The sequence below is a fragment of the Streptomyces sp. NPDC088124 genome, from assembly GCF_040685895.1.
Lineage (GTDB): Bacteria > Actinomycetota > Actinomycetes > Streptomycetales > Streptomycetaceae > Streptomyces.
Map to the genome: position 1 here is coordinate 1 of NZ_JBFBJB010000067.1, position 54372 is coordinate 54372.

Here is a 54372-nt window from a genome sequence, read left to right on the forward strand (position 1 = left end):
CAGCCCCAAGCATCGGCCGAGGGGCTCGCGAACCTGTGGGTCGTCTCCGGTGACGCCGGCAGCGGCGCCCATGACCGGCGGCCGGGGCCTGCGCCGCGGGCTTCGCGGGGGCGGCGGGCGCGACCGGGGCGGCGGGCGCTGCCTTCGCGGGCGCCGGCGCGGTGGCCGCGGAGCCCGGGGCCGCGGTCCCCGCGGCCTCCTCGGACCTGCCCGCCGTGCCGGGCGTGCCCGGCTTGTAGTCGGCGAAGAAGTCCCACCAGGCACGGTCGACCGAATTCGGATCCTGGAGGTACTGCTGGTAGATCTCGTCGACAAGCCACTCATTGGCTCCGAAGGCGGCGGCAGGGTTGGTGCCCTGGCCCGCTTCGTCGGTCGAGATGCTCGCGTTACTGGGGGACTGAGACGACACGGCGTGAACCGCCCTCTTCCGCTTCACAAGGTGATGGACAGCGGGAATCAAGGCTACGCCTACCTGGCCGTAACGTGCAGGCCAGGCGTGCCATCGTCGTGCACGTCACATCCGACGACGGGTTTCGGCGTATGAAATGGCGGGAAACAAGCCTGGTTCCGCAATGCCAGAGGCATGTGACCGAACACATCACTTATCGGCCACACCCCAGCCACCGCCGGTCCACGGCCCTGAAGCCCGCGCGTCCCCGACTCCGTACCCGGAGATCATGCGCTTTCTCTTCGAACTCTACGTCAAACGCGTGCCCGGGGTACGCCCGGGAGAGTGACTCGGATCAGACAGCCACGTGCTGATTCGGCCACTCCTATCCGCCCGCCGTGCAGATCGACCGCCCAGCGGGCGATCGCCAGGCCGAGCCCCGTGCCGCCGTCGCTGCCAGGGCCGTGCGGGGAAGGAACCGTGCCCCGGTTGAAGCGCTCGAAGACCTTGTGCCGCTCCGGCTCGGGGATGCCGGGCCCCTCGTCCTGGACCTCCAGGTCCAGCGACTCGGGCGTCTCGCCGCGCCGCGCGCGCACCGTGACCCGGCCGTGCGGCGGGCTGTGCTTGACCGCGTTGTCGATGAGGTTGGCGACGACCTGGTGCAGCCGCTCCGCGTCCGCGTGCGCGGTCAGCTCCGGCGGCGAGACGTCGAGATGCAGATGGACATCGGTACGGGTGTTGTTCCCGGAGGCGGATCCGGCGACGGAGCCGCGCTGCGAGGACGCCAGATTGGACTCCTTGAGCACGCCCGAGAGGTACGGCCACACCTCGAAGCGCCGCGCGCGCAGCGGTACGACCCCGTTGTCGAGCCGCGAGAGGTCGAGCAGTGTCTCGGTCAGCCGCCCCAGCCGCTCGGTCTGCCGCAGCGCCGTCAGCATCGTCTCCGGATCGGCGGCGGACACCCCGTCCACCACGTTCTCCAGCACGGCGCGCAGGGCCGCGATGGGCGTGCGCAGTTCGTGCGAGACGTTGGCGATCAGCTCCTTGCGGTGCCGGTCCTCGGCCTCCAGGTCATCGGCCATCCGGTTGATCGTGGAGGCGAGATCGCCCAGCTCGTCCCAGCGGTCGGCGCGGACCCGGCGGGTGTAGTCGCCGTGCGAGATGCCCTTGGCGACGGTGTTCATCTCGTCCAGCGGCGCGGTCAGCCCGTGCGCCACGAACTGGGTGATCAGCAGCGTCGCGATCATCGAGAAGACGGTGATGAAGCGCAACTCGGTCTCCGTGCGCGACGCCACGATCAGCAGACCGGTGGTGATCAGGACGGAGACGACGACCAGGGTGACCAGCTTGGACTTGATCGAGAAGAGCGGCCAGGACCCGTCGGTCGCCCCGAACCTCCGCAGAGCCGCCAGGCGTGGCCGGCCCGGACCCGGGCGCGGACCCGGGCGGGCGGTGGCCGGAGAGCGCCGGCGGCTGTCGCGCCCGGCACCGCGGCGGCCATCACGCCCCGCACTACGGCGGCCATCACGCCCCGCAATTCGAGGGCTGTCGCGTCCGGCGCGAGGGCTGTCGCGTCCGGCGCCGCGAAGGCCGTCGGCGCCGTCATTCCCACTGCCGTCATTCCCGCGGTCGCCGGTCCGGTCCACCGCGTCCCCCGGCCGGGTCATGGCGCCGGGGTCTCCAGGGCGTAGCCGACGCCGTGGACGGTTCGGATCCGCTCGGCGCCGATCTTCCGGCGCAGCGCCTTGATGTGGCTGTCGACCGTACGGGTGCCCGAGGCGTCCGCCCAGTCCCACACCTCGGCGAGCAACTGCTCCCGGGAGAGCACCGCGCGCGGGGTGTTCGCCAGGCAGACCAGCAGGTCGAACTCGGTGGGCGTCAGGTGCACGTCATCGCCACGCACCCGTACCCGGCGCTGTGCGTGGTCGATCTCCAGCTCGCCCAGGCGCAGGATGCCGCTGCGCGGCGTCACCGCGGCGAGCGCCGCCCGCTCCACCCGGCGCAGCAGCACGTGCACCCGTGCCGCCAGCTCCCGCATGGAGAACGGCTTGGTCATGTAGTCGTCCGCGCCGACGCCGAGCCCGACCAGCATGTCGGTCTCGTCGTCCCGCGCCGTCAGCATCAGCACCGGCACCGGGCGCTGCGCCTGTACGCGGCGGCAGACCTCCAGGCCGTCGAAGCCGGGCAGCATGATGTCGAGGACCATCAGGTCCGGCTGCCACGCCTCGGCCGCGTCCACCGCCGCGGGCCCGTCCACCGCCGTCTGCACGAGGAAGCCCTCGGCCCGCAGCCGGGCGGCGATGGCGTCGACGATCGTCGCGTCGTCCTCGACGACGAGGACCCGCCGCTGGGCGCCGGGCGTCGCCGCGACTCCGTTGTGGCTGGTGTGTGTCTGCTCCATCGCCCCGCCCCTGGTACGCGTTCCGCGATCCTTGATCCGCGATCTGTGCATGAAGTATGCACATCCATGTGTGGGGAGCAGCGTAGAGGCAGCGGGAGGGTTCCGGCTACGCAGTGCGAACGGCGAGATGGACCACGTCGGGTACGCCTCGGGCAACTTGGATCTCTTCCTCCCTTACCCCGGTGAATCCGGCATTCCGCAACGCTTCACCGAATCTCGGAGAGGGGTTCGCCGACCATACGGCGAGGACGCCGCCCGGCTTCAACCTCCCGTGGCACGCGGCGAGTCCGGCCGGCGAATAGAGGTTTTCGTTGTCCTCCGTGACGGTCCACTCGGGTCCGTTGTCGATGTCCAGACAAAGCGCATCGTAACGCTCCGTGGTCGCTTGTACGTACTTCACAAGATCGGTGTGATGGATCACAACGCGCGGATCGGCGAGCGCTGCGCCCGAAATGCGCGTAAGGGGGCCGTCCCGGTGCCAGTCGATGACGGCCTGCTCGCGCTCGACGACGGCGATGGCTCCCCAGCGCGGATCGGCGGCGGCGTGCGCGAGGGAGAACCCGACGCCGAGACCGCCGATGAGCACGGAGGGCCGGCGCTCGTTTCCGCTTCCGGTTCCGGAGCCTTCCGGGGCGGGTGCCGCGGGTGCGGCGTGGGTGGCGAAGGCACTGTGGGCAGCAAAGGCACTGTAGGCAGCATCGATGAGTAGCCGCTCCGAACGGCCGTCCGACGTGTCCATCAGGAAGCACCCGTTGGCGATGATCTCCAGCTCCTCGCCCCGCCGCCGCAGGACGATCTCCCCGTAGGGACCCTCGCGCCGGTCGAGCGTGACGGGACCGGAATCCGGGTCGGGTACGGACATGGTGGGGCTCTCCCTCTGCCGGTGGACGGTACCGACATCCTCGCCGCGCGGGCCGGACCGAGACAATCCGGTTTGCCGCGGCCGGAGCGGGCACGTGTGGCGTCAGCCGCGCTCCCGGCGGGCGCCGCGCCACGCGTACGCCCCGGCGCCGCAGCCGTACGCCACGACCGCCGCCGCCCACGCCCCCACCTGCGGCCCCGGCTGGAGCTGCCAGGCCCACAGCGTGGCGGCGCCGCCCGGCGCGCGCGGCGCGGCGAGGTAGACCGCGCTCGTGTACGCCGTCATCGGCAGCCAGCTCAGCCGCGCCCCCAGCAGCGCGGCGGCGCCCGCCGTGACCCCGGTTGCCCCGAGCAGGTTCCGTACGGCCGCGGGGCCACCGAACGCCTCCGGGTGGCCGGGGACACCGAGGGCGAGCAGCGCCGCGGCGAGCGCCGTGAGGCCGAGGAGCCGGCCCAGCCGCCGGGGCCACCAGGGGCGTACGGCCGTACGGTCCAACTCGTCGCTGTACGTGTACATGCCCGCCCCGAGGGCCGCGGCGGCGAGCAGAGGGGCCAGCACCACCACCGGGACCCGGGCGGTATGGTCGAATCCCGGCTGCGCCTGGAGCCACCGCGCGGCCCACGCGGCGGCGAGCGCGACACAGCCGAGCGTGGCGAGGGTGGCCGGCAGGGCGCGCGACCGCGCGTACAGCGCGAGCGGCCGGCCCGGCCGGCCCCGGACGGGGGAGAGGTGAAGGAAGTGCGCGAAGAACGACACGGAACGGGCACGTCGGCTCATGGCACGGGCACCTCTTCGGCCCGGCAGAGATCGGCGGCCAGATACCGCGCGAGATAGGCCCGGCTCTCCGCCCGGTCCATGGCGCGCAGCCGCCGCAGATGGACGTCGCCCCCGTACAACGGAATGGCGGCGGAGTCCGGGCGCGGTGCCAGCCACTGGTTGACGGCGTCGTTGACGGCGGTGGCCCGCCGGGCGGCCGGAGTGTCGAAGTCGGTGCCCGAACAGTCCTGGGAGAAGAGATACCCGACGGCCCACTTGGCGTAGAGCGCCGGATCGGAGATCTCGCCGTGCTCGGAGAGGCTGAACGGATCCGGGAGCTGCGCCTCCCGGGACCCGAGCAGAACGGGCTCGCCCACCTTGCGTACGACCACGCCGGGCGCGGCGGCGAGCTGCTCCCGGCCGGGGCCGGGCGCGCGGGGGCCGTCGATCCAGCGGACCGGGGCGCCGGGGACACCGCGCAGCCGGGCGTTGAGGCCGGCGAGCGCGGCCGACACCGACGGGAGCAGCTTCCGGTCGACGGCGGTGACGCACACCTGGGGCGCGCCGTCGTCGCAGACGAGCCGGGCCGCCGCCGGATCGGGGCGCCACAACCCGTCCCCGGTCCCCGCCAGCAGGACGGCGGCGGCACAGGCGGCCGCGAGCGGCGGCAGTGCGGAGATCCGGCGCCGGGCGGCGTACGCGAGCAGCGCGGCCCCGGCGAGTCCGGCGGTCCACACCATCGAGGCGGGCCCGAACCACCACACCGGCCGGTCCCAGAAGTACATGTGGTCGAGGGCGGGGTCGAGCCAGCGGGCCGGTGAGTCCGCGTACGCGGGCACGCCGAGCCCGACATAGGTGACGGCGGCGAGCAGCGGCGCCGCCAGCCGCCACGGGATCAGCCGCCCGGCCACGAAACCGAGCACCCCCAGCGCCGCCAGGGCCACCGCGTCCGCCGCGACCAGCGACAGGAACGGCCCGCCACCGGCGGCGTACGGCCAGGTCGCCAGGGCACACCCCGCCGCGGCGAGGAGATACCCGGCGGCCGGCCACACCGCGGCGGGCGCCACGGCGAGCAGCGTCCGGCGCAGCGGGGCGCGGGGGAGCGAGGCGAGCAGATCCCCGGTGGCACGCCGCCGCTCCCGCCCGCCCTGCCAGCAGCCCACGGCGACGGCGAGCGGCCCGCAGAGCAGCAGCGCCGCGACGCGCAACAGGTCGGTGGTCTCCGCCCAGCGGCCCATCCACTGGGGCGACTTGCCGTACATCGTCACCCAGCAGACGGCCACCACGGCCCCCGCGCACCAGGGCCCGACGCCGCGCCGCAACTCGGTCCCCAGGACGCCACGGCTCCGGCGGGGCGCGGGCGGGACCGTGCGCGGTACGAGGGCGCCGGGACCGCCGGGCGCCGCCGCCCCGGAGCCGTGGGAATCCGGGACGTCGGGGGAGCCGGGGATGCCGGCGATATCGGAGGCGCTCACTCGGCGCCCTCGGATCCGGCGGTGGCGGCGGTCGCGGCAGCGGCCGTGGGCCCCGTTCGGCCCCGTACGGCGCCGGTGCGGTGGGACCGTAGCGCCGCCGTGTAGCCGCGTTCGATCGGATGGTCGCCGGCCCCGGCCCAAGCCCCGGCCCCGGCACCACCCGCGCCCCCGACCTCGCCCAGCGCCGTCAGATCCGCCGTCGTTCCCCGGAACGCCACGCGGCCCGCCTCCAGCAGCGTCACCTCCGAGCAGGCCGCCGCGACGTCCTCCACGAGATGCGTCGAGACGATCACCGTGGCCGTGGTGCCGACCTCCCGGAGCAGTGCGCGGAATTCGACCCGCTGCTCCGGATCGAGACCGGCCGTCGGCTCGTCGAGCAGCAGCAGTTCCGGCTCGTTGACGAGCGCCTGCGCGATGCCGACCCGCCGCACCATGCCCCCCGACAGCGTCCTCACCTTCGCGTCGATACGGTCCGCGAGCCCCACCCGCTCGACCGCGCGCTCCACCGCCGCCGGGGTGCCGGCCGCGTCCATCTCCTTGAGCCATGCCACGTACGCGACGAACTCGCGCACCGTGAAACCCGGGTAATAGCCGAACTCCTGCGGCAGATAGCCGAGCCGCCGCCGTACCGCCGCGCGGCCCCGGTGCTCCGAGACATCGCGGCCCAGCAGCTCCACCCGCCCGTCGGCCGGCGCGGCGACCGTCGCCAGCACCCGGATCAGGGAGGTCTTGCCCGCGCCGTTCGGGCCGAGCAGCCCGTGCACGCCCCTGCCGAAGCGCAGATCCACGGCGTCCAGCGCCAGCTTCTTGCGGTGTCTGACCGTCAACCCCTGTACCGCCACCGACGCGGCCATACCGCGGCCCCCGTTTCTTCCGTTGTTCTCTGTCTCTGCGTTGTGCGGGTCCATCGGACGCATCACCAGCCACCCGGGGCCGGCCGGTCGAAGGAGTGCCGCCGTGCCACCAGCACGGCCGCGCACACCGCCGCCCCCGCGGCCCAGAGGCCTTGCGTCGCCGTCCCGGACAGCAACCGGGCCAGCTGTGCGGAGAGCTCGACCAGTTCGGGCGCCGCCGCCCCGGCGCGCGCCGTTCTCAGCAGCGGTACGGCGAGGGCCAGCGCCCATGCCGCGCCGACCGCACAGGCCGCCGACCGGTACCCGGTGTACGAGCCGAGCGCCAGCGCGGCCAGCGTCAGCGCCAGCCCCGGCAGCAGCCAGGCGGCCGCGACGGGCGTGCCCGGCGCGGCGGTCGGCAGCAGCGCCCCGACCAGCGTCAGCGGCGGCAGGCTCACCGCGAGGACGACGGAGGTCCTGGTCAGCAGCAGCCGCAGCCCGCCGCCCGGGGTGGCCGCGCCGATCTCGTGCATCGGGTCCGCGTGCCGCCCGTACGACACGGCGACCCCGGCGGGCGGCAGCACCGGGGCGAGCGCCAGCAGCAGTGGGCGGGCGCCCGCGAAGCCGGTGGCGTACGCCAGCCCGACCGCCCCCGCCGCGACCAGCACCAGCGCGACCAGCCAGGATCCGCGCAGCGCGGGACCCGCCGCCCACAGCACCCGCGCGCCGAACCCGACGGCCGGAGCCCGCCCGAATCCACGACCCCGCCCGAACCCGGGACCGGAGTCCGGAGCCCCGCCGGTGTCCGGGGGCGGTGAGGTGACCGCGGCGAGCAGGGAGCCCCGTACGTCGGCGAGTACGGCGCCCGCGGCGGTCCCCCGTACCGCCGCGGACACCCGGACGGCGCACGCGCCGCACGCTTCGATGTGCTTCTCCAGCGCCCAGGCGTCCGGCTCCGGGGCCATGCCCGCCGCGTACCGGGCGGCCAGCGCCTCCGCCACGTGCCACGCCCCGGCGCTCCCGCTCTCCCTCATGCCGTTCTCCATGCCGTCCCGCACGCCGTCCCTCATGCCGTTCCTCCCAGCGGAGCGATGCGTTCCAGCGCGGCGCGCAGCTCCTTGCGCGCCCGCATCGCGCGGGTCTTGACCGTGCCCTCCGGGATGCCGAGCAGCCGCGCGGTCTCGCGGGTGGTGAGCCCGTCGACGACCGTCGCGCGCAGCACGTCGCGCAGCTCGGGGGAGATCCGGTCGAGGGCGGCGCCGACGTCGCCGTACTCCAGCCCGGCCAGGACGCGTTCCTCGGCGGACGGCGCGTGGGCCGGCGGCTCGTACCCCGGTCGCCAGGACGTACCGCGCTCCGCCCTGGACCGCGCCCGCACCGCGTCGACCAGCCGCCGCGCGGCGATCACCCACAGCCAGCCGCCCGCCTCGCCGCCGCGGTGCGTCCCCGCCGAGCGCCATACGGTCAGGAACGTGTCCTGAAGGACCTCCCGTACGGTCTCGGGATCGGCGCACCGCCGCGACAGCCGGGCGAGCAGCCACCCGGAGTGCCGGTCGTACAGCTCGGCCAGCGCCTCGGCCCCCGCCGCGTCGCCGCGCGCGACCGCACGCAGCAGCGCGGCGTCGTCGTGGTCTCCCCTCATGGGGCGGAACAGTCTCACGCCCTCTCTATCGCCGGGTCCGACCGGACCGGTTCACGCACCGGACCGGTTCACGCACCGGACCGGGTGCGTGAAGGCGATCGCTCAGAGCGAACGCGCGGGAACGGAGGCGGGGGAACAATCTCCGGCTCATAAGCATTGAGCCCGTATAGCTCAACTTGCTTGACGGTATCCGACTGCTACCGACTGCTAGCGCCGTATCGCCGTACCGCCGTGTTTCACGCCGAAGGGGAGACCATGGCTTCCACCTCCACACCGCTCACGCTTCCCGTACTGCCGCTCGACGACGAGGTCGTGCTGCCCGGCATGGTCGTGCCGCTCGATCTGTCCGACGCCGAGGTCCGTGCCGCCGTGGAGGCCGCGCAAGCGGCCGTCCGGGACGGCGCCGGGGACGGCGCCGGGGGCAAGGGCGCCGGAAAGCCCCGCGTCCTGCTCGTGCCGCGGATCGACGGGAGCTACGCCGGGACCGGTGTGCTCGGGACCGTCGAGCAGGTCGGCCGGCTCTCCGACGGGGATCCCGGCGCGCTCATCCGCGGCCGGGGCCGCGTACGGATCGGGGCCGGTACGAGCGGGCCCGGCGCCGCCCTCTGGGTCGAAGGGCTCAGCGTCGACGAGAGCGCGCCCGAACCGCTGCCCGGCGCCGTGACCGAGCTGGTCACCGAGTACAAGGCGCTGGCCACCGACTGGCTCAAGAAGCGGGGCGCCTGGCAGGTCGTCGACCGCGTCCAGCAGATCGACGACGTCTCGGCGCTCGCCGACAACTCCGGCTACTCGCCCTTCCTCTCCACCGCGCAGAAGGTCGCCCTGCTGGAGACCACCGACCCGGTCGCCCGGCTGAAGCTCGCCACCGAGCAGCTCCGGGAACACCTCGCCGAGCAGGACGTCGCCGAGTCCATCGCCAAGGACGTCCAGGAGGGCGTCGACAAGCAGCAGCGCGAGTTCCTGCTGCGCCGTCAGCTCGACGCCGTACGCAAGGAGCTGCGTGAGCTCAACGGAGAGGACGGCGACGACGAGTCCGACGACTACCGCACGCGCGTCGAGGCCGCCGACCTCCCCGAGAAGGTCAGGGAGGCCGCGCTCAAGGAGGTCGACAAGCTGGAGCGCTCCTCCGACCAGAGCCCCGAGGGCTCCTGGATCCGCACCTGGCTCGACACCGTGCTCGAACTGCCGTGGAACGAACGGACCGAGGACCAGTACGACATCAGGGGCGCCCGGTCCGTCCTGGACGCCGAACACGCCGGCCTGGAGGACGTGAAGGAACGCATCACCGAGTACCTGGCCGTGCGCAAGCGCCGCGCGGACCGCGGTCTCGGGGTCGTCGGCGGCCGCCGAGACGAAGGGGCGGCGCGCAGCGCCTCGGTTGAGGGTGGTGGTGGGCGACGGGGGGGCGGCGCCGTCCTCGCCCTCGTCGGGCCGCCCGGTGTCGGGAAGACCTCGCTGGGCGAGAGCGTCGCGCACGCCATGGGGCGCAAGTTCGTCCGGGTCGCGCTCGGCGGCGTACGCGACGAGGCGGAGATCCGCGGCCACCGGCGTACGTACGTCGGCGCCCTGCCGGGGCGCCTCGTCCGGGCGATCAAGGAGGCCGGTTCGATGAACCCGGTCGTCCTGCTCGACGAGATCGACAAGGTCGGCTCCGACTTCCGCGGCGACCCCGCGGCGGCGCTGCTCGAAGTCCTCGACCCGGCGCAGAACCACACCTTCCGCGACCACTACCTGGAGGTCGAGCTGGACCTCTCCGACGTGGTCTTCCTCGCCACGGCCAACGTCCTGGAGGCCATCCCCGAGGCGCTGCTCGACCGTATGGAACTCGTACGCCTCGACGGCTACACGGAGGACGAGAAGATCGTCATCGCCCGGGACCACCTGCTGCCCCGGCAGCTGGAGCGCGCGGGCCTGGAGCCCGGCGAGGTCACCCTGGAGGACGGCGTGCTGCGCAAGCTGGCGGGCGAGTACACCCGCGAGGCGGGCGTGCGGAACCTGGAGCGCTCGATCGCCCGGCTGCTCCGCAAGATCGCGGCCGAGCACGAGCTGGGCGACCGGGAACTGCCGTTCACCCTCGGCGCCGACGACCTGCGCGGCCTGATCGGACGGCCGCACCACGTACCGGAGTCCGCGCAGGACCCGGCGGAGCGCCGCACGGCGGTCCCGGGCGTGGCGACCGGTCTCGCGGTCACCGGCGCGGGCGGTGACGTCCTCTTCGTGGAGGCGTCGCTCGCCGACGCCGAGACGGGCGGCTCCGGGCTGACCCTGACCGGACAGCTCGGTGACGTGATGAAGGAGTCGGCCCGGATCGCGCTCTCCTTCCTGCGCTCGCGCGGCGCGGAGCTGGAGCTGCCGGTGGCCGATCTGAAGGACCGGGGCGTGCACATCCACTTCCCGGCGGGCGCGGTGCCGAAGGACGGCCCGAGCGCGGGCATCACGATGACGACGGCGCTGGCGTCGCTGCTGAGCGGCCGGCAGGTCCGTACGGACGTCGCCATGACCGGCGAGGTCTCGCTGACCGGCCGCGTGCTGCCCATCGGCGGTCTCAAGCAGAAGCTGCTGGCCGCCCACCGCGCGGGCATCACGACCGTCGTGATCCCCAAGCGGAACGAGGCCGACCTGGACGACGTCCCCGCCGAGATCCTCGACAAGCTGGAGGTCCACCCGGTGACGGACGTCCGTCAGGTCCTGGAGCTGGCGCTCGCCCCGGCGGAGGTACGGGTCCCCGCCGCGGCCTGACCCGGCCGCGCGGATGCCCGGTGCACGGAGGCCGCCCGGCTCCCTCGACGATGAGGGGGCCGGGCGGCCTCGTCGTGTCACCGGGCGGCGGTGCGACCGTACGGTCCCGGCAGGCCCTCCGCTCCGACCGGGTCCCGCACCGTTGTCACCCGCCCGCGACGCGGGCGCAGTCAGCAGTCAGCGATCAGCCGTTGGCCAGCGCCTGTACGCGGTCCAGGGCGCCGTTGAACCGGTTGTGGTCACCCACGATCGGCCCCGTCGACGTGTACTGCCAGATCGTCTGGAACCCCCAGCCCGCGGGCAGCTCACCGATGGTCGTGTCGTAGCGGGCGAGCCACAGCGGGTTGGTGGAGCCGAAGCCCGCGTAGTTGCCCGTGCACGTCTTCCACCAGCTCGTCGCCGTGTAGATCACGGCGTCCCGGCCGGTGCGCGCCTTGTACGTGGTCACGAAGTCGCGGATCCAGTCGACCATCTGCGCCGGCGTCTTGCCGTAGCAGGACGCGCCGTACGGGTTCCACTCGATGTCCAGCACGCCCGGCAGGGTCTTGCCGTCGCGTGACCAGCCGCCCCCGCCGTCGACGAAGTAGTTCGCCTGGTTGGCGCCGCTGGAGTCGTTGGGGGTGCCGAAGTGGTACGCGCCGCGGATCATGCCGACGTTGTACGAGCCGTTGTACTGCTGGGTGAAGTAGGGGTTCTTGTAGTAGTTCCCCTCGGTGCCCTTCACATAGGCCCACTTCACCCCGCTGTTCCACAGGGCCGGCCAGTCGACGTTCCCCTGGTGGCTGGAGACGTCGACGCCTTCCGTCTGGGCGGCCCGGTCGCCCCGGGGCAGGGGGCCTTGGCCGTCGTGCGCGATGACGCCCATACCCATGTGGGCCGAGCCGCGCGGGGGGATGCTCGCCGGCGGGTCCGTGGGGACGGGGGCCGCGCTCGCCGCACCGGGGAGAGTGAGGACGAGCGCGAGGGTGGCGGTGAGGGCGGCGGCCGCGGCGATTCTGGCGCGGCCGGAGATGCGGGATCTGTGGACGGGCATGGATGTGCCTCCGAAGACCTCGGTGGGGGGAGATCATGACCTGTCGGCATGTCAGTGGAGTGAACATGCCAGTATTGAAGCTACGCACGTAGACCCGGACGGCGGAAGGGTGCCACGCCAGTGCCGTTGGTATAAACCCCTGAAATACTGAACATGCTGCGGCAATGGCCGCCGGTGGCAGAAACTTTCGGGGGTGGAAAGCGCGCGATGGCTGCTGACGTGCACGGGAGCGGTACGGCACCCGAACCGGACCTTGCGACAAGGAGTGGTGTGGACCAGGAATTCCTCGCCCTGGAAAGGGAACTGGCGGTCTTTCTCCGCCGGGCCCGTGCCAACTCCGGGGAAATGGCGCGAGAAGTCCATCCGGAACTGGAACCGGCGGCTTACGGACTTCTCGTACGGCTGGAGGACGGCGGCGCCCAGCGGGCCACCGATCTCGCCGGATACTTCGGCGTCGGCAAGGCCACGATGAGCCGCCAGCTACGTGCCCTGGAGGAACTCGGTCTGGTGAGCCGGGAGCCCGACCCGGCCGACGGGCGCGCCTGGCTCATCCGGATCACCGACGAGGGCAGGTCACGCTTCCTGCGGGTCCGGGGCGCGCGCCGGGAGCGGTACGTACGGAAGCTGGCCGGCTGGGACCGCGCGGAGATCGCCGAACTGGCCCGGCTGCTGCACCAGCTCAACGCCACCGCCGAGAGCTGAGGCCCCCGCGAACGGCGCGGGGCCCGGGACGCGGGGCCCGGGACGCGGGGCCCGGGACGGCGGCCGCCTCACAGCTCCACGTACGTCACCGTCGCGTCGTCGCTCGTCTTCCCCCTGCGGAACGCCGCCCCGTCCGGATCCGCAGACTCCGCCGCCCGCACCCGGTCGACCAGCTCCTGCGGACCGCTCTTGCGCACCAGTGCCAGACAGTCCGCCCAGCCGCCCTCCCGGAACACCTCCACCCACCGGCTCGCGCCGTCCGTCAGCGCGAGCAGGGACCGTACCTCCGCCGCCGGGGTACGGCCCGTCACCGCCCGCTCCGCGACCGACGGATCCGCCGCCGCCGTGAAGAAGCCGCCCTCCGCGTTGCGCAGCGCGTCCGTCGCCGCGACCGAGCGCAGCACCTCGCGCGGGAGCCGGTCGAGCCGGTCGTCCAGCACCGCCCGTACCGCCCCGTCAGGGGACTCCAGCAGCAGCGCCGAGTCCGAGAGGACAAGGTGTTCGACCGTGTCCCGGCCCCAGCGCGCGAGGACGACCGTGGCCTGCGGAGTGCGCGTGAGAGAAAGGTCACAGGTGTCCCGGTGGGCGTCCGCCGTGCGGCCGATCGACACCGCGAGAACCTGTGCCAGCGTCATATCCCGTCGTGAACCGGACAGTTCCAGAAGGGCCCCGCCCAGCCTGGCCGTGAACCACGGCACGCCATGCACACAACCGTCCTCACCTGCGGGTGGCGTCACCCCGTCCAGGACCACCAGGACCCCGCCCTCACCCGCCGCGGGCAGTGCCACCCCTGCCCAGTCCTCATTGGGGCGGGCGGTGTTGCCGGGCGAGGTGGCCTGTTCGACGCGCATGCCCTCCAGTCTGCCTGACCCGTCGCACGGCCCGCATGATTCCTTCACAGGGCCTACATGTCATGTCGATCTTCCTGTCACACCAGCTCAACCACTGTGATTCGGTCAGAATGAGCGTGCGCGGGAGTCGCGTCGGAGCGGATCGGGACGAGCGGGCCGGCGGCCCGGGCGGCTCCGCTGAGCTGCGGGCGGGCATCCTGCCAAAGCCCGCCCGGAAGGTCCACCCGGCCCGCCATGTTCCAGCAGCTCCCCGACGGGGAAGAGTTGTTCGCCAACTCGTCGTGATGTTCACTCGTCCAGGTGGCGGAGCGGCCGATGCGCGCCTCCTTCCCCGAAGCGCTGGAATGGTCGACAGCCGAAAGCCAAACCAGTGGTGGGGGTGGGGTTACCGCGTTTCTGACCGGACCGGCCGTCACCTCTGCTTCATGGGCGGACGAGTCAAGAATGCGAGCACCGGTGCAGAAGAAGCGGCCTCGGGGCAAGAGTGTCACGGCCACCGGCACGGCCACCAGTGCCGCGACCCCTACGGGTACCGGTGCGACCGGTACGACCGGTGCGGCCACCCCGGCCGCCACGCCCCCGGCGACCACCCCAGCAGAGGCCGTGAAGCCTCCGGAAGGACGCCGAGTGAGGGTACGCAACCGGCTGGTCGCCGGGGTCGCCTTCGTGGGCGTCACGGTCATCGCGGCCGGCACCCCCGCCGTACTGGCCGCCTCCGCCGACCTCAACGACGCCCAGAACCTGGTCACCCTCGCCGAGCTGAACCAGCAGGCCGTCACCCTCGGCCACTCCCTCGCCGACGAACGCGACCAGGTCATCGTCTATATCGCCGCGGGCCGCGACGAGCAGCCGGGCGGCACGGACGAGGAGAAGGCCAAGTACACGATCTCCGACACGCGCAGCGCCCGGGTCGACCGCCAGATCGACGAGATCCGCGCCACCGGCTCGGCCTCTCCCGGGCTGCTGCGCGACCTCTCCACCGTCCCCTCCATCCGCCGCGCCGCCCTCACCGGCAAGGGCTCGGCGATGGAGGCGTACCGCGCGTACTCCGAGGTCATCGACAAGCTCCAGGCCCTCGCCGACGAGCTGGCCGAGAACACCCCGCCGGAGGCCGCCGACGGCACCCGCGCCCCCGCCGCGCTCGGCCGCGCCGTCGAGCAGGCCTCCGCCACCCGCGGGCTGCTGCTGGCGGCGCTCGCCGTGCCCGCCGACACCGCCACCACCCCCCAGTACGACCCGCTCACCGGGCTCCCCGTCGAGTCCACGAGCGACGCCACCAACAAGAAGAACGCCCAGCTGCGCGACGAACTCAGCGCCGACGCCCAGAAGTCACGCGTCCGCGAACTCGCCGCGCTGGCCGACTTCGACCAGAGCGCCGACACCGGCGCCCGCGAGTCCCTCACCTCCACCGTCACGGGCCCCGACGTCAAGACGGCCGAGAGCTATCTGACCCGCCTCACCGACCGGCCCGAGCTCTCCGAGGCCGACCGCAAGGCCGACGAGGACAAGGTCGGCTCCTCGCTCTCCGCCAGGATCGACCAGATGCGGGGCGTCGAGTCGGGCCTCGGCACCGGCCAGGTCGAACGCCTCGCGCAGCTCCGTGACGACGATGTCACCGACCTCGAACTGAGCATTGCCCTCCTCGGCGGCTGTCTGCTCATCGCGGTCGGCGTCTCCACCGCCGTCGCCCGTACGCTCACCAGGCCGCTCGCCGTCGTACGGATCGGCGCCGCCCGGCTCTCCGCCGCGCCCGCCACCGAGGAAGCGATCCGCTTCACCGGCCGCAACGACGAGTTCGCGCAGGTCGTACGGTCCGTCAACGCCCTGCACGGCAAGCTCCTCGACCTCTCGGGCCGCGCCGACCGGCTCGACAGCGACCGCAGCGATCTGCTCGGCGCCCGCGAGAAGGTCGCCGAGCAGCGCGCCGAACTCCAGGACCGTACGGCCGAACTCACCGTCCAGCTCCAGCGGCTGCGCCACACCGTCCACCACACCTTCGTCAACCTCTCGCTGCGCACTCTCGGCCTGGTCGAGCGTCAGCTCGGCGTCATCGAGGGCCTGGAGGACCGCGAGCAGGACCCCGAGCGGCTCGCCACCCTCTTCAAGCTCGACCACATGGCCACGGTCATGCGCCGCCACAGCGAGAACCTGCTGGTCCTCGCCGGCCACGAGCACGGCCACGGCCCCACCGGGCCCGTCCCGCTCGTGGACGTGCTGCGCGCGGCCGTCAGCGAGATCGAGCGGTACGAGCGCGTCACCATCCAGGAAGTGCCCGCCGACACCCAGGTGGCCGGCTTCGCCGCGGACGACCTGAGCCATCTCGTCGCGGAACTGCTGGAGAACGCCGCGTCGTTCTCGCCGCCCGAGACCGAGGTGCGGCTCTCCGGCTGGATGCTGGAGAGCGGCGAGGTGATGCTCTCCGTACAGGACCAGGGCATCGGGCTGTCCGTGGACCGGCTCGCCGAGCTGAACGAGCGGCTCGCCGCCCCGGAGAACCCCGGCGAGCCGCCCCGCGCGCCCCGCGGCGGCGGGAGCGGCGGCGGGAGCGGCGGCGCGGACACCACCGGCAGCGAGGGCCTCGGGCTGCGCGTCGCCGCGCTGCTCGCGGCGCGCCACGGCGTCCAGGTCGAGCTGCGCGAGCACCAGGAGGGCGGGGTGGCGGCGATCGTCGTCCTGCCGGAGTCGCTGCTTCCGGCCGTGCCGCCGGCCCCCACGGCCGCGCCGACCCCGACGGCCGCGCCGGCCACCGGACCGACGGAGGCGGCCGGGACGGCCGAGGCGGCCCCGCCCGCCCTGCCGACCCGTACGAGCCGGGTCCGGGACAGCAACGGCGAGCGCGATCCGCTGGTGGTGGCGGCCGAGGCGGCGATCCGCCGCGCCGAGGAGGCCCGGCGGTCCGGATCCGGGCCCGCCGCCGCCCCCGAGCACCCCGCCCCTGAGCGCCCCGCCCCCGCCCCCGCCCCGTACGGCATCGGGCCCGACCGCCACGAGCGCGTCCCCGACGCCGAGCCGCGGACCAAGGGCACCGACCAGGACACCTTCCAGATGCGGCTGCCCAGGAAGCCCCAGCAACCCGGGCAGCCCCAGCACCCCGCGCACCAGGCCGGCGACCCAGCCGGCACCCCGCCCGCCAACCCGGACACCACCCCCGAGGCCACCCCTGAGGCCGCGCCCGAGACCGCCCCCGCGGCCGGCGCCGGACCGCTCACCGACAAGGGGCTGCCCAAGCGCACCCCCCGTGTCATCAAGCCCGCCGCCGCACCCACCCGACGCTCCGGCAGCGTCGACGCGGAAGCTCTGCGGCGCCGGCTCGGCGGTTTTCACCAGGGGACCATCGAAGGCCGCCGCGATGCCGAGGCGGAACTGATGGAGCAGACCCCACTCTCGGAGCGAAGCCCCGAGGTGGACACCGGAGAGACGACGGGGGACACAGTCAAGGAGGCAAGCAGTTGACTGCGACCGGCACAGGCACAGGCACAGGCGTCAGCACCGGCAGCGGTGCCGGCACCGGAAGAGGAACCGGCACCGGCTCCTTCGGGCTGAGCAACGAGGCGCGTAATCTGCACTGGCTCCTGAGCAACCTCGTCGAGGAGGTACCCGGCGTCCACGCGGTCGCCGTCGTCTCGTCCGACGGACTGCTGCTGCTCTCCTCCGATCCCGGCAGAACCGCCGAGGCGGCCGCCGCCACCGCCGCCGCCCACGCCGGCCCGCGCGGCTCCAGCGCCGACCTCGCCACCATCGTCTCGGGCGTCGGCAGCCTCACCATCGGCGCCGCGAAGCTGATGGACGGCGGCGGGGTCAAGCAGACGATGATCGCGATGGAGGAGGGCAGCCTCTTCGTCATGGCGATCAGCGACGGCTCGCTGCTCGGCGTGCACGCCACCGCGGACTGCGACATGAGCGTCGTCGCCTACCACATGGCGCTCTTCGTCGGCCGGGTCGGACACAAGCTGACCCCGGAGCTGCGGAACGAACTACGAGCCTCCGTGGAGAGCGAGAGCGCCGGATGACCCCGGCCGCCGACCCCGCGCACCGCCTCCCGGTGCGCGGGGCGGACCGCAAGGCGCTCCGGGTGCGCCCGTACTCGCTGACCGGCGGACGGACCCGCTCCGGGCACGTCCTGCTGGTGGAGACCTTCGTCGCCGCCCTCGAACCGGGCGAGGTCCACAAGGAACTGACGGACGGCGACGCCCCGACCCGTGTCATGCCGGAGATGCTCGCCATCATCGAGCTGTGCCGGCGGATGCGTACCGTCGCCGAGATCTCGGCGCTGCTCAAAATGCCGCTGGGTGTGGTCCGGGTGCTCATCGGTGACCTGGCCGATCAGGGAAAGATCCGTGTGTACGGAACCGGTCACGATGACACCGGTCATCCGGACCACGCGCTGCTGGAAAGGGTGCTGAGTGGACTCCGCCGTCTCTGACGTCTCCGAGGTTTCGGACGACGTCACCGCCGCCTCCGGGCGTGCCTCCGTACGGGAGGCCGCAGCGGCACCCGTACGGGAATCCGGGCCCGATCCCGTACGGGAGCCCGGGCCCGATCCGGTACGGGAATCCGAGTCCGGGCCGGCGGCCTCGCCCGGGCCCGAGCCGGAGCCGGAGGAGGAGCTCCAGGCGTGGCAGCTGGACCGTACCCGTGCGCCGGTCTCCACCAAGATCGTGATCGCGGGCGGTTTCGGCGTCGGCAAGACGACCTTCGTCGGCTCGGTCTCCGAGATCGTCCCGCTCCAGACCGAGGCGCTGATGACGGAGGCGAGCGCCGACATCGACGACCTCAGCGCGACGCCCGACAAGGCGACCACCACCGTGGCGATGGACTACGGGCGCATCACGCTCGACGACGACCTCGTCCTGTACCTCTTCGGCACGCCCGGCCAGCAGCGCTTCTGGTTCATGTGGGACGACCTGGTGCGCGGCGCGATCGGCGCGATCATCCTGGCGGACACCCGCCGGCTCTCCGACTGCTTCCCGGCGCTCGACTACTTCGAGAGCTCCGGGCTGCCGTACGTCGTGGCCGTCAACCGGTTCGACGGGGCCGCCCCGTTCGAACCGGACGACGTGCGCGACGCCTTGACGATTCCGCAGAGCATCCCTGTACTGACCATGGACGCGCGGGACCGGAACACGGCGGTCGATTCGCTGCTCGCGCTGGTACGTCACGCACTGGAGTTCTCTCCCGAGTAGCGGCGGCGCCACACCACGCACGCAAACGGAGACAGCGCCGCCCATGCGGAAGATCCTCATCGTCGGAGCCGGTCAGTCAGGGCTCCAGCTCGCCCTCGGACTCCAGTCACGGGGGTACGAGGTCACGCTGATGTCCAACCGCACGCCGGACGAGATCCGCTCCGGCCGGGTCATGTCCACACAGTGCATGTTCGACACGGCGCTCCAGCACGAACGGGATCTCCGCCTCAACTTCTGGGAGGCGCAGGCGCCGAGGATCGAGGGCCTCGGCGTCTCCGTCACCGCCCCCGACTCCTCACGCGCCGTCGACTGGGTCGGCCGGCTGAACGGGTACGCCCAATCCGTCGACCAGCGCGTCAAGATGGCCGGCTGGCTGGAGACCTTCGCGCTGCGCGGCGGCCAGCTGGTCATCCACGGCGCGGCCGTCTCCGACCTGGACTACTTCTCCCGCATGTACGACCTGTCGCTGGTCTCGGCGGGCAAGGGCGAGCTGGTCTCGATGTTCGCCCGCGACGCCGCCCGCTCCCCGTACGACGCCCCGCAGCGCGCGCTGGCGGTCAGTTACGTCCACGGGATCGCGCCGCGCCCCGAGCACGCCGGGGTCGAGGCGGTGCGCTGCAACCTGGTGCCGGGCGTCGGTGAATTCTTCGTCATGCCGGCCCTCACCACCTCGGGCCGCGCGGACATCCTCTTCTGGGAGGGGATCCCGGGAGGGCCGCTCGACGTCTTCCGGGGCGTCCGGCGCCCCGCCCAGCATCTCGCCCTCACGCTGGAGCTGATGGAGCGCTTCACCCCCTGGGAGCACGCGCGCGCCACGAAGGCCGAGCTGACGGACTCCGGCGGCACCCTGACGGGGCGGTACACGCCGACCGTACGCGATCCGGTCGGCCGGCTGCCGGGCGGCGGGCTCGTCCTCGGCGTCGCGGACGTCGTCGTGGCCAACGACCCGATCACCGGCCAGGGCTCCAACACGGCCGCGAAGTGCGCCGCCTCGTACCTGGACTCGATCGTCGGACACGGTGACCGGCCGTTCGACGAGGCGTGGATGCGCGCGGCGTTCGACCGCTTCTGGGACGTGGCGCGGCACGCCACCAAGTGGACCAACGCGATGCTGGGCCCCGCGCCGGAGCATGTCCTCGGGCTGATCGGCGCGGGGGAACGGCTCCGGCGGGTCGCCGACCGCTTCGCGAACGGCTTCGACGACCCGTCGGACTTCGAGAACTTCTTCTACGACCCGGAGAAGACGGACGCGTACCTGGCGGAAGCGGCGTCGAGCACGCCCTGAGAGGCCGTGACGGCCACCGAGCCCGAGGCGTCGCCGAGTAGACGCATCGCCAAATAGGTGTGCCCTCAGTGCTAACGCTATTCGACCGGATGCCCTGCACCCTGAGCGTAGAGGGAGGGGCCCGGTGAAGAGCCGTGCGAGGTCCGGTGGCGGAAGCGCTGCGGCGGAGAGCCGCTCACCGACCGAGCCTCCCCGCGTTCATGGCGCGTACCCGCGCCCGCTCGGCAGCCACTGCACGATCCACACGTCAAGGAGTGTGTCATGAAGCGCGTTTTCACCGTACTCGGCCTCGTCGCCGGCATGGTCCTATCGGCCCCGGTCCTGGCCCCCGGGGCCTCGGCCAACTCATCGTCCGACGGCGTCTCGACCACCTCACCCATCACGGTGCCCCGGTCGGCCACGGGGCCCGCGGCGAGTCCCGCGGCCGACCAGGTCTGTGCCACAGCGACCGGGGCGGTGGGGTGTTTCGTGAAGTACGGTGACAAGTTCATCGTCGAGGACACCGCGTCGGACGGCTACTCGGCGGCCGTGGTGTGGGCCAACTACCTCTGGGACGGTTCGAGTTGGCAGCTCTATCGCACGGGATTGTGTTACAACCCCGAAGGCGCGGGCACGATGGTCACCTGCAACAAAGACTTCTACGAGGACTCCAGCACGAACGCCTACGGTGCCAAGGGAAGTGTGCTGGACTTCCAGGCGTGCACCTACAACTCCCCTACGGACACCCTCGTCAGATGCGGAGATGCGAAGACAGCGGTCAACGACGGCTGACCCGCACCCGGCCGGCTTGTAGCAGCCATTCCGTTTCGAGGTCGGTTTATCGGGTTCCGTAGCCGGCCGGTTCGTCACGACACTGCCGCAGCAAATGCCGGATCTACTGCGGCAGTGCCGGGATGGTGGGGAGGCCGTCGGGCTCGGCGCCGCTCGCCGATCCGCTCGACGCCGTAGCGGCAGAACCGGCACCTCCGCTCAACTTCCCCCGTAACCAAGGTCGGAGCCCTCGGCCGCCCCTTCCGGCAAGGGCGGCGGGACGTACACGCCCGGGGCCAGCGGGGCGGCGCCGGGGTCCGGGCGTACGGCGCCCAGCAGCGGGTTGGCCGCGATGGGGGAGACCTTGACGTGGGCGCCGGGGCGCGGCGCCTGGATCACCATCCCGTCGCCGAGGTAGATCGCGACATGCGTGGCCTCCGGGAAGTAGATCACCAGATCGCCGGGGCGCAGCTGGTCCAGCGGGATCCGGGGGAGGTCGCGCCACTGCTCCTGGCTGGTCCGGGGGATGGGGTGCCCGGCCTGTGCCCACGCCTCCGAGGTGAGCCCCGAGCAGTCGTACGACCCGGGTCCCTCGGCGCCCCACTCGTACGGCTTGCCGATCTGCCCGGCGGCGAACTCCAGCGCCAGGCTGCCCGCCGCGGAAGGCGTCGCGGACGAGGCGGCGGGGGCGCCGGGGGCACCGGCCGCGCCGACGGTGTCCCCGAGGACGCCGGAGTCGATCAGCTCCCGCTGGGCCCGCTCCGTACCGGACTTCTCCAGCGCGGCGATCGAGGCGAGCTGCGTACCGCTGAGCGAGGCGAGCAGCTTCTCGACCTGCCGGAGCCGGGAGCCGACGGTGTCGCGCTGCTTCTTCTGCCGCTCCACCAGCTCCCGCTGGCGGTCGAGAGCCGTACGGGACGCGCTCGCGAGCGCGGCGGCCCGATGCTCACCGCGGGACAGTCCCCGCATCGTGCCGGCCCGGAAGCGCGCCGCGCGCTCCAGCAGATAGCCGTCGTCGAGGATGTGCCCCGGGTCGGGGGAGAGGAGCAGTTGCAGGTAGTCGGAGAGGTCGGACTGCCCCTGGTACTGGCGGCGCGCCAGCAGCCCCGCGTCCCCCCGGCTCCGCTCCAGCGCGGCCCGCGCCCGGTTCAGGTCCTCGGTCAGCTTCCTGGCCTCGACGCGCTGCCGGATCAGCTCGACCTCGGTGGCGTTGTACGCCTCGCTCGCCTGCTCGGTCTGCTGGTAGAGGAGCTGGAGGCGGCCGAGGAGCCCGGAGACGGTGGTGGGAACCGCACCGAGGGCACCGCCTGCCGAAGCGCCCGGTACCGACGGCACAGGTACCGGTACGGGCGTGGGCGGGGGTTCCGGCGCGGCGTACACGGGGGCCACCGCTGCCAGGACGGTCGCGGTGGCCAGCGCCGCCGTACAGACGGATCGCAGTACTCTCCCTGGCACGTCATCACCTCCGGTTGCTGGACGAGGTGTCCAGTACTAAGAGATGACGGGACGTCAGATGATGAGAAAACCTCACCAATGCGCGACATGGCGCAACGGCATCACCCCTGAGAGGTGCCCTCCGTGGATCCGCCCGGCTTCGACCACGGCCACCTCGGGCCCCGCTGCCCGCGCCCCTCGGGCACGTACACGTACTTCCAGCCGCGCTGGATCCCGAGCCGCTTGGTGTACCCGGCGGGCTCGCGCCGGTACGCGTACACGGTGGGTGGCCCGCCCGCGGCATCGGGAACGGGTACCTCGTACCACTTCGGCGGATTCCCGGTGGGCCCGGTCAGCACGGGCAGAACCCGCCCGTCGAGCGGCCCACCGGTGAAGGGGGTGTCTTCGCTTCTCACGCCCCCAGTTTCCCAGGCGGGCGGGGCCCCACGGCATGCGGCACTCCACCGGTCCGCCCTGGTCACCCCTCGTGCACGGGACGGGACGCGTACGGTCGACAACCGTCTCTTCCGGTACGCCTCCGCCCTGAGGAGCCCCCTTAGGCCGCACCCGCGGCCCGGCGCCGGCCCTCGTCCACCGTCAGGTCAGGTGTCGGACGACCTCGGGAAGGCGCGGCGCGGTTACTTGAACGACCACTTCTGGTCCGCCGCGGAGTTGCAGGACCACTGGATCACCTGGGTCCCGTTGTCCTTGCTACCGCCGGGAACGGCCAGGCACTGCCCGGTCGCCTGGTTCGACACGGGGTTGGTGTCGGCCGCGTCGGCCGTCGCCAGAACCTGCTTGAAGGGTCTCTTGCTTGACATCTGACGTGCTGTGCCTTCCTGCTGTAGGCACCTCGAAAGGGTGCCTCTCAGCAGTGGTGACGGTGTGGCACGAGAGGCGGTTGCTTACTCAACTTCGCTTTTTGGTAACGGAGTTGGCGAACCTTCCGGCTTTGACGCCGAGGATGAAGGCGTGGAGTTCTGCGGGGGTGGTGGTGAGGATGACGTCGGGGTCGTCGCTCTCGACGAGCTTGATGCTGCCATCGGCGGCAGCGGCGACATGGACGCAGCCGTTCGCCTCCGGGCTGTAGGAGGACTTCTGCCAGTGGAGGGCGGCCACGTGTCTTCCCTTCCTTACAGGTCTGCTGCGACGCGGCGGATCAGATCTCTGGACTGCGCTGGTCCGAGCGTACAACTCTCAACGCGGTCCAGAACGGCTCGGTACTTCGCCAACTGAGGTTGGGCATCGAGGAACGCGGCACCCTGTTCGGTGTCGAGCTGGACGGTGTCCAGGGCAGGGACCGCTCCGGACATGTAGTAGATGCCGATCCCGGCTGTGGGGAACGTGCCTGAGCCAAAGGGGATGGCCAGGATCGTGACATGTTCCAACTCGCTCACTTTGAGCAGGTGCTTGAGCTGCTCGCGAACCACCTCGGGGCCACCGAAACCCATGTGCAGGGCGGCTTCGTGGAGGATGGTCCTCAGCGGCTTCGGGTTCTCTCCATACACCGCCACCTGGCGCTTGATCCGGAACGAGACCCGGTGTTCCACCTCGTGCGGGGCGAACGACGGTACGGCAGCGCTGATGACGGCGTGGGCGTGGGCCCTGGTTTGGAGCAATCCCGGCAAGTGGCCCAGCGATGAGGTCCTCATCGAGGTGGTGTGGTGTTCGAGTTCGGCCAGGTCGACTGCATCGGGTGGTAGCAGGTCGCGGTACTCGTCCCACCAGCCGCGCGTGCGTCCTCCGGTCATCTCCGTGAGTGCCTCGATGTACGCCTCATCCGTGCAGCTGTAGCTCCGTGCCAGGGATCGGACCCGGTCCGCGCCCACCGCGTATCGGCCCGATTCGATGCTGCTGATCCGGGGCTGCGAGGAACCGTCGAGCACCCCCGCCTGGGCTGTGGTCAGCTCGGCCTGCTGGCGGAGCCTGCGCAGTTCGGAGCCGAGGCGACGCTGCCGCACCGTGGCGGGAAGGTTCTTGGGGCGCATTTTTCTCCCTCACTCATTTGGATGCTCTCTCCTCGGTCAGGTAGATGAATCATAGTGACGTCGTTACGGTGTGAAGCACGCCACAGCGAGTGGCCACGCCGCAAGGCGTCTTCGCTCCGCCGTGCTCCGCCGCGTCCCGGTCGGGCGGACGGGTGTGTCTACCAAAGGGGATCGTGATGACCGTATCGCCGCAGGACTCCGCCCTGGACTCGTTCGATTTCGAGCGGGAGTTGTACGAACTCGTGCACGACACCGCGCCCCGCCTCTTCGCCGTCGTCGTGGAGTACCGCGACAGCGAGGGTGAGTTGGGCCGGGACGCGGCCGTCGTGGCCTGGGGGCTGGCGCACGAGGACGGTCTGGTCGAAGTGGCACGGGTGGACGGCGGTGGTGGGCTGCGGCTCGTGGCGCCGGAGAACGTGGCCCGCTGCTTCGGGCGGGGGGACGGGTGCGTGTCCCGGGTGGTGTGGCTCCGGCCCGCGGCGGGCGCGTCGGCGGCGTAGCCTCCGGACGAGCGGCGGGCGTTCGAGGGGGCGGGCCGGGGTGGTTCAGGGGAGTAGGCCCGAGGACTGCCAGAGCCTGCGGCCCGGGCCGCGCAGGACGCCGATGTCGTCGAGGAAATCCGTCAGGCGCTTCGCGCCGGTCTGCATGACCTCGCGGCGGTGTCCGCTCGCCCGGACCTGGGCGACGGCCGTGCGGCGGTCGAGTCCGACGTTCTCGTACACCTGCGGGTTGACGAAGCAGACGGAGAAGACCCGGGCCGCCTGGCCGCAGTTGAGCCGGGTGAACTCCTGCTCCCAGCGCGGGGCGGACACCATCTGGCGCCGCAACTCCTCCCGCGCGTACCGGACGTGGCGCGCCTCCTCGATGACATGGATCCGGGTCACCCCGCGCACCAGGGGCTGGACCCGCTCGTCGGGGAAGGCCAGCCGCTGCATCCAGTCGAGGATCTCCTCGCCGAGGAGGGTGGCCGCGAAGGAGCCCGGTGTGGTGGAGACCGTCTTCAGGACGCGCGCCATGTTGTGGTACCGGCCCGGCACGGGGTAGGCCGGGGTGCCGCCCTTCCGGATGAGCTTCGCGAACATCATCGAGTGCCGGCACTCGTCCGCGATCTCGGTGAGCGCGTACCGGACATGACTGCTGGTCACGGGCTTGTCGTAGATGTGCCGGACCAGGAGCTGCATCAGGATGATCTCGAACCAGATGCCGAGCGAGGCGAGCGACGCGGCCTCGTGCCGGGCCAGCTCCATCCGCCGCTCCTCGGACATCGTGTGCCACAGGGGCGTGCCGTAGAGCGAGACCAGCTCCGGCGGCCAGTGCCACTTGCCCTCCTCCAGCGGCGCCTCCCAGTCGAGTTCCCTGCCGGGGTCGAAGGAGTGCCGCTCGGAGGATTCGAGGAGCCGCTCCGCGACCTGCTCCCGGTCGCGGAGCGGGCCCAGTGCGTCACGGAGGGCTTGGACGTCGCGTTCGGTCGCGGGGGTCATGGCGGGGCGCACCTCACGGTCGCTGCTGACGGGCGGCCGGGCGCGCCGGCCACTGGTGTTACCGGCGGTCACCTCTTATGAGACTACTTGTCAGTAAGAGCGTCAACCCCCGTACGCGGCCGCCAAGCGCGGGCGTTCAGAGCGTGCGCGTGAAGGCGAGCAGCAGCGCGGCGACCGCCTCCGGCTCCTCCAGCAGCATCGCGTGTGTCGCGTCGATGTCCTCGACGCGGAGGGTGCCCGTACGTTCCCCGGGAAGCGCCGCGAAGTCCCGGTCCAGGCCTTTCGCGTACGAGGCGGTCAGCTCCTCGAACCATTCCATCCCCGGCGTCGGGGGCTGTGCCCGCCGCCCCCGTACGCAGAGCACCGGGGAGGGGACGCGGCGCAGCAGCGCGAAGACGTCGAGGGCGTCCAGCGCGTCGTACATCTCCAGCGCCGTCTCGCGCAGGGGCAGCGTCTGGACGCGGCCGTCGGGCAGTTCCCGCACCGAGGCGCGGGCCGTCGCCTCGGCGCGGTCGTACGGGATGCCGAACAGGCCCGCGTACGCCGCCTGTTCCGCCACGTACCCGGCGGGCGCGATCCGCCCGGCGGCCGACCGCATCAGCCCGCGCATCCGGTCGAGACCCTCGGCGACGGTCGCGGGGTCGAGCCCCGGGTAGCGCGCGGGCCCGCCCCACCAGAAGCCGTCGAGGTTCACGGCGCCGGGGGAGGAGCCGGGCGCGGCGAGGTGGAGGGCGAGCAGGCCGCCGAGGGAGTGGCCCACGGGCAGCGCGTCGCGGATGCCGTACGCGGCCATGGTCCGCCCGACCGCGTCGGCCACGCCGTCGAACGACCAGGGCGCCGGGAGACCGGGGGAGCGGCCGTGCCCCGGCAGATCGACGGCGAGCACCCGGTGGTGCGGCAGCAGCAGGGGCGCGACGGCGTCCCAGTCCGCGAGCGAACGGCCGGCGCCGTGCAGGAGGACGAGGGGCGGTCCTTCGCCGCCGTGGTCCTGGGCATGAAGGGTCGAGGAGAGGGATGAACGAGGCATGCGGTTTACGGTATTACGGGCCCGGGACGGGAAGATCGGCCGTAGGAACGACGGAATCGGGGCATCCGCGCCGGTACGATGAATATGCGGATGAAGGAACGCCGTTACTGCGGCACCATGGTGGCCATGACCGTCCATCGATTAGATGCTGACCGCGCAGCCGCCCGCCGCAGCCTGGAAGGGCTCGCCCTGGGCGACGCCTTCGGCGAACGCTGGTTCCCCCTCTTCCGTGACCGTGACCGCGCGTCCGAGGAGATCGCGGCCCGGGTCACGCCTCAGGAACTGGAGTGGCCCTGGACGGACGACACCGCCATGGCCCTCGCGCTCCACCGGGTCCTCGAAGAACACGGCGCCGTCGAACAGGACCGGCTGGCCCTGGCGTTCGCCCGCACGTACGCGGCGGACTCCGGCCGCAACTACGGCTCCGGCATGCACGTACTCCTCCCCGCCCTGCTCGACCGCCCGCAGGACTGGCGCACGCTCGCGCCCGGCCTCTTCGAGGGCGGCAGCCTCGGCAACGGCGCGGCGATGCGCGTGGCGCCGCTCGGCGCCCGGTTCGCCGGGGACCTCGGACATGTCGCACGTCAGGCCGTCCTGTCCGCCGAGGTCACGCACGCCCACCCGCAGGGCGTCGCGGGCGCGGTGGCGGTCGCCGTGGCGGCGGCCCTGTCGGTACGGTGCGAACTCACCGTGGCGGCCGTCGCCCGCGCCACCCCGGAGGGCCCGGTACGGGACGGCCTGGCCCGCGCGGCGGAGCTGCCCTTCACCACCGAGCCCCGCAAGGCGGCGGACCTCCTCGGCAGCGGGCTGCGCATCCGCGCCGACGACACGGTCCCCTTCGCGGTCTGGACGGCGGCCCGGCACCGTGACGACCTGACCGCCGCGCTCTGGGCCACGGCGGAGGGCTTCGGCGACTCCGACACGACCTGCGCCATCACGGCGGGCATCGTCGCGGCCCGTACGGGGACGGGTTCGGTGCCGGCGCAGTGGCGGGAGCGGCGCGAGCCGCTGGCGTAGGCGCGAGTCGCCGGCGTAGGCCTGAGTTGCCCGCGAACACAGGGGCTCGCAGGGCCGCAGGGCCGCAGGGCCCGGGTCAGCGCCCGAGCGCCGCCTCGGCCGCCTCGGCGACGGTGAGCAGCGCCGCTTCCGTCCTTCGTTCCGTCACCAGTTGCAGCCCCACGGGGCAGCCGTCCGCCGTGAACCCCGCGGGAATGCTTGCCGCCGGATGCCCGCTCACATTGAACGCCCAGGTCAGCGCCGTCGAGTACAGCTCGCCCGGGCCCTCGTGGCCATGCGGGCGGTTCGGGGTGGCCGGGGTGAGGAGCAGGGGCGTACGGGCGAACAGGGCATCGAGCCTGCGGTTGTTCTCGGCCCGTACCTCCGCCGCCCGCGCCGCCGCGGCGTCCCGCGCCCCGCCCCGTATCGCCTTCCACGTCTCGCACGGGTCCAGCAGCGTGAACGGGGGCCGGCGCGCGCCGAGTCGTATGACGCCCGCCGCCGCCAGCCGGTCCACGGCCGCCCGTACGACCGCCGCGACCTGCGGGTCCACCTCGGCGAAGCCGAGATCCGGGGCGTACACGGCCGGTACGGGCACGGGGACGGCCACCTCCTCGTGGCTGTCCAGCACCCACCGCAGAAACCCCCGCGCCTGCGCCGCCGACCCGGCCAGCACCCCCGCCGAGGCCAGCCCCGTGCGGTCCGGGGAGGGCAGCAGGCCGTTCGTCGTCTTCAGCCCGAAGACCCCGCACCACGCCGCCGGGATCCGCACGGAACCGGCGCCGTCGCTCCCGGTGGCGAGGGGGACCATCCCCGCGGCGACCGCCACCGCGGACCCGGCCGAGGAGCCGCCGGGGGTACGGTCCGCGCGGTACGGGTTGACCGTACGGCCGTGCCGCCCCAGTCCCCAGGTCTGCCAGTACGTGCCCGGCCCCGGCACCGCCGTCGAGCCGACCGGCACGGCGCCCGCCGCGATCAGCCGCCCCGCCGCGCAGGACCGGATCCCGGACGGCCCCTTCACCGCGAACGGCACCCCCGCGAGCGGCAGTTCCCGGCCCGCCCGGTCCGACCGGCCGACCTGCTCCGCCCGGTCCACCGCCTCCTCGCCCCACACGTCGATGAAGGCGCCCAGCGCGGGGTCACGCAGCCCGATCCGCGCCAGGGATTCCCGCACCGACGCCGCCGGCTCCACGGCTTCCGGTGATGCGCTCATGAGCCCCCCTCGGATCCCCGTCCCATCCCCATTTCCATCCCCAATCCCCATCCCCAATCCCCATCCCGGCCGCGCCGGAACAGGTTCTAGTCTCGCAGCGCCGCCTCCATCACCGCCCGCGCGATCGGCGCCGCGTTGCCCCCGCCGCTGATGTCCGCCCGATCGGCCTCCGCGTCCTCGACGACCACCGCCACCGCGACCCCCGGCCGCCCCGACGTGCCCGACTGCGCCCAGGCGATGAACCAGGCGTACGGCATACCGGTGTTGTCCACCCCGTGCTGTGCCGTGCCCGTCTTCCCGCCGACCGTCGCCCCGTCGATCGCCGCGTTCCGGCCCGTGCCGTCCTCCACCGCGTCGATCATCATCGTCCGCAGCCGCTGCGCCGTGAGCGGCTGCATCGCGCGGGCGTACGAACGCTGCCCCGTACGGGAGACGACGGAGCCGTCCGAGGCCAGTGTCCGGTCCACCAGGTACGGGTACTTGAGATCCCCGCCGTTCGCGACCGCCGAGGCGACCATCGCCATCTGGAGCGGTGTGGCCCGGGTGTCGAACTGCCCGATCGACGAGAGCGCGAGCTCGTCGTCGCTCATCCGGGTGTCGAAGTTCGAGGCGGCGACCCGGGACGGGATCCTGATCCCGGTGTCGTTGAAGCCGAACTTCCGTACCGTGTCCAGCATTCCGTCGAGCCCGGTCGCCACCCCCAGCCCGGCCATGACCGTGTTGCAGGACCACTGGATCGCGTACGCCAGCGACGCGCGGTCGCACCCCTCGGCCTCGTTGGGGAGCGTGGTGCCGGTGCCCGGCAGGACGTACGGCTCCGCGATCTCCGTCGGGGCGTCCGGGTCCTCGACCGTCCCGGAGTCGAGCGCCGCCGCAGCCGTGACGATCTTGAAGGTGGAGCCCGGCGGATAGGTCCCCCGGATGGCCCGGTCGAGCATCGGCTGCGCGCTCCCGCCGGTCAGCCGGGCCCACGCGTCCGTCACGCCCGGACCCGTGCCCGAGAGCAGCCCCGGATCGTACGACGGGCTGCTGACCAGCGCCAGGATCCGGCCGCTGAACGGTTCGACCGCCGCGACCGCGCCGCGCCGCCCCGCCAGCCCCTCGTACGCCGCGCGCTGTACCGACGCCTTCACCGTGGTGGCGACGGAGCCGCCGGGGCGCCGGCCCCGGGTGAGATCGTTCCAGAAGGGGAACGGGGCGAGCATCGGACTCGTACCGGAGAGGATCGGGTCCTCGGCGTTCTCCAGGAGCGTCGTGCCGTACGTCTGGGAGGCGTAGCCGGTGATGGGCGCGTACAGCGGGCCGTGCCGGTACGTGCGCTCGTAGCGCAGGTGCTGCCCGGAGTCCCTGGAACCGGTGACGGCCCTGCCGTCGACGAGGATGTCGCCGCGCTGCTGGGAGTAGCGGGCCGCGGTGTCGCGGCGGTTGGCGGGGTTGTGGTCGAGGGAGTCCGCGTCGAGGACCTGGATCCGGGCGGCGTTGACGAGCAGCGTGGCGAGAAGAACCAGGAAGAGGACGGCGGTCCGGCGGATGCAGCGGGTCATCGGGGGGCCCGCGAAGGCCGTGGCCGTCGCCCCGGGGACGGGCACGGGGCCGCCGCCCGGGCCCCGGGCCGAATCGCTGAGCCGCATCAGCAGCGCGATGATGATCCAGTTGGTGACGACGGACGAGCCGCCCTGCGCCAGGAACGGCATCGCCATCCCCGTGAGCGGGATCAGCCCCATCACCCCGCCGGCGATGACGAAGACCTGGAGGCCCAGGATCGAGGAGAGGCCGATGGCGAGCAGGCGGCCGAACGGGTCGCGCAGCGCGAGCCCGGCGCGGAAGCCGCGGGCCACGAGCAGCGCGTACAGCAGGAAGAGGGCGGTCAGCCCGACCAGCCCCAGCTCCTCGCCCGCCGTCGCGAGGATGAAGTCCGACTTGGCGGCGAAACCGATCAGGACGGACCGGCCGAGCCCCAGCCCCGTACCGAGCAGCCCGCCCGCGGCGAAGGCGAAGAGGGACTGGGCGAGCTGCCCCGGGCCCCGGCCCGCGGTGATGGAGGCGAACGGGTCGAGCCAGTCCTGGACGCGGCTGTGGACATGCGGTTCGAGCGAGCCGACCGCGAAGGCGCCGACCGCGGCGAGCAGCAGCCCGGCGGCGATCCAGCCGGTGCGCGCGGTCGCCACGTACAGCATGACCACGAACAGCCCGAAGAAGAGCAGCGAGGTGCCCAGGTCCCGTTCGAGGACGAGGACCATGACACTCAGCAGCCAGATCGCCACCAGCGGACCGAGGACCCGCCCCCTGGGCAGCTGGAACCTCCGGCCGGTGTACGTCAGGGCGTTGCGGTTGGCGGCGAGATACGCGGCGAAGAAGACGGCGAGCAGGACCTTCGCGAACTCGCCCGGCTGGAAGGAGAATCCGCCGAACCTGATCCAGATCTTGGCCCCGTTCACGGCGGGGAACGCGATCGGCACGACCAGCAGGAGCAGCGCCGTGGCGACGCAGATGTACGCGTACCGGGCGAGCACCCGGTGGTCGCGCAGGAAGACGACGGCGGCGATGAACAGCGCCACGCCCAGCGTGGACCAGACGAGTTGGATGGGGGCCGCCCGGTCGGCCGGGGTCTCCAGGTCGAGCCGGTAGATCAGGACGAGGCCGAGCCCGTTGAGCAGCACCGCGATGGGGAGCAGCAGCGGATCGGCGTACGGGGCGCGCAGCCGGACGGCGAGGTGCGCGAGGAGCGCGAGCATGCCGAGCCCCGCGCCGTAGCCGAGCGCGTCCGGCGGCACGGCGTGGTCCTTGCCGAGGCCGACGGCGACGTAACCGAAGACGGAGATGAGGACGGCGCAGAGGAGCAGCGAGAGTTCGACGCCGCGTCGCTGGGGGAGACGCGGGGCCTGCCGTTCGGGTGGGGGAGCGTCCGCCCGCGTTGCGGTCATGCCTCGCAACGTAGCAAGGCGGCGCGCCTTATGTCCGTTTATGCGGCACCGTGCGGCCCGACACCCCGGATCGCCTCACCGCTGGTACGGATTGCCCTGCCCGTACTGCCCCGGCTGACCGGGCTGCCCGTACCCCGGCCCCTGTCCGTACCCCTGCCCCTGAGTCTGCCCCTGCCCCGGCCCCGTGCTCTGGGCGAGCAGCTGGTCGGCCTGCTCCTTCGAGATCTGCTGTTCCACGCCGCAGAACGTGCACTGTGTCGCGAACTTGGTGGAGAACGGGAACAGTGGGATGAAGAAGAGCGTGAACTTGGTGACGCGCTTCCTGAGCGTGTGTGCCGAGGGGTTCCCGCAGTGGCCGCAGACCAGTGTCAAAATCGCCAGTTGGTAGAGGTACCCCTTGGTGCCAAAGATGATCATGAGTCGATTCCTTGCCTGGGATTGGCCGAGAGTGTTCGAGGAGAGTGTGCCGTACGCCACCGACAACGGGCGGGCCGGGCGGACGGTGCCCGTCCGGTGCTCTTGCCCGGGTGGTTCGGCGGCTGTTCCCATGGACGCGGGGGGGTGAGGTGGCATGACTCGATTACGCGTCACACCGGGGTACGGCCGGGGCCGGGACCGGCTGTACGTCAGCAGACGCGACGGCAGGGCCGTCGCCTGGTACGACAAGAGCACCGGCCGGGTCAATCTGCTCACCGGTGCGGGCCGCGACGACGTACTGGCCGCGCTGGCGCCGTATCTCGCGGGCGAGGTGACCGTGGGACCGGCCCCCGTGCCGACCCCCGCCGAACTCGACCGGCTCTCCCTCCACCCCGACGACGACCTGGCGCCCAACCGCCCCGGCGAGGCGCTGCACGCCGTACTCGACGCCGAGGACACCGCCTCCCCGCCCGGCGGGCGGACCTCGCCCCTGCCGTTCCTCCCGGCCACGTGGCGCCGCCAGGACCCCCGCCGCGCGCGGCTGGCGGCCCAGGAGGTCCTCGGCGCGGCGCTCGACGCGCTGGAGGGCGCGGGCTGGCGGGTCCTGCACTCGATCCCGCTCCCGGGCGCCGCCCGCATCGACCACCTGGCGATCGGCCCGGGCGGAGTCCTGACCGTACGGACCGTCGCGGCCGGCGGGCGCCGCGTCCGGATCGACGACCCGCTGGTCACCACGGGCCGCGGCGAGGCGCTGCCGCAGCTGCGCTGGGCGCGCCGCGACGCGGAGCGCGCCTCGCTCGCGCTGGCGACGGCCGTACGCCCCGTACTGGCCGTGGTCGAGGCGCGCACCCCGCAGGCCCTGCCGGCCCCACCGGGCGTACGGGTCCTGCGCGAGACGGACGTCCCGGCGCTGGCGTCGCTCGGCGGCGTACTGAAACCGGCGGACATCGAGACCCTCTACGCCACGGCCAGGAACCGCCACACCTGGCAGCGCGTATAGGAGCCCCCGTCCGTCCCGGCGGCGGGGTTCAGGGCAGCGGGGCGGCCCCGTCACCGGCGGCGAGGGGGCCGAGCAGGTCCCCGTACCGGTCCAGCCGGGCCGCGATGTCGTCCAGCCGGAAGACGAGCTCCGAGGCGGCCGTGCACTTCTCGACCTCCTCCCAGGCCAGCGGGGTGGAGACGGTCGGCTCCCGGCGCGCCCGGAGGGTGTACGGCGCCGCGGTCGTCTTCGCGGCGGCGTTCTGACTGTGGTCGACGAAGACCCGCCCCGGCCGCAGCGCACGGCTCATCCGGTGCACCACCAGCCCCGGCAGCGCCGCCTCCGCCTCGACGGCGAGCCCCTTCGCGTACGCCGAGACCTCCGGGGAAGCCGTCTCCACCAGCGGTACGAGCACATGGAGCCCCTTGGACCCGGAGGTTTTCACATACGCGTCGAGTCCGTCCTCACGCAGCCGCCCGCGCAGCCAGAGCGCCACCGCGCAGCACTCCAGGGCGGTCGCGGGCGCTCCGGGGTCGAGGTCGAAGACGAGCCGGTCGGCGCGTTCGGGCGCCGTGGCCCGCCACTGGTGCGTATGGAACTCCACGACCAGGTTCGCCGCCCACATCAGTGCCGCCAGACCCTCCACCACCACCTGTCTCCCGGTGTCGGCGGTCTTACGGGGTACGTCGGCGACCCGTACCCAGGAGGGGGTGCCGGGCGGCGGGTTCTTGGTGAAGAAGAGCTGCCCGTCGGGGCCGTCCGGATAGCGGAGGAAGGAGACGGGACGGTCGGCGAGATGGGCCAGCAGAGGGGCCGCCGTACGGGCGTAATAGTGCAGGACCTCGCCCTTGGTGGTGCCGGTGGCGGCGTACAGGACCTTGTCCAGATTGCTCAGGGCCAGGCGCCGGCCCTCCACCTCGGTGACAGGCGTCATAAAATGAGAATCCCATACATTCATCTTGATTCATCTCTTACCTCTGTTTCTCGGGTGAAAGGTGCGGACCCTTGCGATCCATATGGAACGGTGCGATCTCCTTCGGGCTGGTCAGCATCCCGATCAAGCTCGTGAACGCCACCGAGAACCACTCGATCTCCTTCCGCCAGATCCACAAGGCCGACGGCGGCCGGATCCGCTACCGGAAGGTCTGTGAGCTGGACCAGGAGGAGGTGGCGACCCCCGACATCGGCAAGGCGTACGAGGACGCGACCGGCGCCATGATCCCGATCACGGACGCCGACCTGGCCGGGCTGCCGCTGCCGACGGCGAAGACGATCGAGATCGTGGCGTTCGTCCCGGCGTCCTCGATCGACCCGCTCCAGATGGACGCGGCGTACTACCTCTCCGCGAGCGGCGTCCCGGCGGCCAAGCCGTACACGCTGCTGCGCGAGGCGCTCAAGCGCAGCCAGAAGGTCGCGATCGCCAAATTCGCGCTGCGCGGCCGGGAGCGGCTGGGCATGCTCCGGGTGGTGGGCGACGTGATCGCCATGCACGGCCTGCTCTGGCCGGACGAGATCCGGGCGCCCGAGGGGGTGGCCCCGGAGACCGAGGTCACCGTACGCGACGCCGAACTCGACCTGGCCGACGCGCTGATGGACACCCTGGGCTCCGTGGACCTCGACTCGCTGCACGACGACTACCGCGAGGCGGTCGAGGAGATGATCGCGGCGAAGGCGGAGGGCGGCCCGCCCCCCGAGCACGAGCCGGCGGAGGCCGGCGGCGGGCGTGTCCTCGATCTGATGGCGGCGCTGGAGAACAGCGTGCGCGCGGCGAAGGAGGCCCGCGGCGACGAGAAGCAGGTGGCGGAGGTGACGGACCTCCCGGCGAGGCGACGCAAGGCGACGGCGGCGGCCAAGAGCGCCACGGCGAAGGAACCGGCGGAACCGGCACCGAAGAAGACGACGGCCAAGACGACGGCCAAGGCGGCCAAGAAGACGGCCACGAAGAAGACGGCGGCGAAGAAGGCCCCGCAGAAGAAGACCGCGGCCAAGCGCGCCTCGGCCTGACCCCGCGGGCCGGCGCCCCCGGCAGTCGGGACCTGCGGCAGCCGACAACCCTCCCGGGCAGCCGGAGAGGGCACCGGCCAGGCCCTCCGGCAGCTGGGGCCACCGTTGCCGGGCGCCCCGAAATACCTGTTCACGGCCACCCCTCAGAAGCTGGTAGGGTTTCCTTCGTCGCCAAGCAACACAGACAACACGCCCCCGTAGCTCAGGGGATAGAGCAACGGCCTCCGGAGCCGTGTGCGCAGGTTCGAATCCTGCCGGGGGCACTCGCCGGATCACCTAGGAACGTTCCTAGCTGACCAGGGCGGATGCCGAAACGAGAGAGCGGGAGTCGGTCTCACCGACTCCCGCTCTCTCGCGTTGTCTCTCAGGTGTCCGGGCGTTCAGCGACGAAGACGGGCCAGGCCGACGTGCGGGATGCTGCTCCGGCCGGATGCCCCGCCGGGCAGGGCGCGGTTTGCCGCCGGACTCCGGCGGCACCGGGCGTCGGATACGGCCGGCCAGTTCAGCGAGCCAGGCGCCGGGAGTCAGCGGTTCCGGGGGTACCCGAGTGCCGGTGCCCTGCGCGCCGGCGGTGTCGTGTTTCCACTCGTAGCCCGCGGTCGAAGTGCCCCGCGCGGTGGTGCCCCCCGGTCCCACTTGTCGAGTTCGCCGACGAATGCCTCCCACGCCGCGCCGTCCCAGGCGCCCCTGACAAGGATCTCTTGTGAACGTCGAGCCCCTCGACATCAGGGGGAACAAGCAGGGTGCGTGCGCGTGGGTGAGGGCCAGCGGGGCCAACGCGCGGATATCGTCCTACTGGACGCACTCGCCGCCGCCCTGACGCCTCACCGCCGGTCGAGAGGGCGCGGGTTCGGATCCTGACGGGCATCGTCGCTTGCCGTCGGGGAGGCGTGTCCCTGTCCCGGCACCCAGGTGCCGGGGCAGGGGCGCCGTCAGTCGGACTTCTGCCAGGGAGTCGTCCCCAGTTGCCCCGTGTCCGTCAGGTCGAGGGGGCCATCGAGGGTTTCCATGGTCTGGGGGCGTTCCCCGGTGGCCGGGGTGATCTCCAGGTAGGTCGTCGATGTGTCGGGGGACATCATGCGCCAGGTCAGGCCCGACCGGGCGGACTCGCCGGGTTTCAGGGTCACCGGAGCGGGGTCGGGGGCGGTGCCCGCCATGTGGATGGCGTCCGTCCCCTTGAGGACCTCGATGTCGTACGGGTCGCGGTCCTCGTCCAGGACACGGACGGCGGGGTAGCCGTTCAACTCGTACGGGCGAGTGCCGCAGTTGGTCAAGGTGACGGTCATGGAGCGCAGCCCCATCGCGCCCTGGACCAGGCCGGGCGTGATGCGTACGCCCGACTCCGGGCAGGTTCCCGCGGGCACGGCGGGGGTGGGGGCGGTGGACGGTAGGGATCCGTCCGGGGAATACGTCGGCACCGGCTGCGGAGCGGAAGGCTCCGGCGTCGCCGTTCTCGCGGGGTTGCGCTCGCGGTCCAGTTCCTCCCTCAGGCTGCTGCAGCCGGTGGCCAGCACGGCCGCCGCGGCGAGGGCCAGGACATGTCCGATACGTATGACGGTCACGCTGCGATCATCGCACCGCCCTGCCGGTGCGGTCCTGTGACGGTTCGCCGAGGGGAAGGCAACCGAGGGCCCGGATTGCCGGTGATCGCTCGCAGTCCGGGCACCCGGGTGGTCCGAAGGAAGCCATCGGGACGAGCGGCGCAGTTCGAGCACCTGGCACACATCGGGTTTGCCGCGCTGGTCGAACAGCAGGATGTGCCCGTCCCGCTTGCCGCCCTGGAGCTGATTGACGGGCAGTCCCTGGTGCTTCCGGTAGTCGTCCTTGATCCGACAGGTGCCGTGACTGTCAAAGGCGGGGGTCTTCCCTTCCAGGATGTCCGGGGCCGCTGCTCCCGGGTCGGCCGGTCCCCGAGACGTCCAGGGTGTTGCCACCGCTGTCTCGCAGGAAGAGGCGGGCCCGAAGCGGCCCTGGTACTCCGAGCCCCCGGCGGTCAGTGATATTGCCGCGATCGCGCTCGGCGCTGCGGAGGCGGCAACCTGCGGGCTGACGTTCCCTCCCTCCCCGGAGAGTCGGTCTGTTGCCCGTACCTCGTCCGAACGAACCACCGGAGTCCACCGTGCCCGTGGCCAGGCCATGACTGGTCACCCCTCGCCGCTAGTCAGCAGTTGCTACGGGGCGACCCTGCCCGGGACGAGCGTGCGCAGCTTGGCCTGCGTTTCGGGATCGGTGGAGAATAGTACGGTTCCGGTCAGACCACGCGTCAAGAGCACCTTGTACCGGTTGCGTAGAAGTCGCGAAAAATCACCAGGGGGCGCCGCCTTCAAGCTGCTGTCCTTGCACTCGTCCTTGACTGCACGCCATCCGTTGCCGCGCCAGACCAGGTCGGGGCCGAGGATGGTCCCGTTCCAGGCGTACTCGAATCCCTGAGCTGTGTAGATGCAGCCGACCTGGCCGATGCCACCCGACTCGGTGGCCCAAAGAGAGGACGGCGGCCCACCGGGCACCACGCGTTCACCCTTGACGTTCCAGGGCCGACGCCAGTCCCCTATGACGATGTCGTCGACCAGGGTGCCGTCCGGACGCGGATCGCTCCACGGCCAACAGAATCCCGCGGTCATGCGGGCCGTGAACCCGGACTTCTGCCGTGCGTGAAGGTAAGCCTCCAACTGTTGGGGGGTATCGGCGAGCAGCAGATCGAAGTTGGGCTCGGGTTTCCAGCACACCGGTCCTCCGGGTTCCAGATCCAGCAGCCGGAGAAGCCACCTCTCGTAAGCGCGGCTGCCGCCACACCGGAACTGCTCGTTGAGATCGACGTGCCGCACGTAGCAGTTCCGCGCCTTGGCGACCTCGTCGATCTCTCTCACGCTGCCCATCTCGTCGGGCCGTACGACTTGGTGCTCGTCGAGCAGGAAGACCGGGACCATGGCGGCGTCGATGAGTTCGGCGATCTGACTTCGTCTGTTCCGGGGAGCGTCCGGCGAGTTGGATGTGCCCGGGCGGTGGCGGATCCGGTGTGCCTCGTCGCAGACGATGACGTCGAGTGCGTTCTTCTCCGCGCTGCCGAAGTCGAGGAAGTAGCGAAAGAGTTTGGCTACGCGCTTGTTCTTCTGCTTAACGACGTGCCGCAGGGTGGTGGTGAACGATTTGGAGCCCGTCGCGTGGACGACGCTGCGGCTGTTCCTGCCGAGATGGCCCATCAGATGCAGGGCGATCAGGCTCTTGCCCGATCCGGGGCCTCCGGTAACCACGATGACTTCTTTGCGGTCCGCCTGCCGCGAGATGGTGACGGCACGCTTGACCAGGGAAACCGCGACCTGTTGCTCATCCATGAGGCGGAACTTGCCGCCGTCGATGATTTCGGCAGCGGCTGCTCGCATGAGCTGCTGACCCGGGACAGTGGGACTCGCCAGCAGTGCGTCCGCGTCGAGCGCCCCGTCGAGCGGCGAAATCTGGTTCTGCAGATGCTGAATGAACTCGCCGCGCGAGGTGTCGGTGAAAAGGCGTGCTCGTTCATCGCCCATTCCGAGCAGCTCGGTCACGTCCCGGTCCTGGGCGTTGTGGAGGTAGGCAACGCCTGTGACATGGTGGTCCGCGTCGTCCAGCAAGGCGGTGAAGTCCTGCAGGTACTCGCAGTAACGGCGTACCTGCGCGACGGGGTGGAGGTGGGCTCGGTAGCCGAATTGCGGGAGCCAGCAGAGATCTGTGGTTCCGCGTACCAGCCGGGCTTCGCTCCACTGCTTGAGTTCGACCAGGACATAGGACGGTTTGCCTGTTTCCGGGTGTGTGCCGACCAGAATGGCGTCCGCGCGCAAGCTGCTCATCGGCATCTTGTACTCGAGCAGAACCTGCACCTCTTCCAGGCCTGCGTCGCACAACACCTGCGCGAGCGCGGGAAGGCTCTTGCGCCATGCCTGTACTTCACCGCTCCCCGCCGCGCGTAGGAGTTCCGAGAGGGACCGCTCTGCCAAGGACTCGGCGAGCAAACTGGGGTCGGTGCGTTCCAGAGCGCGGGCGGACATACGTAAGAGGGCCACAGAAGATCTCCGTACGATCACTGCCCACGACGGGGCGAAGGCGCATCGGCAGAAGCGGGGTCGGAGGCGGGGCGGATCAGGCGGCGGGGTGGATCAGGGGGCGGGGTGGATCAGTCGGCGAACGGCAGACGGTACTCGAACCGTCGGGGACGCAGATCCTCCTCTTCCGGGTACCAGTCCTCGAAGTGCGCCACCCTGCCTCCGCTCGTGGCGTAGTCGGAACTGTGCGCGTCGGCGATGATGTCGCTGACCACGTAGAGATCCACGGAGTGTTGCGGGTTACGCGCGTGTTCGACTTCGTTGATCGTCAGTTCCACGCTCGTGGCAGCCCCCGTCGTTCCCTTGACCTCGACGCGCCGCTCCTCGCGCGCTCGCGTGCAGTGCAAGTCATAGGGCTTGCCTATGCGTTCGACGGTCCAGCCCTGCCGTTCGTAGTGAGCGACGGCCATGTTCTCCGCGTGCAGTTCGACGGCCTTCCGCTTCTTCGGATCGGAGAGGAACCCGGCGCCGCCTCGCCGACGCTTGGGCGTCTCGGCCTCCTCCACCGTGACCCCCGACGTGCGGTTCAGCGGAACGTCCTGCCGCTGTGCCCAGTCGGCCTGGATCCCCGCTGCGTCGAGTAGCGGCTGGGGGTCCAACTCGCAGAGCTTGCCAATGCCGCGCTCGATCCCGGACCGCCGGACGGCGTCGCTGCCGGCCAGCCGCAGAGGACCGTGCTCGTCGAGGGGTACGTCGCGAACTACGGCCAGCGGCTCGATCCCGAAGCGCACCGGGTACTTGACGGTGTTCTCGGCTTCCTCGTCAGGCCAGTGCGGCGCACGCCCTTCGTAGAAGCCTTCACGGACTTCGAACAGGTACAGCGTGATCCGCCGCGTGAGCCATACGTCGAGGGGCACCCGTGGGCCCACTCCGGTGGCCAGCACGGCGAACCGTGGACGAGCCGACCTGTACTCGGGCTTCCATGTGGGGAACCCCCAGGAGCGGGTCTCGATCCCGTACTCCAGGTTCAGCTGGGACTCAGGGCTCTGACCGACATGCACCATGACGAAAGATTCACGCTTCACGCGGATAATCATAAGAGTGGATCGTCGTAAAGGGTGATCAATAAAGAGCTTTGGTAGGCAGCATGAGGGCTTTACTCACCACGAATCGGCGACGGACGCCGTCTCGCCGTCCTGGTCGGCGGCGGATCTGGCACGTGGGGGCGCCGGCAGTCGGATTTCTGCCTGATTGCCGTTTCGAGTTGTCCGGTGTCCGTCAAGTCGAGGGGGTCGTCGAGGGTCTCCATGGTCTGAGGGCGTTCACCGGGGGCCGCCATGGGCATGGTGTCCGTGCCTTTGAGGACCTTGATGTTGTACGGGGCGCGGTCCTCGTCCAGGACGGCGGGGTAGCCGTTCAACTCGCACGGCCATCTACCGCAGTTGGTCAGGGTGATGGTCGTGGCACGCAGTCCGCCTCGCGCCCTGGACCAGGCCGGGCGTGATCCGTACGTCCGACTCGGGGGCAGGTGGCCGGGAGAGGGGAGGGGGCTGTGGTCGGTGTGGATCGGTCTGCGGGTGGTACCGCCGGTGCCATCGGTGGTGAGGTGGAGGGGGCCGGTGTCGCCGTTCTCGTGGGGTTGCGCTTCAGGTCCAGTTCCTGCTCCAGGCTGCTGCAGCAGGTGTGTCGGCATGACAGCCGCGGCGAGGGGCAGGCCTGTCCGATGCGTATGACGGTCGCGCGATGATCGCACCTCCTCGCCGATGCCGTCCCGGGGCAGTGCGCGGCGGCCCAGAGGGCGGATCGGTGATCAGCGGGGATGACGCACGGGCTCGGTAGCGGAGGTGCCGTCCAGGAAACGGTCCAGGAGCCGGCCGCGCAGGTCACGGAGGATCTCATTCTCCCGGCGCGCGGCTAGGGCCCGCAGGTGGAGGCCGTTGGCGACCTGTGCGAACCGGTCACGTACCTCGGAAGGAGGCCATCGGAGTGTGGTGGCGCCGAAGGCACGCCGACTCAGTTCGCGTCCGCCCGCGCCTTGGGCGGTTGACGTCAGCTCTGTGCTGCGTGAGCGGATCTCATGCAAGAGCCAGTAGGCGTCGGACGGTGTTTCCGGTTGCAGGGTGAGAATCCCACGGCCAGGGGCGACCGGCATCTCGTTCAACACGGCACGTACGCCGTCGTCTCTGGTCGCCACGAGGAGAGAGCGGGGAGGGCACACCCTCGCTTCGCCGGAAGCGGAGAGCCAAGAGGGCGCCGGGTACAGGTAGGGCAGGTGGCTCCGCAGAATGTCCGCAGGTGCTACGAACGCGGTCCCGACTTCCGTCGAGGATTCGTCCGGGCGGGGGCGTGGCGTACTCCCGGAGCGCAGATCGACGAGAGCACCGAACGACTGCTCGGGCCAGGCGCTGTGCGCGTGCGCTTCGACGGCGAACCGGGCGTCGCTCAGCGCCACGGAGCATTCCGCGATGTGGTTGTTGACTGTCGACTTCGCTTCCACTACACCCATCGTGTGGACGAACGAGGCCCGCTGCCGTGCCGGTGGCAGTGGTACGGGGAGTTCACGCAAAGTGGCCAGACTCAGTGTGCGCTGCAAGGTGGAACTGATCACACGGCGCTCACACCAGTCGCGTACGTAGGGTGATCCGAGCCACAGCCTCAGCCAAGCCGCCTCATCAGGGTCTGCCGTGCGCACGATGGCGACGGTCCGGGAAGCGTTCCAGCCGCCGTGCACGCTGGTGACGACCGCCGCTTCACCGACCCTGCCCACCAGGACCACGACGAGGTCGCCGGTCCGCAGTTCGCTGCGCGCGTTCGCCGCGTGCGTGGAAAAGCTGATCCGCCTGGGCTCGTGAATGCTGAGGTGTCCGTCCTGGACGTCCGCCGCCCTGATCATTCCGACGCCGTTGTCCACGTGGTCGCCGGGTCGGGTGATGCCGTAGCCGATCACTGTCACCGACGGCAGGCGGCCGAGTTGTCCGACGGCCCAGCCGTCAGGGAGCGGACGCAGCCGCTCCTCCAGGGACTCGACCGTCACAACAACCCCAGAAGATCGCGCAGTTCACGTTCCAGGCGATGAGACATCTCGAAGTGTCCGTACAGTTCTTCGGTCAGGCCGACCACTCGCTCAGCCCCCTCATCTGGTCCGGACACGGCCGCGGGTACGCCGGTGTGACGAGCGGGAAGTACGTCGTATCCCTGCGCGGCGATATCGGCGGTGGACACCGACCGGCACCAGCCGGGCACGTCCTCGTACGGCTCCGTGTGCAGGCCCGAGTCAGGCCCCGGGTCCTCCGCTCCCCGCCAGGACGCGAAGGTGGCGGCGATACGTGCGCTTGCCTCGCCGGACAGGGCCCGACGGCCACGCCCGCCCGACACCACCGCGTCACGCGCGTCGATGAACAGAAACTGTCCTCTTCGATCGCTGTGCCCCCAGGTGCTGCCGGCTTCCTTCTTGTTGCTGAAGAGCCACAGGCTCACCGCGTTGCGCACATGAGGGATCAAGCCGGCAGGCAGCTCGACCACACAACTCAGGACATCAGCTTCCACCAATCGCGCACGGATATGACGTTCCGCCGGCCGTGTTCCCGAAGCGGCTCCCGTTGGCAGGAGGACCGCGGCCCGGCCGGAGGAGGACATCTTGCTCACACTGTGCTGGACCCAGGCGAAATTCGCATTGCTATTGGGCGGCGCCCCGTAGATCCAGCGGGGGTCATAGCTCACCTGGTGTCCGTCGTCCCAATGTGCCTGATTGAAAGGCGGGTTCACCATGACGACATCGAAGGAGTCCTGTCGGAACCGATCGTCGAGAAGAGTGGACGACGGGCCTTCCAGGCTTGCCTCCACTCCGTGCACGGCCAGGTTCATCATGGCGACCTGCAGTGATGTTTGGTTGACGTCCTGACCGGACAGTGTGAGGTGATCGGTTCTCCCGCCCGCAGCCGCGACATGGGCGTGGGACTGGAGGAGGAAGCCGCCGGATCCACAGGCCGGGTCGTAGACCCTCTCGCCTTGCCGAGGGTCCATCAGGTCGACCAGGAGGCCGGCAATACCCGGTGGTGTGAAGTACTGCCCACCCTTTCCGGCCATCTGCGACTGGGCTTCGAGGCATACGTCGAACAGTGCGGGGAGATCGGAGGTCGCGGCTACCAGTTGGAGCAGCGGAGCCAGTTCGCGGCCGTGGGCGTTGCCGATGGACGGGGTGTCCAGGCTCACCTCCCCGCGGTGCTTCCTCTCCCACTGCGACAGTCCGTGCCGGATCGTCTCTTCCAGCTGGGAGGGAGAGGACAGCTCCGACCGTGCGGCGACTTGCCAGGTGACGGGCGGATCTGCGGCCCGGTATCGCCTCCCGTCGGCTGGTGCCGTATCCGCCTCGTGGCGCAGCAGGATCAGCACCATGGCAAGACGCAGCGCATCCTCGCCCGTCATTGCCCCGCGCAGGGCGTCCAGCGCCTGCGTCAGCGACGGACCTTCCGGCGCTCTCGCCACCCTTGACTCCCGCCATTCTTGTTGCCGCACTCCATGACCTGTCCCATCATGCCCGTCGGCTCGGCGGGATCGTCGACCTGCCCGGGGGACTGGTCAGGTGGACAGGTCTGAGGGGCAGGTCGGAGAAGGGCTCCGGGCGGATCACGGGGACTGCAGATAGGTCACGATCAAGAACGCCACCGTGATGGCGCCCACAAACGCGCAGCCTCCGGTCTGTACGGCCTGGATCTTGTCGTGCGTACTCGCCATTTGGAGTCCGGCCGCCACCAGCGCGCAGATCAGCGCGCATGCGACGGCGAGTGCAACCACCATGAAGCGCATCTGGTTCATTTCATCCCCCTAGGTCACTTTTGCGGTAGAACGCGGCGCGGCGCCGACGGGGTGGAGTTACGTCTCCACCCCGCCTTGCACGACTGTAGCGCACTGCAGCAGTCGGTTGGGGAATGATTCAGCAGTCGGTTCGGGAGGGAAGGACATTGTGAAGCTGAATAAATGTGGGATCGATGAATATCGGCGGGATGACTTCCTGCACATCGCGTGCCGACTACGGGCCGCCCGGAGCGATCACCTCCGATTCGGGGGCTGTCCGGGCGGCCCTCGGCCAGGTGCCCGACCCGTTACGATCTGGGCTGGGGACTTTGCTGCCCAGCAGTCGTCGATCAGTACAGGCAGCTAGACGCGAAGCGGGGATGGCGCATGCGGGACGGCCGGTGGACGACGGTCACCGAATCCGAGTTCCCGCATGAGCGGCGGGGCCTGGAGGCCATCCGGCAGAAGCTCTCCGACAACGATCCGTGGCGGGCCTGGTCGAACTTCACCTTCACGGCGAACACCGGCCACGTCAGAGAAGTGGACCTGCTCGTGGTCGCCCCGGGCGGGGTGTATCTGATCGAGCTGAAGGACTGGCACGGCTCGGTCGAGTCCCGTAATGGCACCTGGCTCCAGACCCAGCCGAGCGGTCGGCAGATCTCGCACGGCAACCCTCTTCACCTGGCGAACAAGAAGGCGAAAGAGCTGGCGGGGCTGCTGGCGCGCAACGGCGAAAAGGTCTGGGTGTCGGAGGCTGTCTGCTTCACCGACTCCTCCCTCCGGAACCGGCTGCCGGCCCACGATCAGCACGGTCTCCACACCGTCCACCAACTGGTCACCATGCTCGGCGAGCCGCCCCGCGACGAGCGCGGACGGATCGACGGGCCGCGGTCGCGCCGTATCAAGACGGCCCTGGAGCGCGTCGGCATCGCGCCCAGCGACGCCGCGTACAAGGTCGGCCCGTACGAACTGCACCGCAAGTCGTTCGACTCCGGACCGACCTGGGCGGACTACCTCGCCCGGCACAGCGAGCTGCCCGAGGCCGCCCGCGTCCGGGTCTATCTGCGCGAGCGCGGCTCCGACGCCGAACTGCGGGCCTCGGTCGAGCGGGCGGCGCGGCGCGAGGCCGCGGTGTTGCGGCGCTTCCGTCACCCCGGCGTCGTCCAGCTGAAGCAGTACGACCCGTCGGGCCACTCGGCGGGCCCCGCGCTGATCTTCGACTTCGACCCGCGGACCCTGCGCCTCGACGAGTACCTGGCGCAGTACGGGCAGAAACTGGACATCCTCAGCCGGATGGCGCTCGTACGCCAGCTCGCCGAGACCCTGCGTTCGGCCCACGGCCGCCGGATCTACCACCGCACCCTCGCCGCCCGAGCCATCCATGTGGTGCCGCGCGGCCGGGTGGCGGCCCCGGGTAACGGCGCGGAAAGGGAGCCGGGGAAGGGGCCCGGGAAGGGGCCGGGGAGCGGTTCGGGACATGCCGCGGACAGTGAGGAGACGGGCTGGTCCACCCCGCATCTGCAGATCTCGGACTGGCAGGTCGCGGTCCAGCGCGCCTCCGAGCAGAGCGGGGGTGCCCAGGCCGGCGGCGAACGGTTCGCGCCGACCACGTTCTCGCGCGCCGGCGCCCACCTCGCGGAAGGCACGGACCCCTACCTCGCCCCGGAGCTGACCGCGCTGAAGGCCGACCCCGTCACCCTGGACGTGTACGGACTCGGCGTGCTCACCTACCTCCTGGCCACCGGCAAGGCACCCGCCGCCAGCCAGGCCGAGCTGCTGGCGCGCTACGACGCCGGCGAGGGCCTGCGCCCCAGCGCCGTCGTCGACGGCCTGTCGCCCTACATCGACGAACTGGTCCAGGCCGCCACCGCCTACAACGTCGACGACCGGCTCTCCTCCGTGGACGACTTCCTGGAGATGCTGGAGGTCGTCGAGGACACCCTCACCGAGCCGCCGGCCACCGCGGACGTCCCGCGCCCCGCCGAACCGGAGAAGGACCCCCTCGAAGCGGTCGCGGGCGATGTCCTGGCGGACCGCTGGGAGGTCAGACGGCGCCTCGGTACGGGCTCGACCAGCCGCGCCTTCCTCGTACGGGACCTTCACGCCGGCCCCGACGTGCGCTTCGCCAAGTCCCTCGCCGTACTGAAGGTCGCGCTGACGGACAGCCGCGGCGAAGTCCTCGCCCGCGAGGCCGAGGTCATGGGACGGCTGCGCCCCGACTCCCGGATCATCCGGCTCGTCGAACCCGAGCCGCAGCGGATCGGCGGACGCACCGTCCTGATCATGGAGTACGTCGGCGACGAACGCGAGGCCGACGCCGAGCCCTCCGCACCCGGCGAGAAGAAGAGCCGCCGCCGCGAGGAGACCGTCGCCCGTCAGCTCCGCGAGCTGGGCCGCCTCTCCGTCGACCAACTGGAGGCGTACGGCGATTACCTGTTCGGCGCGGTGGACTTCCTGGAAGGCGAAGGCGTCTGGCACCGCGACATCAAGCCGGACAACATCGCCATCCGGATCCGCCCCAACCGCACCCGCGAGCTGGTCCTCATCGACTTCTCGCTCGCCGCCTACCCGGTACGGGAGACCGGAGCAGGCACCGACGGCTACCTCGACCCGTTCATCGGCACCCTCACCGAACGCTCGGTGTACGACGCGCACGCCGAGCGCTACGCCCTGGCCGTCACCCTGCACGAGATGGCCTCCCGCGAACTCCCCGTCTGGGGCCAGGGCAAGGTCTCCCCGCGCCAGACCGACCCGAAGAAGGAGCCGTACCCGCGGATCGCCGGCGACGGCTTCGACCCCGCGGTACGGGACGGCCTCGTCGCCTTCTTCCAGAAGGCCCTGCACCGCGACGCGGACCAGCGCTTCACCGACCTCAAGCCCATGCGCGACGGCTGGAAGAAGATCTTCCTGGCCATGGACGAGGCGAAGCCGTCCTCCCGCCGTTCCCGGCACGCCGCCCCCGCGACCACCGCGCCCACGGCCGCCGCCCAGGACGCGCCGATCCCCGCGGCCGAGGAAGAAAGCGCCGAACAGCAGCGCGACCGGCTCGCCGCCGCCGCCGATCGGACCACCCCCCTCTCCTCCTGCGGACTCAGCCCGGCCGCCGAATCGTTCGTCTACGGCCTCCGCGACGTCAACACGGTCGGTGAACTCCTCGACTACAGCCGCCACCAGCTCGTCAACGCCCCCGGCCTCGGCGCGAAGACCCGGAAGGAAGTCCTCGGCCGGATCAAGGAATGGCGGCAGCGGTTCGCCGAGCAGCCCGCCACCCCCCTCACCCCCGAGGGCCGCAGGGCGGCGAAGGAGGAACTCTCCGCCGTCGAAGCCGCGGTGGCCGACGCCGTCGGCACCCACGGCGACCCGGGAAGCCTGCCCGAACGGGCCCTGCGCCGCCTCAGCCTCGACACGCTGGCCACGGTCTTCGTCCCGGAGCTGAAGAAGGACGGCGCGAACCGCAACGAGTGCGAGATGGTCCGGCTCCTGCTGCGCCTGCCCAACGCGGCGGGCGCGCTGCCGGGCATCGGTGTCTGGCCCAAGCAGAAGGACGTGGCCGACGAACTGAACCTCTCCGCCGGCCGTATCCCCCAGATGCTCAAGCCCCAGCGCGCCCGCTGGAAGAAGCACCCGGCGGTCCGCGCCCTGCGCGCCGAGATCCTGGAACTCCTGCGCGACTTGGGCCGGATCGCCTCGGCGGCCGAGATCGCCGACGCGCTCGCCATCCGGCACGGCACCCAGTTGCTGGAACGGGAACAGCGGCGGGCACTGGCCCTGGCCGCCGTACGCGCCGTGGTCGAGGTGGAGCAACTCGTCCCGGACGAGGCCGAGTTCCAGCACATGCCGAACCGTGACGCCGCCGACGAGAGCATGGGCGCCGGCCTGCTGGCCCTGGAGGTCGGCCCCGACGACGCACCCGAGACCCCCTCGGGCCCCGGGCTGCTCAACTACGCCCAGAAGCTGGGCCGGGTCGCCGACCGGCTGGCGAAGCTCGACACCCTGCCCACCGCCGCGACCGTCCTCGGCGAGCTGGGCGCCATCGCCCCGCCCAGCGACAGTGTCGAGTGGGGCGACCGCCGCCTGGTCGAGGTGGCCGCCGCAGCCTCCCGGCACGCCGCCGCCACACCCCGCCTGGAGATCTACCCGCGCAACCTGCCGCTCGTACGGGCGTTGCGCCTCACCCAGGCCGGACTCGTTCCGCTCATCCCCGGGGTGGCGGAGGCACGGCAGCCCGGCCTGACCGGCGAGCATGTCCACGAGCGCGTACGGGCCCGCTTCCCCGAACTCCTCAACGAACGCGGCGCCCACGACCTGCCTACGGGCGCCCGGCTGACCCGGGCGCTGCGGGAGGCCGGATTCGACCTGGAACTGTCCACCCGCGAGGAGACCGGGACCCTCCGCTACCTTCCGCGCCAGACGGACGGACAGTCCACCTACTACACCTATCTGTCCTCCCTCTCCTCCGGCGCCGGCCGCCGGGCCACCGGCACCATCGCCGCCCACCGCTACTCGGACGACCCCCAGCTCGCAGGGGCGGTCGCGGCGGAGGAGCGGCTGATGGCCTCGGCGAGGCGGGACGGTTTCCGGGTCCTCACCGTACGGACGGCCCTGGCCCGCGACGCGGCCGGTGAACTGGAGGGTGACCGGTTCGCCGCCGAGTCGGTCTCGGTGACCGACCTCTTCCTCCAGGCGCTCCGTGAACTGGTCGACGCCAAGCCGAAGCCCACCTGGGAGACCATCCTGCGCGCGGACGCGGCGGCGCCGGGGACGAAGTCGGCGATGCGCTTCGCGGAGTACGCCAGGACGGCCTGGGGCATGGTGGAGCCGAGGCTGAGCGCGGTGGTGACGGGGCCGGGCGCGGGTGGTTCCGGGGCCGCGCGGCCGGTGCTGTTCATGGACGCGGGTGTGTTCGCCCGGTACGACGCGATGGGCCTGCTGGAACGGCTGGCCGGGCTGTCCCGCGACGGCGGCCGTGGCCTGTGGCTCCTCTGCCCGCAGAACGACCCGGCGCGGCCCCCGCGCCTGGGGGCGACGGCGGTGCCGTACCAGGCGGGGCTGGGGGAGTGGGTCCCGCTGCCGGACTCCTGGGTCGCGAACGGGCACCGGGCGGAGGCGGCGGGGGCGGCGACCGCGACGACTGCGGAGCTGGCGGAGCGGTAGGAAGCGGGGCACGCGCGGTGACGAGGAACCACCGTGATGGCGCGTGATGACGCGTGACGGCATGAGAAGCCGGACATTGTCCGGACACAGGCACAGGCACGGACTACGGGAGACGTGACACAGTGATCGACCGCAAGGCACTGCTGACGGACCTGATCAAGCAGGTCAAGGCGGTCGAGGTGGACCTCGGCAAGCAGGTCAAGGACGGCGAGGCGGTCCTCAAACCGCTGCGGGCCGAGTACGAGAAGGTACGGAAGGCGGCCACCGCAGCCCGGAAGGCCACGGAGAATCCGGCGGAGGCGCAGGCGGAGCCCCCGAAGTGGGCCGAGTGGCTGGAGACGCGCCTGCTGGACGGCTTCTCGGAGGACCGGGTAGAGCAGATCCGGGCAGGCGAGTCGGTCGCGGGGAAGCTGCGGGCGGAGTACGACGAGGCGTTCAAGCTCGGCCGTACGGCGGCGACGTGGAGCGCGTGGCTGGACGAGCGGGTCACGCAGGTCGCGGTGGCGTGGGTGCTGGGCACGGTCTTCGTACGGTTCTGCGAGGACAACCTTCTGATCCCCGAGCCGTACCTGACGGGCGTCGGGGCCGAGCGCCGAGACCTGGCGGAGGCGCGGTACGCGCAGTACGTGGACGAAGACCTGGACGAGGGCGCGGACCCGACGTACCGGGGCTGGCTGGAGCGGGCGTTCGCGGAACTAGGTGCGGGCCAGGCGGGCAAGCTGCTCTTCGACCAGGACCGCAACCCGCTCTACCAGATCCCGCTGTCGCACGACGGGGCGCGGTCCCTGGTGGAATTCTGGCGCGAGCGAGGCGAGGCCGGGAGCGGGAGTGGGGACGGGGACGGCGCGGGTGAGGGTGCCGGTGGCGGCGACACTCTGGTCCACGACTTCACCGACCCGCTGAACGCGGACGGTACGGAGGGCTGGGACACCCGGTTCCTGGGCGACCTGTACCAGGACCTGTCGGAGGCGGCGAGGAAGACGTACGCGCTGCTCCAGACACCGGAGTTCGTGGAGGAGTTCATCCTCGACCGGACGATGGACCCGGTGGTACGGGAACTGGGCGGCCGGTTCGGCGAGCTGAAGATGATCGACCCGACGTGCGGGTCAGGGCACTTCGTGCTGGGCGCGTTCCGGCGGCTGGTGAAGCTGTGGGGCGAGCGGCGGCCTGATGTGGGGCCGCACGAGCGGGTGAAGGCCGCGCTGGAGTCGGTGCACGGGGTGGACATCAACCCGTTCGCGGTGGCTATTGCGCGGTTCCGGTTGCTGATGGCCGGTATGGCGGCGGCGAATGTACGGACGCTGGCGGAGGCGAATCGGTACGACTGGCCGATCCACTTGGCGGTGGGGGACTCGCTGATCCAGGACCGGCAGCTTGAGTTCGAGCTGGTGGGGGAGGAGTCGGGGAAGCGGCTGGTTGATTTCGCTTATGCGACGGAGGATGTGCTCGATTATCCGGGGATTCTGGATGTGGGGCGGTATGACGTGGTGGTGGGGAACCCGCCATACATCACGGTCAAGGACAGGAAGCTGAACGCGCTGTATCGAAAGCTTTATGCGTCTTGTGCGGGTAAGTATGCATTGTCGGTTCCTTTCGCCGAAAGGTTCTTCCAATTGGCGAAGGTTGGGGAGCCGGACGGACGTCAGTACGGCATGGTCGGTCAAATTACCGCGAACTCTTTCATGAAGAGAGAGTTTGGGACGAAACTGATTGAGGAGTACTTCGCTCACAAAGTAGAGCTGGTAGAGGTAATTGACACGTCGGGGGCGTACATTCCGGGTCATGGCACGCCGACTGTGATTCTTGTGGGGCGTCGGAGGTCTGGCAGTGCACGTGTTGACACCCTGCGGACTGTTCGTAGCGTCCAGGGCGAGCCTGGTGCACCAGAGCGGGGTGAGGACGGCTTGGTTTGGAAGGCGATCACAAGCCAGATTGACGAGCCTGGATCGGTCAGTCAATGGGTGTCCGTAGATGATCTAGGGCGAGAGCGGTACTTCGGGAAGCAGCCGTGGGTTCTTTCCAATGGCGGTCTTGAAATGATCGAAGAAATTAACCTGTCTAAGGGGACGGTTCTTGGGAGAGATGTTGCGCGAATCGGTTTCTATGGAATCATGGGTGCCGACGATGCCATGACGGCTGCCCCACGAGTATTCGACCGAATTAATGCAGAGGTTCAGTACAGGAATCGCCTTGTAGTCGGTGATGAAGTTCGCGATTATACTTTTTCGGATGGGGATGTTGCATTCTATCCGTATGATGGGGAACGTAACCTTGATCGGTTGAAAAATTTCCCCAACCTTGCTCGCTGGATCTGGCCTCGTCGTACAGAATTGGGGAAGCGTGCAACTTTTTCCGGTGGCACTTATTTCGAAGATGGGCGGCCCTGGTGGGAGTGGCACCAACTGCCCAAAGACTCTGACGCGCATCCTTGGTCTCTCAATTTCGCCTTCGTTTCAACGCATAACCATGTAGTGCTCAATCGTAGCGGCTATGCGTTTACGCGTACCGCGCCCGTGATTAAGTTGAGAAGTGGAGCGACTGAGGAAGATCATCTGCGTTTGCTTGGCTTGCTCAACAGTTCCACTGCCTGTTTCTGGCTTCAGCAGGTGAGTCACAACAAGGGTGAAGGGGGCGGGGCTCGGGTCGATGCTGGATATGCGGCAATGGGGAGCGAGGCGTGGAAAAATCATTTCGAGTTTACGGGAACCAAGCTTCAAGAATTTCCGCTCCCCGTTGATTACCCCGCTGATCTCGGAGTGCTGCTTGACTCATTTTCCCGTGAACTTGCTGCTTGCAGTCTTGCTGCCTTGGCTATTCCCGCGATCGCATCTCTCCGTGAAGCCCGCGCTAAGTGGGAGTCCACCCGCGCCCAGATGATCGCCCTGCAAGAAGAGCTGGACTGGCAGGTCTACTCCCTCTACAAGCTGCACGGTGAAGACCTCCGCGCCCCCGAGGCCGACGTACCCGAACTCGGCCTCGGCGAGCGCGCCTTCGAGATCGTGCTGGCCCGCCGCGTCGAGGAGGGCGAGGCGTCCGGGGAGTGGTTCAAGCGGCATAACTCCACGCCCATCACCACCATCCCCGACCACTGGTCGGACGCCTACAAGGCCGTCGTCCAGAAGCGCATCGACGTCATCGAGTCGTCCCGGGCCATCGGCATGGTGGAGAGGCCCGAGTACAAGCGGCGCTGGGCGACCGAGGGTTGGGATGTCCTTCAGGAGCGCGCACTCAAGTCCTGGCTGCTGGACCGGATCGAGAACCGTGACCACTGGTTCCAGGACGGGCAGCCCACCCTCCTTACCCGCGCCCAGCTCACCTCCGTGCTCTCCCTCGATGAGGACTTTGTGTCCGTCGCCGAGCTGTATGCGCCCCGCCAGGAGCTGGCCACCGTCGTCTCGGACCTCCTCGCCGACGAGCACGTACCGTTCCTCTCCGCCCTGCGCTACAAGCCCGCCGCGCTGAGGAAGCGTGCCGACTGGGAGCACGTCTGGGACCTTCAGCGGCAGGAGGACGCCGCGCCGGATGAGCCCGCGAAGCGGAAGATCCGGGACGCCATTCCCGTACCGCCGAAATACACGTCCGCCGACTTCGTCAAGGCGTCCTACTGGAAGGCCCGGGGGAAGCTGGACGTGCCGAAGGAGCGGTTCATCTCGTACGCGACCGGGGCGATCTCCGGGACGCCGAACCTGTTCGGGTGGGCCGGCTGGGATCACCGGGAGCAGGCTCAGGCGCTCGCCACGTACTTCACCAACCACGGTGAGCTGTCCTCCGAGGAGATGACCCCGCTCCTCGCCGGTCTGCTGGAGCTTCAACCGTGGCTCACCCAGTGGCACGACGAGTACGACCCCACCTACAGCGGTTCCCCCGCGGCCTTCTTCGCCGGCTACCGCGCCACGATGCAGGGTGAGCACGGTCTGACCGACGACGACCTCCGCGCCTGGCGCCCTGCCCCGGCCGCCCGCCGTGGCCGAGGTCGGGCAAAGGCTTGATCGTCCGGCAGCGCCCGTCCCGCTCGTCAGCGCGGGACGGGCGCCGGGTCCCCATGAGCCAGTGGCTCAGGCGTGAACGATGGTCACGTCGTACTCAGGGATCCACTTGTCCCGCGTCACCAGGGACATCCCTTCGATCTGAGCCTGGGCGATCAGTATCCGGTCGAAGGGATCCCGGTGATGGGCGGGCAGCCGACCTGCTCGTACGCCGTGCCCAGCGGTGACAGGCAGCCCGGTGAACTGGCTGTCACGGACCCGCTCGGCGAGATCCTCCGGTCCGTCGAGTTTTCCAAGGGACTGTTTGATGGCGATTTCCCACGCCGAAACGGCGCTGACGTACACAGCGGGCTCTGTATCGAGCAGGTCTTTGAGCTCGCCGGACAGCTCGGGGGAGTCGTCCAGCCACCAGAGAACCACATGGGTGTCGAGCAGTAGTCGCATCAGCGCATCCCAAAAGCGTTGGCAAGGTCATCGGGCAGATCGTCGAAGTCGTCCGGGATGTGGATCTGCCCGCGGAGCGAGCCTCGGCCGGTCCGTTTCACCTTCGGGCGCAGCGGTACCACCTTGGCCACTGGCTCTCCCGCCTTGCTGATCACGACTTCCTCGCCGGTCGCGACCTGTTCCAGGATCTTGGAGAAGTGCGTCTTGGCTTCATGCACGTTGTACTGATGGGCTGCTTCCATGACTGCCTCACGACCTGTTCATCAGGTGGACTAAGCGCTGGACTAAGCGTAACCCGGGGGGCGCCGTTGTGCTGGTTCCGGCCGCGATGAGCGGCCGGAACGCGTGAGGACGCTGGGCGCGGTCGGTCACCCCGGCGCGGGCTCGGTGGCCCTGGGTGCGGCGGGCGCGGCGGCCTCTCGTACGGTCAAGGGCTCGCGGGAGCGAACCCGTAGTGGCGGGCCCTCGTCAAGTTCGATGACGACGTGGAGTGCGCCGTCCGCGTCCAGGTCGCCGCGTACGCCGAGCGCCGTGCGCCAGCAGCCCCACACCCGTACGCACTGCCCCGGTCGGACCATCGCCGCCGGGACCTCCACTGGAGGTGCGGGGGCCGGT

Annotated in this window: 44 protein-coding genes, 1 tRNA gene and 2 pseudogenes; 15 read left to right on the plus strand and 32 right to left on the minus strand. The window is 70.9% G+C overall.

The genetic code is table 11. The features are described from left to right. The 9 genes from AB0P17_RS36765 to AB0P17_RS36805 form a co-directional block, all read right to left on the minus strand. Positions 1–409, minus strand: a 409-nt coding sequence (locus AB0P17_RS36765; protein WP_365818196.1) for a hypothetical protein, incomplete at its 3' end; no start/stop codon positions are given. A gap of 293 nt (positions 410–702) precedes the next feature. Further along, a complete protein-coding gene (locus tag AB0P17_RS36770; RefSeq protein ID WP_365818269.1) occupies positions 703–1791 on the minus strand; it encodes an ATP-binding protein in 1089 nt (362 codons plus the stop codon). 260 nt (positions 1792–2051) lie between these two features. Next, positions 2052–2789, minus strand: a complete 738-nt coding sequence (locus tag AB0P17_RS36775) for a response regulator transcription factor (protein WP_329829404.1) — start codon at positions 2787–2789, stop codon at positions 2052–2054. A 106-nt stretch (positions 2790–2895) separates the two neighbouring features. Then, positions 2896–3651 carry a spermidine synthase gene (locus AB0P17_RS36780; protein ID WP_365818198.1) on the minus strand — a complete coding sequence of 252 codons (756 nt, stop codon included), beginning with the start codon at positions 3649–3651 and terminating at the stop codon, positions 2896–2898. Between the two features lie 102 nt (positions 3652–3753). After that, positions 3754–4428, minus strand: a complete 675-nt coding sequence (locus AB0P17_RS36785; RefSeq protein WP_365818200.1) for a hypothetical protein — start codon at positions 4426–4428, stop codon at positions 3754–3756. Then, a complete protein-coding gene (locus AB0P17_RS36790) occupies positions 4425–5882 on the minus strand; it encodes a hypothetical protein (RefSeq protein ID WP_365818202.1) in 1458 nt (485 codons plus the stop codon). Before AB0P17_RS36790 ends, AB0P17_RS36785 begins: the two co-directional genes overlap by 4 nt. Then, complete coding sequence (locus AB0P17_RS36795; RefSeq protein ID WP_365818204.1) at positions 5879–6736, minus strand: ABC transporter ATP-binding protein; 858 nt, start codon at positions 6734–6736, stop codon at positions 5879–5881. The genes AB0P17_RS36790 and AB0P17_RS36795 overlap by 4 nt, the downstream gene beginning before the upstream one ends. 62 nt (positions 6737–6798) lie before the next feature. After that, positions 6799–7749, minus strand: a complete 951-nt coding sequence (locus AB0P17_RS36800) for a zf-HC2 domain-containing protein (protein WP_365818271.1) — start codon at positions 7747–7749, stop codon at positions 6799–6801. Positions 7750–7781: 32 nt separating this feature from the next. Then, the gene (locus AB0P17_RS36805) at positions 7782–8357 is read right to left on the minus strand and encodes an RNA polymerase sigma factor (RefSeq protein WP_365818206.1); all 576 of its coding nucleotides are present in this window, start codon (positions 8355–8357) and stop codon (positions 7782–7784) included. Positions 8358–8612: 255 nt separating this feature from the next. Here AB0P17_RS36805 and lon point away from each other — a divergent pair, with 255 nt between their 5' ends. After that, entirely contained in the window at positions 8613–11096 is a 2484-nt protein-coding gene (gene lon / locus AB0P17_RS36810) for an endopeptidase La (protein ID WP_365818208.1), read from the plus strand. A 184-nt stretch (positions 11097–11280) separates the two neighbouring features. Here the strand turns inward: lon and AB0P17_RS36815 are convergent, their stop codons facing one another. Beyond that, a complete protein-coding gene (locus AB0P17_RS36815) occupies positions 11281–12129 on the minus strand; it encodes a lysozyme (protein WP_365818210.1) in 849 nt (282 codons plus the stop codon). 207 nt (positions 12130–12336) lie between these two features. Here AB0P17_RS36815 and AB0P17_RS36820 point away from each other — a divergent pair, with 207 nt between their 5' ends. Next, entirely contained in the window at positions 12337–12831 is a 495-nt protein-coding gene (locus tag AB0P17_RS36820; RefSeq protein ID WP_365818212.1) for a MarR family transcriptional regulator, read from the plus strand. Between the two features lie 68 nt (positions 12832–12899). On the opposite strand, the gene AB0P17_RS36825 is transcribed toward AB0P17_RS36820, so the two are convergent. Next, entirely contained in the window at positions 12900–13682 is a 783-nt protein-coding gene (locus AB0P17_RS36825; protein WP_365818214.1) for a hypothetical protein, read from the minus strand. Between the two features lie 444 nt (positions 13683–14126). Here AB0P17_RS36825 and AB0P17_RS36830 point away from each other — a divergent pair, with 444 nt between their 5' ends. From AB0P17_RS36830 to AB0P17_RS36855, 6 genes are all read left to right on the plus strand, one after another. Continuing rightward, complete coding sequence (locus tag AB0P17_RS36830; protein WP_365818216.1) at positions 14127–17135, plus strand: nitrate- and nitrite sensing domain-containing protein; 3009 nt, start codon at positions 14127–14129, stop codon at positions 17133–17135. 86 nt (positions 17136–17221) lie between these two features. Next, on the plus strand, positions 17222–17692 hold the full coding sequence (locus AB0P17_RS36835) for a roadblock/LC7 domain-containing protein (RefSeq protein WP_365818273.1): 471 nt from the start codon (positions 17222–17224) through the stop codon (positions 17690–17692). Further along, a complete protein-coding gene (locus AB0P17_RS36840; RefSeq protein WP_365818218.1) occupies positions 17689–18105 on the plus strand; it encodes a DUF742 domain-containing protein in 417 nt (138 codons plus the stop codon). Before AB0P17_RS36835 ends, AB0P17_RS36840 begins: the two co-directional genes overlap by 4 nt. A gap of 199 nt (positions 18106–18304) precedes the next feature. Further along, entirely contained in the window at positions 18305–18865 is a 561-nt protein-coding gene (locus AB0P17_RS36845) for an ATP/GTP-binding protein (protein WP_365818276.1), read from the plus strand. 43 nt (positions 18866–18908) lie between these two features. Then, positions 18909–20150: a styrene monooxygenase/indole monooxygenase family protein gene (locus AB0P17_RS36850; RefSeq protein ID WP_365818220.1), complete on the plus strand. Its 1242-nt coding sequence runs from the start codon at positions 18909–18911 to the stop codon at positions 20148–20150. A 261-nt stretch (positions 20151–20411) separates the two neighbouring features. Next, complete coding sequence (locus AB0P17_RS36855; protein ID WP_365818222.1) at positions 20412–20921, plus strand: hypothetical protein; 510 nt, start codon at positions 20412–20414, stop codon at positions 20919–20921. Between the two features lie 198 nt (positions 20922–21119). Here the strand turns inward: AB0P17_RS36855 and AB0P17_RS36860 are convergent, their stop codons facing one another. From AB0P17_RS36860 to AB0P17_RS36880, 5 genes are all read right to left on the minus strand, one after another. Then, positions 21120–22355 (minus strand): C40 family peptidase, encoded by a 1236-nt coding sequence (locus tag AB0P17_RS36860; protein ID WP_365818224.1) that lies wholly within the window; start codon positions 22353–22355, stop codon positions 21120–21122. A gap of 101 nt (positions 22356–22456) precedes the next feature. Then, positions 22457–22750 (minus strand): hypothetical protein, encoded by a 294-nt coding sequence (locus AB0P17_RS36865; protein ID WP_365818226.1) that lies wholly within the window; start codon positions 22748–22750, stop codon positions 22457–22459. A 222-nt stretch (positions 22751–22972) separates the two neighbouring features. Continuing rightward, the gene (locus AB0P17_RS36870) at positions 22973–23155 is read right to left on the minus strand and encodes an RICIN domain-containing protein (protein WP_365818228.1); all 183 of its coding nucleotides are present in this window, start codon (positions 23153–23155) and stop codon (positions 22973–22975) included. An 88-nt stretch (positions 23156–23243) separates the two neighbouring features. Continuing rightward, complete coding sequence (locus AB0P17_RS36875) at positions 23244–23453, minus strand: DUF397 domain-containing protein (protein WP_365818230.1); 210 nt, start codon at positions 23451–23453, stop codon at positions 23244–23246. A 14-nt stretch (positions 23454–23467) separates the two neighbouring features. Then, positions 23468–24322 carry a helix-turn-helix transcriptional regulator gene (locus AB0P17_RS36880; protein WP_365818232.1) on the minus strand — a complete coding sequence of 285 codons (855 nt, stop codon included), beginning with the start codon at positions 24320–24322 and terminating at the stop codon, positions 23468–23470. Between the two features lie 176 nt (positions 24323–24498). Here AB0P17_RS36880 and AB0P17_RS36885 point away from each other — a divergent pair, with 176 nt between their 5' ends. Continuing rightward, a complete protein-coding gene (locus AB0P17_RS36885; protein ID WP_365818234.1) occupies positions 24499–24822 on the plus strand; it encodes a hypothetical protein in 324 nt (107 codons plus the stop codon). Positions 24823–24867: 45 nt separating this feature from the next. On the opposite strand, the gene AB0P17_RS36890 is transcribed toward AB0P17_RS36885, so the two are convergent. Together AB0P17_RS36890 and AB0P17_RS36895 are read right to left on the minus strand one after the other, a co-directional pair. Then, positions 24868–25803, minus strand: a complete 936-nt coding sequence (locus tag AB0P17_RS36890; RefSeq protein WP_365818278.1) for a diiron oxygenase — start codon at positions 25801–25803, stop codon at positions 24868–24870. A 136-nt stretch (positions 25804–25939) separates the two neighbouring features. Next, positions 25940–26830 carry an alpha/beta fold hydrolase gene (locus AB0P17_RS36895; RefSeq protein WP_365818236.1) on the minus strand — a complete coding sequence of 297 codons (891 nt, stop codon included), beginning with the start codon at positions 26828–26830 and terminating at the stop codon, positions 25940–25942. A 126-nt stretch (positions 26831–26956) separates the two neighbouring features. Between AB0P17_RS36895 and AB0P17_RS36900 the strand changes: the two genes are divergently transcribed. Beyond that, positions 26957–27847, plus strand: a complete 891-nt coding sequence (locus tag AB0P17_RS36900) for an ADP-ribosylglycohydrolase family protein (RefSeq protein ID WP_365818280.1) — start codon at positions 26957–26959, stop codon at positions 27845–27847. 76 nt (positions 27848–27923) lie between these two features. On the opposite strand, the gene AB0P17_RS36905 is transcribed toward AB0P17_RS36900, so the two are convergent. The 4 genes and pseudogenes from AB0P17_RS36905 to AB0P17_RS36920 form a co-directional block, all read right to left on the minus strand. After that, positions 27924–29039: an amidase gene (locus AB0P17_RS36905; protein WP_365818238.1), complete on the minus strand. Its 1116-nt coding sequence runs from the start codon at positions 29037–29039 to the stop codon at positions 27924–27926. Between the two features lie 86 nt (positions 29040–29125). Further along, the gene (locus AB0P17_RS36910) at positions 29126–30583 is read right to left on the minus strand and encodes a penicillin-binding transpeptidase domain-containing protein (RefSeq protein ID WP_365818282.1); all 1458 of its coding nucleotides are present in this window, start codon (positions 30581–30583) and stop codon (positions 29126–29128) included. Positions 30584–30646: 63 nt separating this feature from the next. Beyond that, positions 30647–31963, minus strand: a pseudogene (locus AB0P17_RS36915) (FtsW/RodA/SpoVE family cell cycle protein); the annotation flags it as partial. Between the two features lie 75 nt (positions 31964–32038). Beyond that, a complete protein-coding gene (locus tag AB0P17_RS36920) occupies positions 32039–32380 on the minus strand; it encodes a zinc-ribbon domain-containing protein (protein WP_365818240.1) in 342 nt (113 codons plus the stop codon). A 154-nt stretch (positions 32381–32534) separates the two neighbouring features. Here AB0P17_RS36920 and AB0P17_RS36925 point away from each other — a divergent pair, with 154 nt between their 5' ends. Next, positions 32535–33380, plus strand: a complete 846-nt coding sequence (locus AB0P17_RS36925) for a nuclease-related domain-containing protein (protein ID WP_365818242.1) — start codon at positions 32535–32537, stop codon at positions 33378–33380. 28 nt (positions 33381–33408) lie between these two features. On the opposite strand, the gene ligD is transcribed toward AB0P17_RS36925, so the two are convergent. Further along, a complete protein-coding gene (gene ligD, locus AB0P17_RS36930) occupies positions 33409–34293 on the minus strand; it encodes a non-homologous end-joining DNA ligase (protein ID WP_365818244.1) in 885 nt (294 codons plus the stop codon). Positions 34294–34364: 71 nt separating this feature from the next. On the opposite strand from ligD, the gene AB0P17_RS36935 reads away from it, so the two are divergent. Both AB0P17_RS36935 and AB0P17_RS36940 read left to right on the plus strand, forming a co-directional pair. Then, positions 34365–35363: a Ku protein gene (locus AB0P17_RS36935; protein ID WP_365818246.1), complete on the plus strand. Its 999-nt coding sequence runs from the start codon at positions 34365–34367 to the stop codon at positions 35361–35363. A 191-nt stretch (positions 35364–35554) separates the two neighbouring features. Next, positions 35555–35626: transfer RNA gene (locus tag AB0P17_RS36940), tRNA-Arg, on the plus strand. A gap of 669 nt (positions 35627–36295) precedes the next feature. On the opposite strand, the gene AB0P17_RS36945 is transcribed toward AB0P17_RS36940, so the two are convergent. The 6 genes from AB0P17_RS36945 to AB0P17_RS36970 all read right to left on the minus strand — a co-directional run bounded on the left by AB0P17_RS36945 (position 36296) and on the right by AB0P17_RS36970 (position 44194). Then, positions 36296–36925, minus strand: coding sequence for a DUF4232 domain-containing protein (locus tag AB0P17_RS36945; RefSeq protein ID WP_365818248.1), 630 nt, complete (start codon positions 36923–36925; stop codon positions 36296–36298). Positions 36926–37534: 609 nt separating this feature from the next. Then, entirely contained in the window at positions 37535–39385 is a 1851-nt protein-coding gene (locus tag AB0P17_RS36950; protein ID WP_365818250.1) for a DUF2075 domain-containing protein, read from the minus strand. Positions 39386–39510: 125 nt separating this feature from the next. Beyond that, positions 39511–40464: a DUF3883 domain-containing protein gene (locus AB0P17_RS36955; RefSeq protein WP_365818252.1), complete on the minus strand. Its 954-nt coding sequence runs from the start codon at positions 40462–40464 to the stop codon at positions 39511–39513. A 725-nt stretch (positions 40465–41189) separates the two neighbouring features. Then, positions 41190–42413, minus strand: coding sequence for a hypothetical protein (locus AB0P17_RS36960; RefSeq protein ID WP_365818254.1), 1224 nt, complete (start codon positions 42411–42413; stop codon positions 41190–41192). After that, entirely contained in the window at positions 42410–43864 is a 1455-nt protein-coding gene (locus tag AB0P17_RS36965) for an N-6 DNA methylase (RefSeq protein ID WP_365818256.1), read from the minus strand. Before AB0P17_RS36965 ends, AB0P17_RS36960 begins: the two co-directional genes overlap by 4 nt. A gap of 141 nt (positions 43865–44005) precedes the next feature. Then, complete coding sequence (locus AB0P17_RS36970) at positions 44006–44194, minus strand: hypothetical protein (protein ID WP_365818258.1); 189 nt, start codon at positions 44192–44194, stop codon at positions 44006–44008. 366 nt (positions 44195–44560) lie between these two features. Between AB0P17_RS36970 and pglW the strand changes: the two genes are divergently transcribed. Together pglW and pglX are read left to right on the plus strand one after the other, a co-directional pair. Next, positions 44561–49327, plus strand: a complete 4767-nt coding sequence (gene pglW / locus AB0P17_RS36975; RefSeq protein ID WP_365818260.1) for a BREX system serine/threonine kinase PglW — start codon at positions 44561–44563, stop codon at positions 49325–49327. A gap of 122 nt (positions 49328–49449) precedes the next feature. Next, positions 49450–53316 carry a BREX-2 system adenine-specific DNA-methyltransferase PglX gene (gene pglX / locus AB0P17_RS36980; RefSeq protein ID WP_365818263.1) on the plus strand — a complete coding sequence of 1289 codons (3867 nt, stop codon included), beginning with the start codon at positions 49450–49452 and terminating at the stop codon, positions 53314–53316. Positions 53317–53382: 66 nt separating this feature from the next. Here the strand turns inward: pglX and AB0P17_RS36985 are convergent, their stop codons facing one another. The 3 genes and pseudogenes from AB0P17_RS36985 to AB0P17_RS36995 all read right to left on the minus strand — a co-directional run. Further along, complete coding sequence (locus tag AB0P17_RS36985; protein WP_365818265.1) at positions 53383–53757, minus strand: type II toxin-antitoxin system VapC family toxin; 375 nt, start codon at positions 53755–53757, stop codon at positions 53383–53385. Continuing rightward, positions 53757–53999 carry a type II toxin-antitoxin system prevent-host-death family antitoxin gene (locus AB0P17_RS36990; RefSeq protein ID WP_365818267.1) on the minus strand — a complete coding sequence of 81 codons (243 nt, stop codon included), beginning with the start codon at positions 53997–53999 and terminating at the stop codon, positions 53757–53759. The genes AB0P17_RS36985 and AB0P17_RS36990 overlap by 1 nt, the downstream gene beginning before the upstream one ends. A 126-nt stretch (positions 54000–54125) precedes the next feature. Next, a pseudogene (locus tag AB0P17_RS36995) lies at positions 54126–54372 on the minus strand (hypothetical protein); the annotation flags it as partial.

Bases quoted from the DNA above. Each gene is read 5' to 3' on its own strand.
- AB0P17_RS36775 (WP_329829404.1), bottom strand. From the start codon at position 2,789: ATGGAGCAGACACACACCAGCCACAACGGAGTCGCGGCGACGCCCGGC.
- AB0P17_RS36780 (WP_365818198.1), bottom strand. From the start codon at position 3,651: ATGTCCGTACCCGACCCGGATTCCGGTCCCGTCACGCTCGACCGGCGC.
- AB0P17_RS36785 (WP_365818200.1), bottom strand. From the start codon at position 4,428: ATGAGCCGACGTGCCCGTTCCGTGTCGTTCTTCGCGCACTTCCTTCAC.
- AB0P17_RS36795 (WP_365818204.1), bottom strand. From the start codon at position 6,736: ATGGCCGCGTCGGTGGCGGTACAGGGGTTGACGGTCAGACACCGCAAG.
- AB0P17_RS36800 (WP_365818271.1), bottom strand. From the start codon at position 7,749: ATGAGGGAGAGCGGGAGCGCCGGGGCGTGGCACGTGGCGGAGGCGCTG.
- AB0P17_RS36805 (WP_365818206.1), bottom strand. From the start codon at position 8,357: ATGAGGGGAGACCACGACGACGCCGCGCTGCTGCGTGCGGTCGCGCGC.
- lon (WP_365818208.1), top strand. From the start codon at position 8,613: ATGGCTTCCACCTCCACACCGCTCACGCTTCCCGTACTGCCGCTCGAC.
- AB0P17_RS36815 (WP_365818210.1), bottom strand. From the start codon at position 12,129: ATGCCCGTCCACAGATCCCGCATCTCCGGCCGCGCCAGAATCGCCGCG.
- AB0P17_RS36820 (WP_365818212.1), top strand. From the start codon at position 12,337: ATGGCTGCTGACGTGCACGGGAGCGGTACGGCACCCGAACCGGACCTT.
- AB0P17_RS36825 (WP_365818214.1), bottom strand. From the start codon at position 13,682: ATGCGCGTCGAACAGGCCACCTCGCCCGGCAACACCGCCCGCCCCAAT.
- AB0P17_RS36830 (WP_365818216.1), top strand. From the start codon at position 14,127: ATGCGAGCACCGGTGCAGAAGAAGCGGCCTCGGGGCAAGAGTGTCACG.
- AB0P17_RS36840 (WP_365818218.1), top strand. From the start codon at position 17,689: ATGACCCCGGCCGCCGACCCCGCGCACCGCCTCCCGGTGCGCGGGGCG.
- AB0P17_RS36850 (WP_365818220.1), top strand. From the start codon at position 18,909: ATGCGGAAGATCCTCATCGTCGGAGCCGGTCAGTCAGGGCTCCAGCTC.
- AB0P17_RS36855 (WP_365818222.1), top strand. From the start codon at position 20,412: ATGAAGCGCGTTTTCACCGTACTCGGCCTCGTCGCCGGCATGGTCCTA.
- AB0P17_RS36870 (WP_365818228.1), bottom strand. From the start codon at position 23,155: ATGTCAAGCAAGAGACCCTTCAAGCAGGTTCTGGCGACGGCCGACGCG.
- AB0P17_RS36880 (WP_365818232.1), bottom strand. From the start codon at position 24,322: ATGCGCCCCAAGAACCTTCCCGCCACGGTGCGGCAGCGTCGCCTCGGC.
- AB0P17_RS36885 (WP_365818234.1), top strand. From the start codon at position 24,499: ATGACCGTATCGCCGCAGGACTCCGCCCTGGACTCGTTCGATTTCGAG.
- AB0P17_RS36890 (WP_365818278.1), bottom strand. From the start codon at position 25,803: ATGACCCCCGCGACCGAACGCGACGTCCAAGCCCTCCGTGACGCACTG.
- AB0P17_RS36895 (WP_365818236.1), bottom strand. From the start codon at position 26,830: ATGCCTCGTTCATCCCTCTCCTCGACCCTTCATGCCCAGGACCACGGC.
- AB0P17_RS36900 (WP_365818280.1), top strand. From the start codon at position 26,957: ATGACCGTCCATCGATTAGATGCTGACCGCGCAGCCGCCCGCCGCAGC.
- AB0P17_RS36905 (WP_365818238.1), bottom strand. From the start codon at position 29,039: ATGAGCGCATCACCGGAAGCCGTGGAGCCGGCGGCGTCGGTGCGGGAA.
- AB0P17_RS36910 (WP_365818282.1), bottom strand. From the start codon at position 30,583: ATGACCCGCTGCATCCGCCGGACCGCCGTCCTCTTCCTGGTTCTTCTC.
- AB0P17_RS36920 (WP_365818240.1), bottom strand. From the start codon at position 32,380: ATGATCATCTTTGGCACCAAGGGGTACCTCTACCAACTGGCGATTTTG.
- AB0P17_RS36925 (WP_365818242.1), top strand. From the start codon at position 32,535: ATGACTCGATTACGCGTCACACCGGGGTACGGCCGGGGCCGGGACCGG.
- ligD (WP_365818244.1), bottom strand. From the start codon at position 34,293: ATGACGCCTGTCACCGAGGTGGAGGGCCGGCGCCTGGCCCTGAGCAAT.
- AB0P17_RS36950 (WP_365818250.1), bottom strand. From the start codon at position 39,385: ATGTCCGCCCGCGCTCTGGAACGCACCGACCCCAGTTTGCTCGCCGAG.
- AB0P17_RS36970 (WP_365818258.1), bottom strand. From the start codon at position 44,194: ATGAACCAGATGCGCTTCATGGTGGTTGCACTCGCCGTCGCATGCGCG.
- pglW (WP_365818260.1), top strand. From the start codon at position 44,561: ATGCGGGACGGCCGGTGGACGACGGTCACCGAATCCGAGTTCCCGCAT.
- AB0P17_RS36985 (WP_365818265.1), bottom strand. From the start codon at position 53,757: ATGCGACTACTGCTCGACACCCATGTGGTTCTCTGGTGGCTGGACGAC.
- AB0P17_RS36990 (WP_365818267.1), bottom strand. From the start codon at position 53,999: ATGGAAGCAGCCCATCAGTACAACGTGCATGAAGCCAAGACGCACTTC.